Genomic DNA, 56104 nt, shown 5'->3' with positions numbered 1-56104 from the left:
TCTCCTCGCTGCGCTTCGCGATCGCCGGGGCCGCGAGCGTGCCGGAGAGCCTCTTCGCCGACATGCGCGACGTCCTCGGGATCGACGAGGTCAAGGGCGCCTACGGCCTCACCGAGTGCCTGGTCGCCACCACCACCCGTCCCGGCGAGGACCCCGAGCACGTGGCCAAGGTGGTCGGACCCGCGGTCGAGGGCGTGGAGATCCGCACCGTCACCGCCACCGGCGAGGACGCGGAGCCGGGCGAGGACGGCGAGGTCTGGCTCCGCGGCGACAACGTCATGCTCGGCTACTTCGAGAATCCCGATGCCACCGCCGAGGCGATCGACGAGGACGGCTGGCTCCACACCGGCGACGTCGGCTTCCTGGACGAGCACGGCTGCCTGAAGATCACCGACCGCATCAAGGACATGTTCACCGTCGGCGGCTTCAACGTCTATCCCGCCGAGGTCGAGAACGCTCTTGCCGATCACCCCGGCGTCGTCGAGGCCGCGGTCATCGGCGTCCCGGACGCACGCCTCGGTCAGGTGGGCAAGGCCTTCGTCGTCGTACGCGACGGCCTGACCGCCGATGCGATCGACGCCTGGCTCAAGGACCGACTCGCCAACTACAAGCAGCCGCGGGCGTACGTCCTGGTCGACAGCCTTCCGCGCAACGCCAGCGGCAAGGTCCTCAAGACCGATCTGCGCGAAACCTCGCGGTAACCCAAACAGTAAGACACCGCAGCCCGCGCCCTGTCCGCAGCAGGCTAGGCGTCGTTGCGGTTCGCACTGGGTGCATGTCGCGCCAGCGACCTGATGCGTCAAGCGGCCCGAATCACGAGACAGTCGGCTGGCAGCGAGGGTTCTGGGTGCGTGCCCTCGTCGCGGGATCAACTCAGCCCGGATGCAACGTTCTCGTTCTTCGACGAGCGCAGGGCCTGCGTTGTCGCCGTTCGCGCCACGCTGGCGCTGATCAGCTCCTTGAAGAGCACCGCCGGTCGGCCTACGAGCGCCACCGGCAGCGGCCGGTCGTCGAAGCGACTGAACTGGGTGATGGCATCGTTCCTGCCGAGACTGATGTTGCGCCAGACGAAGCGAGCCCGGTACCGGCGACGGGACGCACCGCCAATCTCCCGTGCGACATCGGCGGCCACCGTCACCCCCATCGGCACCGTGGTCTGGCAGCTCATCCGGGCCGGTGCTTGGTCGACGGTCAGCACAGCCGCAGCGTCCCCGATCGCCGCGATGCGCGGGTCGGTGACCGATCGCAGGTGATCGTCGACCAGCACTCGACCGGTGTCGTCGGTGGACAGTCCGGCCTCGGCAGCCAGCGGCGAGGCGAGGAATCCCGTCGTCCAGACGATCACGTCGGCGTTCAGGCCCCGCACGTCCGATGGAGTTCGAAGCTGCCAGCCGGCGTCTTCTGCCCTCACCTCGGTTTCCTCGGTCAGCTCGATCCGAAGTCGGCGCAACGTCCCGCGCAGATGACGTTGCGCCATCTGTGACAAGTCATGAGCCAACCGGTCTGCAGTGATCAGCTGCACCCGAAGATCGGGTCGCTGCTCTGCCAGCTCGGTTGCCATCTCGATCCCGGTGAGACCGCCGCCGACCACGGCGACCCGGCCCCCGTCGAGCTCCTCGAGCCTCCGGCGGAGAACTTCGGCCTCGGTCATCGCTGCCACCCCGTGAGTGCCGGCGGGTCGAGTCCCGAAGCTCCCGGTGGCGATGATCAGCCTGTCGTAGGCGATCGATTCTCCGGTGTGCACGATGATCCGCTGTGCCGCCCGGTCGATTGCGGTCACCTCGCCGATGACCAGGCGGGTGCCGGTCCCGGCAAGTGTGCTGGCCAGCGATACCTCACGAAGGTGTTGACCTGTGGCGTACTGGTGCAACCGGATCCGCTCGACGAAATCTTCTGATCGGTTGATCACGGTGATGCGTGCCCGCCCCCGCAGGCGGCGCCGCAGCGACCGTGCGGCGTACATGCCGCCGTAGCCTGCTCCAATGATCACGATGTCAGTCAGCTCACGCATCCGTTTCCTCTTCCTGCTCGGGTACGTGACCTGAACCGGACAGCGCCACGGAACGTGACCGAATCTCGCTGCCAGAACGAATTCGGTCACGCCGTGGCCGGCAGGCGGCGCAGCTTCTCCGGGTCCACGATCAGCCAGATGCTGTCGATGCGATCAGTGACAGCGAACAGCACTGCCGCGATCGGAGCGCCGTCCATGGAGACGATCAGCGCTGGCGTGCCGTTCAGTTCTACGGGCATGAAGACGACGACAACGCTTTCTGGGCGCCGACCGAGTCCGGCCCAGTAGCGCGCGACCTTGTCCACACCGACAATCGGGAAGCGCGCCGTGCCGACCGCCCCACCCCCGTCGGCGATGGAGGTCACGTCCGCCGAGAGCACCAGGTGCAGCTGCTCCATGTCGCCCGCCTGCGCGGCGCGCAGAAAGGACTCCGACAGACGTCGTACGTGTTCCGGATCGGCTGGCTCGGACCGACGACCGTCCCCGTCCCGCAGCCTTCCTCGAGCCCGGCGCAGCCGTTGACGGCTTGCCTCCTCGGTGCTACCCAGCAGCTCCGCGATCTCGCGATGGCTATAACCGAAGGCCTGATGCAGGACGAAGACGGCACGTTCTGCCGATGGCAGACGCTCCATCAGCACCAGCACACCGAAGGAGATGGACTCGCGTGCGGCGACCGACTCCAGTGGTCCCAGCGGCCCACCCTCTGTCACGACGGGTTCGGGCAACGCCGCAGCCGGCTCCCGATGGCGGCGTTCGGCGGAGTCGAGCAGGTTGAGAGCCAGGTTGGTGGTCACCCGGGTGAGCCATGCCGCAGGACTGTCGATCACTGTCCGATCGACTCGCTGCCACCGCACGAACGCGTCCTGGACGATGTCCTCGGCGTCAGCCATCGATCCGAGCAGCCGGTAGGCGATCGCCAGAAGCCGCGGACGCTGGGATTGGAACTCCGCGATCACGGTGCCCGGTGCTTCCATCCGTCGGTGCCGACCTTCGCGGCCGCCGTGGTCTGTGCCCGCTCGCGTTCGTCGTAGCCGCCGGCATCGTTGGAGTGAGCCACGGCACGAGGCTATCGCTGTGGCCGCCCATGCGGTGGAGGACGACGACAACAGGCAATCTCGCGGCGGTCGGTCGCGTCATCAAGACCGATCTGCGCGACAGCTCGAGACAACCCCGAAATTGGTGCGACACCGTCCGGGGCAGGGTGTAGGTTTCCGGAGCCCATCTTTACTTCCCCCACGGAGGCTTCGATGCCCCGACGCGCCAAGATCGCGTCCATCTCAGGCACCATCCTCGTCGTCGGCGCTGCCACCGCGATCGCGCTGCCGACCATGTTCGACGTCGACCTCACCACGCCCGGTGCGAGCACGACCGGCTCCTTGGCCGCCTTCGAGGCGGCCTCGTCGAAGCCGGCGACGCTCCCGGACGGCCCGGTGGAGGCCCACGTCGACGAGATCGACCTGACCAACAAGACCGGCGAGAAGACCGGCGGCACCACGCTGGTGACCGAGCCGCGCCGGACCGTCCTCACCAGCGTCCCCCAGGACGTCACCGGTTTCGGCGTGGTCGGCATGACCTGGTCCCCGGACAGCGACGTCGACCATGACACCTTGAAGGCCAAGGTCCGCACCAAGACCGACGGCGAGTGGTCGAAGTGGCGGCCGATGGAGGTCCACCCCGACGAGCACGGCCCCGACGCGGGCAGCGCCGAGGCGAAGGGGAGCCGCGAGGGCACTCGCGAGTTCCTCGTCGGTCACGTCGACAAGGTCCAGACCCGGATCGTCGTCCCGGAAGAGGCCGACATCCCCGAAGACCTCGACCTCGCCGTCATCGAGCCCGGCAAGCCTGCCGACACCGTCGAGGAGCTCCCGCAGATCGACACCGGCGAGGGCACGGCCAAGGCCCCGTCGACCCACAAGAAGAAGACAGACGCCGACCTCGAGCTCGCGGCCACCACCTACACCCCCAGCCCGAGGATCTACAGCCGCGCCCAGTGGGGTGCCGACGAGTCGCTCCGCGAGCAGGTCGCGCCGACCTACCGCACGATCCGCGGCGGCTTCGTCCACCACACCGCCGGCACCAACGACTACACCGCGGCCGACGTCCCGGGGATCATCCGGGGGATCTACGCCTACCACGTACAGACCAACCGCTGGCGCGACGTCGGCTACAACTTCTTCATCGACAAGTTCGGCCGCATCTGGGAGGGCCGCAACGGCGGCGTCGCGAGGCCGGTCGAGGGAGCCCACACCTCCGGCTACAACACCGACAGCTTCGCCGCGTCCGCGCTCGGAAACTTCGAGACCGCCCAGCCGACCCCCGAGCTGATCCAGGCCTACGGCGCTCTTTACGCCTGGAAGCTCTCCCTCCACGGCGTCAGCGCCGGAGCCACCAACGTCAAGATCGGCAGCACGACGTTCTCGCACGCGATCAAGGGCCACCGCGACGCGGGCCAGACCCTGTGCCCCGGCGCCAACCTCTACGCCAAGATCCCCGCGATCCGTACGCTGGCCGCCAGCCTCCAGAAGAGCTGGTCCGGACGCGACCTGGAGTCCAACATCGCCGGCACGAGCCACTCCGACCTCGTCGCGCGACGGAAGTCCGACGGCAAGGTGTTCACGATGCGTACGGGCGGGTTCGCCGGCTTCAACAGCACGAAGAAGTCGACGACCTTCGGCAGCACGGTCCGCGCCCAGGTCGTCACCCCGGACATCACCGGCGACGGCAAGGCCGACCTGATCCTGGTCCGCAGGAACGGCTCGGCGGGCATCCGCAAGGGGCGCGGCAACGGCACCTTCGCGCCGGTCTACAAGAACCTCCCCTACACCAAGTTCCGGGGCGTATCGCTGATCACCGCGGTCGGCAACATCGGTGGCACGCGGCACAACGACCTCGTCGGCAAGTCGTCGTCAGGCAAGCTCGTCCGCTTCCTGGGCAACGGCCGCGGCGGCTTCGAGCGGAAGACGACCACCCGTTCGCTCAGCGGGTTCGGGCTCCTGGCCGCGACCGGAGACGTCAACCGCGACGGCAGGCGCGACCTGATCGGCCGCAAGTCCGGGGCGCTCTACTACATCAAGGGCACCGGCCGTGGCACCTTCACCACCGCCGTACGCCTCCCCGCCCGCAGCCCGTCGTGGTCGTCGCTGGTCCAGATCAGCGGCTACGGCGACTTCACCGGCGACGGCCGCGGCGACCTGATCGGTCGCGACAGGTCCGGGCGCGGCTGGGTCTACCCCGCCCGCGGCTCGGGCTTCGGCAAGCCGCTGGGCCCGTACGCCGGGGTGAACCGCACCCTCCTCGGGGCTGCCAACCTCACCGGCAACCGCCTGCCCGACCTGATGATGAAGACCGGCTCGACGCTCTATGTCAAGCCCAACAACGGTCGTCTCAACCTCGCCAGGCCGATCTACTCCGGACTGCGGCTCACCTCGGCCAGGATCCTGATGAACGCCGGCGACTGGAACCGCGACGGCAAGGGCGACCTCCTCGCCAAGCTCTCCGACGGCACTCTGCGGCTCTACCGCGGCAACGGCAGCGGCGGCTTCTCCAGCGGCGTCGTGATCGGCAGCGGGCTGGGCTCGGTCGGCGTGCTCGATGCCGTCGGCGACGTCACCGGAGACGGCTACCCCGACGTGATGGGCCGCACCTCCGACGGGCGGATCAAGCTCTGGCCGGGCAAGGGCACCAGCAGGGTCGGCGCCGCGATCGTGATGCGTTCCTCCGCCTCCGGCACCCGTCTGGTCGGGGTCGGCCGCTGGAACTCCGGCAACACCCCGGACGTGCTCTTCGTCAACGGCAAGTCCCTGGTCGTCCACGAGAGCAACGGGCCCGGCGGCCTGGTCTCCTACCGGACCCTGTCGGTCAACCTCTCCGGCTACAACGCGGTTCTCGGCGTCCGGGACCTGCGCGGTGGCGCCGGTGGCGACCTGCTCGCCCGTTCGGGTGGCTACCTCTACGCCTTCCAGCGCGGAACCGGCGGCACGAGCGTGACCCGCACCTACCTCGGCGAGGTGTCGACGGGCTACGACCTGCTCGGCTGACCAGCAGACCGGCAGACCGGCAGACCGGCAGACCGGCAGACGGTGAGGGCCCGGGGCGGTGACGCCCCGGGCCCTCGTACGTTCTCGGACGCTACGGCGTTGCCCGACGCTCCTGGTTGACCCGGAGCGCCTTGTCCGCGAGGTCGGAGCCGGCGGAGGCGTACAGGTTCAGCACGGCGTGGGCGCCGCGCTTCTTGAGCTCGTCGCGCTCCTCGGGGCGCATGGCGATGGCAGCCACGGTGCCTTCGAAGCCGAGCTTGTCGAGCAGATCCATGGCGAGCAGGTTGTCGCCGTGGAAGGGCATCGTGAGGACGACCAGCTCCATGCCGGCACCCTTCTTGACGCGCTCCCAGAAGTCCTGGTCGGTCGCGTCGGCCTCGACGACAGCGAAGCCCTCCGCCTTGAGCGAGTCGGCCCGCAGCGAGTCGTGCTCGATCCCCAGCACCTGGTAGTCCTGGGTCTCGCACAGCTTCTCGTAGGTCGTACGTCCCACCCGGCCCATGCCGACCACCAGCGCCTTGGCGCCGTCGAGGTTGATCGGCCGGTCTGCCTCTTGGAGCCGCGCAGTCGTTCGCTCCGGCAGCACCCGGTTGAGCAGGTTGATGAACCTCGCGGCATACGCGTTGAAGAGCGCGCCCACCAGGAACGAGAGCGAGGTGGCCACTGCGAGGACGGTCTGCCACTCGACCGACGCCATCCCGGTCGCGGAGGCGATGACGATCACGATCAACCCGAACTCGGAGTAGTTGGTCAGCGTGAACGAGGCCAGGGTCGCGGTGCGGTAGCGCAGCCCCATGAACGCGAAGATCACGATGTAGGCGGCGGCCTGGAGCGGCAGGAGGATCTGCAGCACAGCGGCGAGCGCGAGGTCCTCGAGCGATGGCACCCCGGTCAGCCCGATGCTCAGGAAGAACGCGATGAGCAGGAGCTCCTTGATGCTGAACAGCACCTTGGTCAGCGCCGGCGCATTGACGTGCGACCCGAGGAGTACGCCGATCACCAGGGCCCCGAGGTCGCCCTTGAGCCCGACGGCCTCGAAGAGCCAGTAGCCCGGCACGAGCGCCATCGCCAGGCCGAAGAGCGCGGTCAGCTCGGTGGAGGTGATCCGGTCCCACATCCGGTGAGCCAGCCAGGCGCCGGGGAGGAGCAGCACCAGCGCGAAGACCCACGGCGAGGGCCAGTGGCCCTTGGAGATGGTCAGGAACGCCACCGCGACGATGTCCTGCATGATCAGCACACCGATGGCGATCCGGCCGTAGAGGGTGTTGTTGTCGTGACGCTCGTCGAGGACCTTGATCGCGAAGACGGTCGAGGAGAACGAGAGGACGAAGGCGATCAGCGCCATCTCGCCGAGGTCGGCGTCGGTGAGGAGCGCGAAGCCGAGCGGCGCGATGCCGGCCAACAGCCCCACCCCGATGATCATGCTGAAGCCCAGGTGGGCGAAGGTGCTCAGCCAGACGTCGGGCCGGAGCAGCGATCGGACGTCGAGCTTGAGGCCGATGCCGAACAGGAGCAGCGTGACGCCGAGGTCGGCCAGCGTCTCCAGCCCCTCCAGATCGCCGACGCCGGCGGCATGCAGCCCGAACCCGGCGGCCAGGAAGCCGACCAGCGGCGGGAGCCTGAGGAACATCGCGACCAGCCCCGCTCCGAGTGCGACGAGCAGATAGAGCGCGGTCAGCGACATGTTGGACTTTCCCCCAGGTGAACCTCAACGTTTCCGACGAGCGAACGATACCGCGTGATACCACCTCCGGTTACCCTGGGTCCATGGCAATGACTCTGCGACTCAGCGAGGCCGACGACCGGCTGCTGTCCGACCGCGCGCGGACGGAGAACCGTTCCAAGCAGGAGATCGCCCGCGAGGCCATCCGTGCGTACCTCAACGACCACGACCGGCGCATCGAGGACCTCGAGGACGATCTCGCCATCGCGCGCTACTCCCTGCGCCGCGAGCTCGGCGAGGTCAGCTACACCCCGCACACCGAGGCTCGCCGTGCCCTCGGCCTCGACCGCCCCGTCGGCCAGTGACCTGCCGGTGACCTACCAAGTCGTCTGGGCCGACGAGGCGTTGCGGTCGGCCGAGGCGTACGTCGACGACGACCCCATCGGCCTGATCCAGGTCTTCGACACCATCGACACCCTGGCCGAGACCCCTCGTGACGTGGGCGCCTATGCGTGGGGCAAGGATCGCTACCGCCTCCGTGTCGGCCGCTACCGCATCGTCTACGTGATCGAGGAGCGCCACATCACGGTTGCCGTCATCCACCTGGGGCGCCGGAGCGCCTGACCCCGTTGGTCGAGCCGCCGGAGCCCCTGGGCGGAGGCGTGTCGAGACCAGCGGGGCTCAGAGCCGCTCGATGACCATGGCCATGCCCTGGCCGCCGGCAGCGCACATGGTCTCCAGGCCGTAGCGGCCGCCCGTCTCCTGGAGCCCGTGGAGGAGCGTGGTCGTGAGACGCGCTCCGGTGGAGCCGAAGGGGTGACCGAGGGCGATCGCGCCCCCGTTGACGTTGACCCGCTCGGGGTCGAGACCGATCTGGGCGATGCTGGGCAGCACCTGGGCGGCAAAGGCCTCGTTCATCTCAACCAGGTCGATGTCGTCGGCAGCTAGCCCGGCGCGAGCGAGCGCCTGGCGGGACGCCTCGACCGGCCCGAGCCCCATGATCTCGGGCGAGAGCCCGGAGACCCCGGTCGACACGATCCGGGCCAGCGGCGTGATCCCGAGCTCGGCGGCGCGTACGTCGCTCATGATGACCAGCGCGGCCGCGCCGTCATTCAGGGGGCAGCAGTTACCGGCGGTGATGGTGCCGTTCTCGCGGAAGACCGGCTTGAGGCCGGCGACCTTCTCCAGCGTCACCCCGGCCCGCGGCCCGTCGTCGGTGGAGACGACCTCACCTGACGGCAGCGTCACCGGCGTGATGTCCTGCTTCCAGAAGCCCCGGGCGGCGGCGGCCTCGGCGCGGTTCTGGGAACGTACGCCCCACTCGTCCTGGGCCTCCCGCGTGACGCCGCACATCTCGGCGACGTTCTCGGCGGTCTCGCCCATCGCCAGGTGGTAGTCGGGCAGATCGCCGGCCTCGCGCGGATCGGTCCAGGCCTCGCCCGCGGCCACCCGGGCGGCACCGCGCTCGCCTGCCTCGAGGAACTCCTCGGCCTTGGTGTCCGGCATCCCGTCAGCCTTGCCGCGCTCGTAGCGGGACACGCACTCCACGCCTGCGGAGACGAAGGCATCCCCTTCGCCGGCGCGGATCGCGTGGAAGGCCATCCGAGTGGTCTGCAATGACGATGCGCAGTAGCGGTGGACGGTGGTGCCGGGAACGGCGTCCAGGCCCAGGCGTACGCCGACGACCCGGCCGATGTTGTAGCCCTGCTCCCCCGCAGGCTGAGCGCAGCCCATCATCAGGTCGTCGATCCGCGTCGGGTCCAACTCCGGAACCGCGTCGAGCGCGCTGCGTACGATCTGCTCGGCAAGCTCGTCGGGACGCAGGTCCTTCAGCGACCCTTTGAAGGCACGGCCGATCGGTGAGCGGGCGGCCGAGACGATGACTGCTTCGGGCACGGTTTCTCCTCAGGAGTTGGGGGTGTGCTGGAGGAAGGCGGGCCACTCCCCGCCGCCGTCGACGGCGAGGACCGCGCCGGTGATGTGCGCAGCGAGCGGTGACGCGAGCATCAGGCAGGCGTCCCCGACCTCCTCGGGGGTCGCAAAGACCCCGCGCGGGATGGTCGCGGCCACCGCCGCCCGCTGCTCAGGGCTGCCGTAGTGGTCCTCGGACCCCGGCGTGGCGACGATCCCGCAGGAGATGGCGTTGACGCGTACGTCGGGCGCCCATTCCACCGCGATCGACCCGGTCAGGCTCTCGACCGCCGCCTTGGCGGCCCCGTAGACCGCGGTGCCGGGGCTGGGGCGCCGCGCCGAGATCGAGCTGATGTTGACGATGGACCCGCGCGAGGCCTTCAGGGCGTCGTACGCCGCCTGGCAGACGTAGGCGGTGGCCAGAAAGTTGATCGCGGAGATCTTCTCGTGGAAGCGCGGGGACGCGGTCGCGAAGTCGGCGTAGGGCGCGCCACCGGCGTTGTTGACGACCACGTCGAGCTGCCCGAGCCGCCCTGTGATCGCGGCGATCCACGCCGCGACCTGCTCAGGGTCCCGCACGTCGACCTGGGAGAACACCGGCTTGCGCCCGTCCGCGACGGGGAGCTCCTCGGGCTCGGAGCGCCCACAGATCTCCACCTCTGCGCCGGCCTCGAGGAACCGCTCGACGACCCCGGCGCCCACTCCACGCGCGCCGCCGGTCACCGCGACCACCTTGCCGCTGAAGTCGATCTCGACTGCCATGTGCGGCAGTCTAGAGCGCCTACCAAGCAAATGCTAGGTTGATGGTCGCGATGACCGGTCCAGAGAGTCGGACGCTGCGCCTCAGACGCAGTGCACGTCCACCCAGTAGGTGTGGTCGCCGTTCATGTGCTTCTTGACCTGCACCGGGACGGTGACCGAGCCGTTCGCGTCGGGGAGGAAGGTCTTCCCGGCGTAGTGGACGTCGTCGATCTCGCAGCCGGCCTGGTCGGTCACGGTGATCTTGTGCAGACCCGCTTCGGCAGCCTCGACGTGCGCCTCGTGGAACGCGAGGACCGCGGGGTTGTACTCGGAGTACTTCATGTTGTGCGCACCCAGGGTGTCGGTCCACTCCGCAGCCAGACCGTCGATGAACGGCCCGCCGTGGCGTGAGAACCGGGTGTCGATCTCGACGATCGCCCGCGCCTTGACCTTGAAGTTGTCGGTCTTGCTGTCAGCCGGGACGAAACCGTGCCGGTTGCCCGGAGCGGTCGAGTCGAGCGCGGCGTACGGCGTCAGCCAGACCTTGTACTCGCCACCGTTGTTCGGGGTGTCGAGGAAGGGGAACAGCTGCACGGTGATGCCGGCATCCTCCGCGTCGCTGCCGGCCGCGTGAGCGCAGCCACCGCTCGGCGCGACACTGACGAAGCGGCCACTGGCGTCGACCTCGACCAGGCGGCAGGCGACTGGATCGGTGGAGAGCAGCGTCTTGCCGGACGGATCGGTCACCTGGAACGCGTAGATCCCGGCAGGCAGGCCGGCCGCGTCATCGGGCGCGTTGATGCCGGGGCCACCGTTGAGATAGACGTCCTGTTTGGCGGCGTAGTGGTTGAGGTTGACGGGCGCGCCGGAGACGTCGGTGGTGAAGATCGCGCCGGATAGCCGCAACAGAGGTGCAGACGTGGCCGGCATCGACCAGAGCGCCGCCGCGGCGACCCCCGCCGCGACCGCGCAGACGAGCTTTCGGATCATGGGTTCCCCCCTCGGATAGATCGGACCTCGAGTCTTCGTCGCGCCGCGGTAAAGGCCTCCGTCCGATCCCTGGGTATCACCCGAACCGGGTAGGACCCAGGACTGTGGGGTCGGCCACCTTCGCACTCTTCGAGGAATACCGGAGAGTCCCTCCGCATTGCGCAAGGAGTGGACCGAGGCCGCCCGGCCCGGCAGACCTGAGAGGAACCATTCTTGTGAGCACGACCGCCGTCGACACCTTCACGGACGTGATCCGATCCCGCCGCTCCGCGCGGGCCTTCCTGCCCGACCCGGTGCCCGCCGACGACATCCGTGGGGTGCTCGAGGACGCCCAGCGCGCCCCGTCGCACAGCAACACCCAGCCCTGGGAGGTCCATGTCTTCTCCGGTGACGCCCGCGACCGCCTCAGCGAGGCGATGCTGAAGGCGTTCGAGGCCGGCCAGATGACCCCCGACTTCACCACGACGTACGGGGACGACGACAGCGTCCACGTCCAGCGCTCACAGCACGCCGGGGCCACCCTCTACGGCGCCCTCGGCATCGCCCGGGATGACCAGGACGGACGTGCCAAGGCCGTCGCCGAGAACCTTCGCTTCTACGGCGCGCCCCACGTGGCACTGCTCTTCGTGCCTCAGCTCGGCGATGTCGTACGCGCCGCCAACGATGTCGGCATGTACGCCCAGAACTTCCTGCTCTCCCTCACCGCCCGCGGCTACCACGGCGTCCCCCAGGGCATGCACGGCCTCTTCGCCGACACCGTCCGCGCCCACCTCGGCCTGCCGGCCGACCTCAAGCTGCTCTACGGCATCTCCTTCGGCACCGCCGACCTCGACGCCTCGGTGAACCGCGTCGACATCGGCCGCGCCCCGCTCGACGAGCACATCGTGCTGCACGACACCTCGCTCTGAGCCGCCGCTCCGAGCTGTAACACGTCGTTCGTAGGTCTACTCGCCTTTTATAGCGACCGGATAGTCCTACGAACGACGTGTTACCAAGCGCTCCACACCGGCACCGCTCAACCAGCGACAGCCGCCCCGCGGACCTCCGCCACCGACGTACGCTGCGCGCGCCCGGCCGCAAAGACGCTGACCGCGAGCGCCAGCAGGAGCCACAGCACCAGGCCGGCGAGCGAAGCACCCACCGCCGATCCGCTCTGCGCGACGGCGACCCCGCGCAGCGCCTCGGCAGCGAGCGGGACCGGCAGGATGCTCACGAGCGCGTCCAGCGGCCCCGGTGCCGTGGCCACCGGGAGCAGTCCGCCGAGCGAGACCAGCTGCAGAGCGAGGAAGGCCAGCGAGATCAGCCAGCCCCGACGCTGACCGGCGAGCGCGACCGCAGCCTGGTGCACCGCGACGAACACGGTCGCAGCGAGCGCCGCGGTCCCAGCCGTGGCGACAGGCCGGGCGAGGTCGGCGCCGAGCGCACCGATCACGACGACGATGAGCACCGCCTGCACCAGCCCGACAGCCACGGCGGGCCACAGGCCGAGCAACGCGAGGCGACGAGCCGGGAGCGCCTCCCGAAGCCGCCTGACCGGGAAGGCCGAACGCAGCAGATAGATCGCGAACGCACCCAGCCACAGCGCCAGCGCGATCACCGCCGGCGCCAGTCGCGTCGCTCCCGAGATGGACGGCCCGGAGGCGACCGAGACCTGCACCGGGTCGGCGACGACCTCGGCCTGCTTCTCATCCGGGACCGCGATCTGCGAGGCACCTTCGTCGAGCCCGGAAGCCAACGAGGACGCACCCTCGCTCAGCGAGGAGGTCCCGGCAGACAGATCGTCAGCACCCGAGGCCAGCGACGCCGACCCGTTCTCGAGCTGCTTCGTCCCGGAGGCGAGCCGGTCGGCACCGGAGGCCAGCGAGGAGGCGCCGTCGCCCGCCTTGCCGAGACCGCCCTCGAGCTCACGCGCCCCGGCAGCGAGCCGGGCGTTGGCGTCGGCGACCTGCGACGCCCCGGACGCGACCTTCTCTGCCCCGTCCGCCGCCGTCGAGATCCCTCCGGTCAGCTCGGGAGCCGCCTGCGACAACGCCGATGCTCCTGAGGCGACCGAAGCCGCTCCGCCGGCGAGCTGGTCGGCCTGGCCACCGCCGGGACCGACCGCCGCGCCGGTGGCACCGCACAGCTGCGGCTTGGATGCCGCCAGCAGCGGGTCGCTCGCGCACGCCTGCGCCCAGCCCTTGGCGAGCTGGGTGTAGCCGTCCACTCCCTCCGAGACCTGCGCGGCGCCGGTCGCGAGTGCCGAGGCCTGCGACGGGAGCTCCGCGGTCGACCTCTCGAGCCGATCGAGACCACCAGCGAGCGAGTCGGCTCCGGCGGCCAGCGAGGAGGCACCCTTCGACGCCTTCCCTGCGCCCCTCGTCAACGAGTCCGCCCCGCTCTCGAGGCGCCCGAGACCACCCGCGAGCGAGTCGACCCCGCCCGCGACCTGCGCGGCGCCGTCGGCCGCCCCGGAGGCACCGGAGCTGAGCGACCTGGCGCCGTCGGCGACCTTTCCCGCACCCGAGTCGGCGGCAGAGGTGCCGTCGGCGAGCTGGTCGGCACCGTCGGCGGCCGAAGTCAGGCTGGACTTGAGCTTCCCGGTCTGGTCGCGAACCCCGTCGAGATAGGTCGTGGTGACCGTACGCCCCAGGGTCGATGCCGACTGCCGCGCGACCTGCCGTGCGATCTCGGCGGTCACCTCGCTCGAGACCTCGGACGCCTCCACGCCCACCCGGCCGGCGCTGGGGTCGCTCCCCTGCACCCCGGACAGAGTCTTGGACAGATCCTCCGGGATCGTGATCACCGCGGCGTACGTCCCATCGGCATAGCCAGAGCGCGCATCCTCCTCGTCGGTGAGCTCCCAGCCGAGCGTGGGGCTCGTCGACTCCGAGGAGGAGACCAGATCGGCGGCCAGCGCTCTCCCGGCGTAGATCGTCTGCTTGTTCTTCCCGCTGCCCGTCGTCACCGGCTCGTCGAGGTTGACCACGGCGGCGGGGATCTGGTCGAGGTTCTCGGCCCGGTCGCTGAGCGCGACGAGCGCGAGCGCCGTCACCACGACCGGCAACAGGATCGCGGCGGCGACCAGACGCCGGCCGCCCCACCATGATTTCGTACGTTTCATCGGACTGTCTCCAGGTCGGCGACCGGAGCAACGGCGTCAGCGAGCTCGGTCTGAGGTTGGGTGTCGGCAGGCGGCACGGCGCGAGCGATCGCATCCGCTACCTGTGGCACGGCGGGCAATGACGGCATCCCGAGAAGCACCGTGGCGCCTCGCGAGGTCAGCGCGGACAGGGCAGCTATCTGGCCGCTGTCGAGCGGGACGGGGCTGTCGATCGCGACCAGCACCGGCACCCGCCGGTCCTCGGCGAGCCGAAGCGCCTCGGCGACGCTGCCGACGAGGGCCGCCCGGGCACGTACCGCTCCGGACTCCTCCGGCAGCAGCCGGTCGAGCACCACCAGCTGCCCGGAGAACCCGAGCCGGCCGGTGAGTGCCGCGAGCGCAGCAGAGCGCGCCACGGGATCGGACCCGTGGACGACGCCGATCCCGGCGGGGCGAAGCGTCAGGTCGAGCGGAGCGAGCGCACCGGCGACCGCGACGTGCCACGCCCGAACCGTGACCTCGCCGTGCGAGTCCACGAAGTCGGCGTGCTCGAGATGGTGGACGAGCGCCTCGCCCTCGATGTCGAGTACCGGCATCCGGCGATCCAGCCAGCGTGGCAGCCACCAGGCCCGGGGCCCGAGCAGGGCGAGCACCGCCGGCACCAGCGTCATCCGCACCAGGAACGCATCGATGAGCACACCCACGGTGAGACCGAGCGCCATCGGTTTCACGATCGGGTCCCCGTTGGGGACGAAGGCCGCGAAGACGGCGATCATGATGATCGCCGCGGCGGTGACGACGCGCGCGCTGGCGGTGAACCCGGTGTCGACGGAGCGCCGCGCGTCACCGGTGTGGACGAAGTCCTCGCGCATCCGGGAGACCAGGAACACCTCGTAGTCCATCGCGAGACCGAAGAGCACGCCCATCAGGATGATCGGGAAGAACGCGATCACCGGGCCGACCTTGGCGACGTTGAACAGGTCGGCGCCCCAGCCCCACTCGAAGACCGCGGCGACGACGCCGAACGATGCCGCCACCGACAGGACATAGCCCAGCGTCGCCTTCAACGGGACCGCGATCGATCGGAACACGATCGTCAGCAGGATCAGCGACAGCCCGACGACGACAGCGCCGAACGGCAGGATCGCGCCGGAGAGGCGGTCGCTGACGTCGATGGCGACCGCCGTCTGCCCGGTGACCATCACGTCCTCGATCCCGAACCGCTTCTCCAGGTCAGCCGAGTCCGCACGGATCGCCTCGACCAGCGCGGCGGTCGCCGGATCGCTCTTCTCGGTGGTCGGGTAGATCACCACGAGCCCGAGGTCGGCGGTCCGGTTCGGAGTTGCCAGTGCGACCTTCTGGACACCGTCATAGGCCCCCAGCGACTTGCCCAGAGAGTCCATCACCCCGATCGGGTCGGTGGTGTCGATGATGTCCGCGGTCACGAACAGCGGCGCGTTGTAGCCCGGTCCGAAGTCACGGCTGATCAGGTCGTACGTCTCCCGCTGGCTGCTCCCCGGATCGGCGCTTCCGTTGTCGCTCAGTCCCAGTGCGAGGTCGCGCGCGGGGATCGCCAGGACGGCGATCACCAGCAGCGAGACCACGACGGCGAGGACCGGCACCTTGGTCACCAGCCGCACCCAGCGCGCCCCGAGAGTGGTGGCGTGAGGCCGCCCCTCCGCGACAGCCTCACGCCGATGGGCCCGAGACCCAGGCTTCGGCCGCAACCGCTCCCCCGCGAGCGAGAGCAGAGCCGGCACGGCGGTGAGTGCGACGAGCACCGCGACCAGGACGGCCGAGGCTGCTGCGTACCCCATCACCGCCAGGAACGGGATGCCCGCGACCACGAGGCCGCACAGCGCAATGATGACCGTGACACCTGCGAAGATGACCGCGCTCCCCGCAGTCGCGACCGCCCGGGCGATCGACTCCTCCACCCCGAGACCGGTGGCGAGCTGGCTGCGGTGGCGGGCGATCACGAACAGCGCGTAGTCGATGCCGACCGCGAGCCCGATCATCAGCGCCAGGGTCGGGGTCGTGGCCGAGATCGTGGTGACCGCGGCGACCGAGAAGATCCCCGCCATCGCGATCGCCACCCCGAGCAGCGCGGTCAGGATCGGCAGGCCGGCGGCCAGCAGCGACCCGAACGTGATCGCCAGGACCAGCAGGGCGATCAGGATCCCGATCCCCTCGGTCGCGCTGACGTGCACCCCGGTGACGGAGTACGCATCCCCGCCGACGTGGAGCTCCAGCGAAGACCCCTCGGGCAGTTCCGCAGCTTCTTCGAGATCCGAGGTCACGCCCTCGGGGAGCTCGTCGAGACCGCGGTCGAGCTGCACCGTCGCCAGCGCGTCGCGGCCGTCTTCGCTCACCGTCCGGCTCTCCGACGCCAGCGGGTCGGTGACCGTCGCGACATGGCCCACCTTCTCGACCTCCGCAAGCACCGCCCGGACCTCCGCGCGGTGGTCCTCGATCCTCTCCCCCTCGGGAGCCACGAAGACCAACTGCGCCGAGGTCCCGGAGACCTCGGGGAAGCGCTGGGTGAGCGCGTCCAGGCCCTGTTGGGACTCCGTCCCCGGGATCGTGAAGTCGTTCTGCAGCTTGCCGCCGAGCGAGACCGTCAGCACGCCCAGCAGCACAGCGAGCAGGAGCCAGAGGGCCAGCACGGTCTTGGCTCGGCGCGCGACCTGCCGGCCGAGGCGGTAGAGGTAGGAGGACACATTCGATACATTAACGCATTCGATACGAAAATGTATCGTCGGCATATGTGAGGATTGCTACATGACCGAGGTGAAGGCCCCCAGGCGACGTACGAACACCCGCGCGCGACTGCTGGCCGCGGCCGTCGACGTCTTCGTCGAGCGCGGGGCGCGCCGAGTCACCGTCGACGACCTGGTCAGCGCCGCCGGCTACACACGCGGAGCCTTCTATTCCAACTTCGGCAGCGTCGAGGAGGTGCTCCTCGAGGCGTTCAAGGAGGAGTCCGAGAGGCTGATCGATGCCGTACGCACCGCCGTCGCCGACCACAGCGACGCCGACTCGAGCGGATCGCTGATCAGAGCGGCCTTCGACGCGGTCGGGCCCGTGCAGGACCGGTGGTACGTCCTGCAGAGCGAGGTGGTGCTGCAGAGCCTGCGCGACCCTGATGCGCGAGAGATCAGCTCGGCGACCTTCACGGCGCTCAGCGAGCAGCTCGTCGAGGTGGTCGAGCTCGCCCTGGACCGCCTCGACTGCACCTCCACGATGCCGACCGACCTCCTCGCCCAGACGATGATGGGCGTCTTCCTGCACAGCCTCACGATGCGTACGATCCGGCCCGACGACCCTCGTGCCGACCGGCTTCTAGACGACGCGCTCCCCCAGATCCTCGATGGGGTGTCGATCCCGCGCACCTCCGCCTAGGCTGGTCCGCGAGTCTCACTCGGACCGACTCCAGGGGGTTGTCAGCATGGGCGCACCGACATGGGTGTGGGTGGCCACCGTGGCCGCGATCGTCGGCCTGCTCGCGTTCGACTACTTCTTCCACGTACGCAAGGCCCACACGCCCACGCTGAAGGAGGCGGCCACCTGGTCGGCTCTCTACGTCGCGATCGCGCTGCTCTTCGGCGTCGGTGTGCTGATCATCGGTGGCGGCACGATGGGTGGGGAGTACTTCGCCGGTTACATCACCGAGAAGGCGCTCTCGGTCGACAACCTGTTCGTCTTCCTGATCATCATCACCAGCTTCCGGGTGCCCCGCGAGGACCAGCAGAAGGTGCTGCTCTTCGGGATCACCTTCTCGCTGATCGCGCGCACCGGCTTCATCTTCGTGGGCGCGGCTCTGATCAACACCTTCGCCTGGGTGTTCTACCTGTTCGGGCTGATCCTGCTGCTGACGGCCGGCAACATGCTGAAGCCCGACGACGACTCCGACAAGGAGAACTTCGTCGTCCGGCTGGCCAGGAAGATGTTCCACGTCAGCGAGCACTACGACGGCGACAAGCTCTTCACGATGGAGAACGGCAAGCGCATCCTGACGCCGATGCTGCTGGTGATGGTGGCCATCGGCGGCACCGACATCCTGTTCGCGCTCGACTCGATCCCCGCGATCTTCGGTCTGACGCAGAACGTCTACCTCGTCTTCACCGCAACCGCGTTCTCCCTGCTCGGCCTGCGCCAGCTCTACTTCCTGCTCGACGGCCTCCTCGACCGGCTCATCTTCCTGTCCTACGGGCTGGCCGCGATCCTCGCCTTCATCGGCGTGAAGCTGGTCCTGCACGCGCTCCACGAGAACAACGTCCCGTTCATCAACGACGGCGATCCCGTGCAGGTGGTCGAGATCAGCACCGGCCTGTCCCTGAGCGTCATCCTCGGCGTACTCGTGGTCACCGTCGTCGCGTCCCTCTTCAGCAAGCGCGGCCGGGCCAAGAACGCCATCGCCAACGCCCGCCGGCACGCCGCCGCGTACCTGGACTCGGAGTACACCAGCGACCCCGCCGAGCGTGAGCGCATCCACAACGCCCTCCTCGCCGAGCGCGACCTCATCATCTCCCTCGGCCCGGAATACCTGCAGATGGCGCGCGAGGAGACCCCTCTCATGGAGCTCCTCGAACGCGCGCTCGCCAGCCACACCGCCGCCGTCGAGCGCGGCGAGGCGTCATCGGCGGGGCCGCCGAAGATCCTTCGCGAGGAGTAGGCCAGGGCCTCAGGCGACATGGCGGCTCCGGTAGGAGGTCGGCGAGGTGCCGTGGAGGCGCTTGAAGGCAGCGCTGAGTGCGAACGGGTTGGCGTAGCCGACGCGGGCGGCGATCGCCGACAGCGTCAGGTCCGTGCCGACCAGCAGGTCTGCGGCCAGAGCGAGCCGCCACCGGGTCAGGTACGCCAGCGGTGGCTCGCCGACCTGCTCGGTGAAGCGGCGCGCCAGAGCGGCTCGCGAGAGACCGACCTGCTCACCGAGACCGGCGACCGTCCAGGGCAGCTCGGGGTGCTGTTCCATCGCCCGCAGCACCGCGGCCACGGCCTCGTCGGCAGGAAGTGCCGGTGAGTCCGCAAGCACCTCACGCACGGCTTTGACCACGAGTACGTCCAGCAGCCGGTCGAGCAGAGCCGCCTGTCCGGCCTCCTCACGCACCAGCTCTGTCGACAGCAGGTCGAGAACGGCGGTGTCGAAGCCACGCAGCACCACGCTGGTCGGCAGCCGGGACAACAGCAGCGAGCCCACCGATGTCTCGCGCTCATAGGTCCCGATGAGCATCACGGTCGCCTCCGGCGAGCGACTGTTTCCCCAGGTGCGTACGCCGAGCGCCAGCTCCTCGGCGAGCAGAGCCCCGTGAGGGTCGACGCAGACCTGGCCGGGCAGGATCCGGATGTCGGCGAGGCGATCGGCCGAGTCGGCGATGACGTAGGTCGCCGGCCCGCGGCACACGATCACGTCACCGGCTGACACCTTCTGCGGTCCCTCGCAGCCGGTGAAGACCGCCTCGCCGCGGGCGATCGCGATGACCGTGAGCGGCACCTCGTCCTCGGCGGTGATCGACCACTCCCCGGCGAACACTGCCTTCAGCAGGAAGGCGGCCTGGGCCCGTGGACCGTCCATGAGCAGATCCAGTGACGACATGGTGAGACGATAACGCATGCTGCCTGGAGTTGGGCGTATTCCATCGTCGCTCGCGGCAAGCCAGATTAAAGGCATGACAACTCTCATCACCGGCGCCACCGGCAAGACCGGGCAGCGCGTCGCCCGCCGCCTCCAGACCCTTGACCACGACGTACGTGGGGTCACCCGCCACTCGACGCCCCGGTTCGACTGGCACGACCAGACCACCTGGTCCGAAGCCGTCGACGGCTGCACGTCGGCCTATCTGACCTTCCAGCCCGACCTCGGCCTTCCGGGTGCCGACGAGATCATCGGCGCGTTCGCCGCTCAGGCGGTCGCCGCGGGCTGCAGCCGTCTCGTACTGCTCTCCGGTCGCGGCGAGGACGGTGCCCAGCGAGCCGAGCAGGCCATGATGGCCTCGGGCGCCGAGTGGACGATCCTGCGTTCGGCCTTCTTCGTGCAGAACTTCACCGAAGGCGCGTTCGCGGACGAGCTCGCGGCCGGGTCGCTCACCATGGTCGAGCACACCGCCACCGAGCCGTTCGTCGACGCCGACGACATCGCCGACGTCGCCGTCGCAACCCTCCTCGACAAGGGCTACGTCGGCCGGGTCCTGGAGCTCACCGGGCCTCGGCTGCTCAGCTTCGAGGAGGCCGCGCACGCCATCGGCGGGCCCACCGTCGCGTACCACTCCATGCCCACCGAGGACTACATCACGGTCCTGACCGAAGCCGGATTGCCGGCGGCCGACGCGGCCGGGCTGGCGTACCTCTTCGAAGAGGTTCTCGACGGACGCAACGCGCATATGACCAGCGACGTCGAGACGGTCCTGGGCCGCGCTGCTCGGAGCATCGACGATCTCGACCGGAGCGAGCGGGCATGAGCGAGGTCGTACTCACCGGCGCGAGGCTGCTCAACGGCGTCACCGCCGGCGTCTACATCGCCTTCCTGGTCGCCTTCATGCCGGCGCTGCACGGCCAGCCGGACGAGGTCTACGCACGGGTCATGAACCGGCTCAACGTGGTCATCGTCAACCCGGTGTTCCTGGCCTTCTTCCTCGGCGCCCCGCTCCTGGCCCTGATTCTCCTCGGATGGCATCGGAGCCCGCTCGCCATCACCGCCGCCTGCCTGGCCGTCGCCGCTGTCGTCATCACCTTCGCGGCGAACCTGCCGCTGAACGACGCCCTGGCGAACGGCGGCTCCGTGTCCGCGTTCGAGAAGCCGTGGCTGATCTTCCACACCCTGCGAACTCTCGCCGCAACCGGTGCCTTCGTTCTTCTCAGCCTGCCCGGGACCGTCACCCGGGTCTCGGGCTAGCAGCAGACGACCGCCTGCACCTCGAACAGGGTGTCCTCCTGGCGCTGCATGTTGACGTAGCCCTGGTCCACCCAGACCACCCGGAAGAGCCCGTCCCCGAGGTCCTCGACCCGCCGCTCGCCGGCGGCGTCGAGGTCTTCGAGGATGTGGTAGTAGAAGCCGTCGCCGCCGTTGGCGTCGTCGGTGCAGTCCCAAGCGGCCGGATCGTCGAGGTCAGGCATGTAGAGGCCGGCGGCCTCGCAGTCACCTGCCTGGAGCGCGTCGACGAACCGGACGGCCGCGGTCTCCGCGCCGCTGACCGGCTTCCCAGCCGCGGTCTCCGTGCCGCTGGCCGGATCCTCGGCCGGACCGCCGCGCGCCACGAACCAGGTCGTCGCACCGACAAGAACCAGCGCGACGCCGACGGCGGCCGCGACGAGGACGGAGTTGCGCCGGCGGCGCACGGGCGACGGCTGCGGCTGCGTCGGGGACGGGGACGGCGAACGGAGCACGGTCGGCGCATCCGAAGGAGGCGGTACGACGACTGCCCTCCCGTCGGCCGCAGCGGTGAGCGCTGCGGCGAAGCTCCCTGCGTCCGGCCAGCGGTCCTCGGCCCGCGGCTCCAGGGCGCGCATGATCACCGCGGACACCGTTGCCGGCACGGGCGCGACCGTGCCGAGGTCGGGAACCCGGGACACGACCGTCAACGCGGGCGCGGGTGAGCGGCCCGCGAACATCGCCCACGCAACCGCGCCCAGGCTGCGTACGTCGGCACGATGGTCGATCGGCAGCGACTCGTCGAACTGCTCGGGCGCCATGTAGGCGGGCGTCCCGATCTGCCTGGTCACCTCCGAGTGCTGGTCGAGCGCGCGGGCCACGCCGAGGTCGGCGACCATCGCGCGCAGCCGACCGTCGGACCCGCCGGTGAGCAGGATGTTGGCCGGCTTCACGTCGCGATGGATGACCGAGAGCGCGTGCAGTGCGTCGAGACCGGACGCGGCCTGTGCCACCACGCCGGCCACCATCTGCGGCGGCATGCCTTGCGGGTGCTGGGTGATCAGCTCCGCGACGCTTCCCGCGTCGGCGTACGACATCACGAAGTAGGGCGCACCCGACGGGGTCTCGCCGATGTCGTGGACCGAGACGACGTGGGGCGAGTCGACCGACCGAAGGAAGCGCGCCTCCTGCAGGAACCGCTCCCGGATGTCGGACGCCTGAGTCCATTGCGCACTGAGCACCTTCACGGCCACCAGCGAGTCGAGGACCGGGTCTTGGTAGAGCCACACCTCGGCGAATCCACCGGAACCGAGAGGCTTGACCTGGCGCAGGCGCCCGAGGAGCTGAGGAAGGGTCACCGGGACATTATGGGGCCGCGCCTCGACCGGAGCGCGCAATCGGGACGTTCCAACTACCATCGCCGGATGCAGGCGAAAGAGCTGGTCGGGGTCTACGACGCCGACAGCGGGCTGCGCGGAGAGGCCGCCTACGTGTGGGGGCGCCTTCGTGGCAGCCGCCACTGCTCCCTGTGCGACATCACCCACTCGCCACTGCGCCGAAAGCCCAGCTGGGACGAGCTCCTCGCTCGACTCCCCGTCCCGTTCACAACGCTGCACCTCAACGAGATGCCCGCCGACGTAGCCGACGTCGTCCGTACGGCGGGAGCGCCGGTCGTCCTGATCCGGACCGAGACCGATCTGACCGTCATGCTCGATGCGGCGGACCTCGAGCGCGCAGGCGGTGACGTGCAGCGCTTCGAGCAGGTGCTCCACAGCCGCCTCGAGGCGCACTGAGACCGTGTCGTCCTGTTTGCGCTGCGACGGCGTCCATACGGTGGCGGCATGACAGAAGATCACGACACCGAGCTCCTGGTCCGCGACCTTCGGATCCTCGGCCTGGATCCCGCGTACGACGGTCGGGTGAGCAGCCTCCGAGTGGTGGTCGGGCGGATCGTCGCCCCGACGGACTCAGGGCCCGCCGCAGATCGCGGGCCACACCAGCCTGCACGTCCTCTTCCCGATGAACAGCAAGACCACGGCCCTCACCGCCCTCCTCGACCTCTAGCCCCGCCGTCCGCACCGCGTTGAGGTGGCGATGCGAGGACTATCACTCCGGCAGCCGTTGAGCCGAGAAAGGCCCACGTCCCGGTCAGGGAAGTGGGCCTTTCGTGTTCTGCGCGCCTGTAGGGATTCGAACCCCAAACCTTCTGATCCGTAGTCAGATGCTCTATCCGTTGAGCTACAGGCGCAGTGTTACCGAAGCAACGTGTAGAAGATTAGCGGATGATGGTCCGTGACCAGAAATCGCCACGTGTGAGAGGATCTGGCGCCAGCCACAGCATCGGGGAGGTGGAGCGTGAGCAAGCGTCAACCCACGCCGTCCGGCGAGGAGAAGAACGTGACCAACGGGGGCCGCACGCCAGGAACGCACGAAATGCTCGAGGCCAAGAGCATCGAGCTGTTCGAACTCATCGCGGACAGAGGCGAGATTCCTGCATCAGACGCGCGGATCAGTCAAGGCGGAGAGTTCGCCGACGCGCTGGCCTCGCTGATCGAGCTCGGGCTGGTTCGCCAGGCCGGCGAAGATGACGCCAGCTGGGTGCCTGTCGACCCGGCGACCGTCCAGGCACAGATCGTCGCGCCGATGACGCAAGAGGGCATCCGACTGCTCCAGGAGTCGGCCGATTGGGCCAACCACTTCACTACGCTGCGCAGCGCGTGGCGACGATCGGCTCCCAATGACGAGCGTGGCCCCTTCACCTACGTGCATCGCCCCGCGATCCAACCGTTCGTCGACTCGCTCGCCGCGGAGTGCGAGTTCGAGGCGCTCACCGCGCAGCCTCAGAACAGGAGAGCTGGCGGGGACGCGCTGGCAGAAGCGATCGCCAAGGAGCAGGCGATGATCGAACGGGGCGTCACGATGCGCACGCTCTACCAGCACGCCGCGAGGCGCAGCAGCGAAACCAGGGAATACGTTTCAGCAGTCGTTGCGGCGGGCGGCGAGGTCCGCACACTTGATGAGTTCTTCAACCGGATTCTGATCTTCGACCGCCGGATCGCAGTCATTCCCAGCCCGGAAGGCGTTGACGTCGCTGTCGCTGTTCGCGAGCCGTCTGTCGTCGCGTATCTAGTCGATGTCTTCGAGCGGGCCTGGGAACGAGGGCGGCCGTTCGGGCACGGCGACCCGTCCACCCTGAAAGACATCGCCAGCGAGCAGCGGTCGATGACCCTCCGGATGCTGATCGAAGGACACTCGGACCCGGCCGCATCAAAGCGATTGGGCGTCAGCCCGAGAACCTACGCTGGCTACGTCGCCGACCTCAAGGACGAGTTCGGCGTCGATACCCGCTTCCAACTCGGCTACGAGATCGGGCGAAGCGGGTCGAACGCCATCGATGACAACTGATGCTGGGGCGGTCAGCCCCAGGTGATGTCCTTCGCCTGAGTCTTCGAGGCTGAGGCGCCGGTGAGACCCCAGGTGATGTCCTTCGCCTGGACCGTCTCTCCCTGCTCAGCACCGACTCCCCAGGTGATGTCTGCCTGGGCCTGGCCTGCTGGGAACAGCGTGACCACAACCGTTGCCGCCGAGGCCAGCGCGATAGCCGCCGCAGTGCGTACGAGCTTCATGTTCTTACCTTCCTGGTCTCGAGGCCGAACAGGTGCCGAGAGGCCTACGGGATGATTATTGTGCAGGTTGGGTACTTTCGGGTAACCCATGTTCCGGCGTGCGGACTTTCGCAGTGCTCAAAGATGCAGGTCAGAACGCAGTTTGGCCCCCAACCAAAGGGGGCCAAACTCGTTGAAACTGGCGGAGGCGGAGGGATTTGAACCCTCGATGGGGTTTAAGCCCCAAACTCGATTAGCAGTCGAGCGCCATAGACCGGACTAGGCGACGCCTCCATACCGCGCGATCAGGCTAGCAACACCTGAGCGCCTGGGACCAATCAGGAGGCGTCGGTCTGGCCTGAGGTGGTGTCGAGGGGCTTGATCGTGGCCTTCAGATAGCCCTGGATCTCGCGCACGAACTGCTCCCGATCGATGCCGATGATGGTCACGGGAATGGTGGTCGCGCCGCCCTTCTTGAGCCGCAGCTCCAGGCACGGCGAGCCGGCGGGTATCGTGGTCACCGCCTCCTGGATGTCGGCCCAGCGAGCCTCGCGCACCCCGGCACCACGCACGAACGCGACTCGGTAGCCCTGGGCGCTGGCGCGCAGGACGTACGCCTTGTTGCGGAGCCACCAGCCGAACCCGATCACTGCGGCGATGCCGAGGACCAGCGGGACGAAGAGCCACGCGAAGTCGATCCGAGCCGCGATCACGACAGCCGTGCCGGCGAAGACCAGCAGCGCCAGACCGACCACGGCGGCACCGAGGAGGCGGGCCTGCACGGTGGGGGCAAGGCGGTAGTAGGTGAGCTCAGCAGATGACACGCTCCCATTGTGGCCGACACGGAGCCCGAGAGCCGCATCGGCTTGCTCCCTGACGTGACCTAGGTCACAATCTGCTCATGACAGGTGTGCTTCCTAAAATGTCGGACGCTCTTCGGGCCCTGGATACCGCGATCGCCGCTCCCCGCCCTGGCGCCAACGTCGGCCTATGGCGCTGGTCGGTGCGTCAGCGCCTCGCAGGCGTACGCGAGGCGCTGATGGTCCTCGACACCGGCCAGGAGTGGCGCGCCCTCAGCGACGTCAACGCGCTCCGCGACCGGGGCACGCTGCTGAGCCGGCTCGCCGTCCTCGCCGACGACGTGCTCGACCGCACGGACATCGAGGATCTTCTCCTCGAGCTGCGGCGGTTGATGATCGACGTCGATCGGCACCTGCAGGAGGTCTAGCCTCGGCCAGCTTTCGCTGGCACTTGGCAGAGGGGGCGGGATTCGAACCCGCGGTAGGTCTCCCTACGACCGCTTTCAAGGCGGTTCCGATCGGCCACTCCGGCACCCCTCCATGCGCCCGTGGGCGCGGGAACTGAGTCTAGTAGTCCTGAGCCTCAGGCGCTCAACTCGACGAGGATGTCGCCCTCCTGGACGACATCTCCGCTGGCGACCTTGACCGCCGCCACGGTGCCCGCCGCCTCGGCGAGGACCGGGATCTCCATCTTCATCGACTCCAGGAGCATGACGGTGTCCCCAGCGGCAACCTTGTCTCCAGGCTGCACTCCGACGCTCATGACGTTCGCGACCATCTCAGCAGCGATCGTGGTGGGGGTTCTGCGGTTCATGAGCCGAACCTATGGGTTACCCGAAGGTAGACCCAGCCAGGAGGCGCCTCAGAGCAACGCGTGGGTGCGCCCCGGCTCCGGCCGCACGGCGCTGGCCTCGTCGGCCTCACGCGCCGCCCTGCGGCCACTTCCGGCCTGCGTGGAACCGGTGAGGGCGAGGTCGATGCGGATGATGATGAAGGCGATCGCCAGACCGATGACGATGCTGTAGACGATCGAGAGCGCAGCCTCGGCGAGCCCGATGTCGGGGTTGAGGAAGGTGCTGGCGACCGGCGCGGTGAGCGCGACACCGAAGAGGCAGACCCACCAGCCCTGGCGGCGACGAGCACGCATGTGGGTGCCCCAGACCAGCGCGGGGACTCCGAAGAGCGCCTGGATCGGGTGCGGGTAGCCGCCGAGGTGGATGCGGCACCAGCGCTGCATGTCGTCGACCGAGTCGATCAGGTCGGTGCTGCCGTAGCGGCGCAGCATCTCGGCGTAGATCAGGGTGAGCGCGAGCATCAAGCCGCCGATACCGACCACGATCGCGCCGCGCCGGCCGAGGCCGTGCAGGCCGGCACCGAGGCGGTAGACCGCGAAGAAGGCGATGGCGAGCGAGCAGGCGAGCGTTGCGTACTCGAATCGGGAGACCATCACGACCGGCTGGAAGCCGAGCGCGGCGAAGCTTCCGAGCGCGGCGATGCCGACGGCGATGAATGCCTCTCGGATCGTCTTCGGGAAGCGACGCGACGGGACCGTGCTCATCACGGCGAGGACCGCTGCGACCGATGCGACCAGAACCGCCGCCCCCGTACGCAGGGCCTCGTTGTCCACGAGCACCACGACGAGCCCGGCGACCCCGGCCAGCGAGCCGAAGATCAGCGGCCGGCCGCCGGTGCGGTGGGCCAGCGCGAAGGTGAAGGCGGTGCCGACGACGGCGGCGCCGAGGCCGCCGAGGATCTGCGGGCCCAGGTCGAAGGCGCTGACCGCCAGGCCCAGCAGGCCGACGGCGAGCGCGGCCAGCCAGATCGCCCGGACGGTGCCGGCGGTCAGGCTCTCGATGATGCCGAGACCGGCGCGGGCGGCACCGGCTCCGGGAACTCGCGGCTGGGCGAGGAACGAGGTCACCTTGGCCGCCGCGGCAGGGCGACCAGCCGACTCCGGCTCGTAGGGAGCAGCCGGACCGCGGACCGGCTCGAGATGGCCGGACTGGTAGGGATCGGACTGGTAAGGGTCAGCCTGATAAGGGTCGGCCTGGTAGGGGTCAGCCGGGTAGGCGGGCTGCTGCACGTGGGACGGCGTCTGCGGCGCCTGCGCCAGACCGGTCATCCCGACGTAGGTCCCCGTGGTGGAGTACGCCGGCATCTGCCGTGCGCTCGGCGGGGGCGCGGTCGGCCCGCTCAGCGCGGGCTCCGGCTCGGTGCGGAACCCGGGCGCCGGGTAGCCGCCATAGGGGTCCTCCTCCGGCGCCGTCCGCGCTGCACGCTTTCCGGTGTAGCCGTTCGGCTCGTCCGGCTGCTCCGCCTCGGCGCGCCCGGCGATCCGTCGGCCACCACCCGTGGGAGATGCGTCCGGAGACGGCTGACGCTCGTCGTACCACGTCTCGTCGGTCCAACCGTTCGTGCTCCAGCTCTGCCCGTTGCTCTGTGTGTCGAAGGGCTGACCGGTGTCCTGGCTGGGCTCCTGGTAGCCGGACCAGTCGTCCTCCGCCCACTGGCCATACGCCAGCGCCTCGCTCGAGGTGGGCTCGACATAAGCGGGTGTGGGCTCGCTGCGACCGGCTGCACGACGGCCACGCTTGCTCTTGTCAGCGCGACGGCGGGGGGCTCGGTCCATAACAGGCGAGGATACCGGGGAAGGGGTGAACCTAACGAGTCATCGATATCCGTTTACCGCTGTGACGGGGAGTTGTTGACGAGGGTCACATTCTGCGGTTGACCAGGGACGGGTTGGTCCGCCGAGCCTCGTCCAGGACGGCCCGGTCGATCGTCGCGGAGATGATCTCGTCGCCGTCCCCGGCCTCGGCCAGCACGTCTCCGAGCGGGTCGACGACCATCGAGTGTCCGCAGTAGCGCGGCGCCGACTGGGCGGCGGCCGCGATGAAGACGGTGTTCTCGACCGCGCGTGCGCGCACGAGGGTGCGCCAGTGGTCGACCTTGCGTGGCCCGGCCACCCACGCCGCCGGCAGCACGATCAGCTCGGCGCCCTGCTCGACCAGCCGCCGGGCGAGCTCGGGAAAGCGCAGGTCGTAGCAGGTCATCAGGCCGGTTGGCACCCCGCCGACATCGACCACCACCGGTTCGGTCGCACCCGCGACCAGCGCGTCGGACTCCTTGTAGCCGAAGGAGTCGTAGAGATGGATCTTCCGGTACGCCGCCACCGCCCCGCCCCGCACGAGCAACGTGTTGAACGGCCTGCCGTCGGGATCGCCGCTGGTCTCGAGCATCCCGGCCACCACTGTGCTCCCGCGCTTCTCCGCCACCCGCGACAGCTCGGTCCCGAAGGGCCCGTCAGGTTCCTCGGCGTAGGGGCTCAGGTCGGACCCCGGCTTGCCGAAGTCGCGCGCGAAGACCTCAGGGAAGACGACCAGGTCACTGCCCTGCGGGGTGAGCTCGTCCAGGAGCGCCCGGTTGGCATCGGGCTCGAGTCCCGAGGCGTGCTGCACGAGGCTGATCCGGAGGCTGTTCCAGGTGGTCATATGTCCAGACTAGAGTCGGCCGCGTGAACGAGCGCCAGCGAGTGAGCCGTCGAATCATCACGCCGCCGCGTCCGTATTCTGGCGCTTGCGCGACGGAGGTGGCGGCGTGACTGCTTGGGACGAATGGGAGCCGTACGCAGCGGTGTTGCTCGCCGGAGGACGCAGCTCTCGCCTCGACGGGATCGACAAGTCCGGGATCGAGCTCGGCGGACGGACGATGCTGGCCTGGGCGCTGGACGCCGTTGTCGACGCGACCGAGGTCGTCATCGTGGGCGACCCGGTGAGGACCGAGCGTCCGGTGACCTTCGTCCGCGAGGATCCCCGTTTCGGCGGCCCGGTCGCCGCCCTGCTGACCGGCGTCGACGCGCTCCTCACGCCGCGGGCGTACGTCGGGGTGGTTGCCGTCGACATGCCCTTCCTGCGACCGCGGACCCTTTCGCGGCTGCGGGAGGCGGCGTTCGGCCACGACGGCGCGGTGCTCGCCGGGCCCGACGGCCGCCGACAGCTGGCGCTGGTGCTCTCCGCCGCACGGCTCGCCGACGTCCGCCCGGACCACGAGGGGCAGCACGGGATGTCGTTGCGCACGCTGCTGACCGATCTGACGCTGATCGAGGTCCCGTCCGAGGGCGACGAGCACCGCGACATCGACACCTGGACCGATCTGAAGGCGCTCTGAGGGGTCGCCGCGGCGCCTCACGCGAGCTGTAACACGCTGTTACACGGTCTATCCGGTCGTCATAACGACCGGATAGACCTACGAACGACGTGTTACACGTCGCCGGGGCACAGCTCGCCACTCCCGCAGCCCCCTAGGCTGGGTGGCATGCGAGCCGTCGTAGCCGAGCAGCCCGGAGGGCCCGAGGTCCTCACCGTCACCGACCGCCCCGACCCGGAGCCCGCGCCTGGCGAGGTCGTGATCGACGTCGCCGCTGCGGGACTCAACCGGGCGGACCTGCTCCAGCGGCAGGGCTTCTACCCGCCCCCGAAGGGCGCGAGCGACATCATCGGGATGGAGTGCAGCGGCGTCGTCTCCGCGGTCGGTGAAGGTGTCGAGGAGTGGCAGGAGGGCGACGAGGTGTGCGCTCTCCTGGCCGGGGGCGGCTATGCGACGAAGGTGGCTGTCCCTGCCGGTCAGGTGATGCCGGTGCCCGAGGGCGTCGACCTGGTCACCGCCGCAGCCCTCCCCGAGGTCGCCACAACCGTGTGGTCCAACGTGTTCATGGTCGGTGGCCTGACCCCTGACGAGACGTTCCTGGTCCACGGCGGCGCCGGTGGGATCGGCACGATGGCGATCCAGCTCGCCAGCCGGCTCGGCGCCCGGGTGATCACCACGGTCGGCTCGGAGGAGAAGGCCGAGCTCGTGAAGGCTCTCGGCGCCGAGGCGGCCATCAACTACAAGGACCAGGACTTCGTCGAGGTCGCCAAGGTCTATGGCGGCGCCGATGTCATCCTCGACAACATGGGCGCGAAGTACCTCGCCCGGAACATCGACGCCCTCAACCCCGAAGGCCGGCTGGTCATCATCGGCATGCAGGGCGGCAGCAAGGCGGAGCTCGACATCAACGCCCTGCTCCGCAAGCGGGGCGCGGTGATCGCCACCAACCTTCGCGGGCGACCGGTCGAGCAGAAGGAGACGATCTGCGAAGAGGTCGTCGCGCACGTCTGGCCGATGATCGAGGCCGGTGACGTGAAGGCGGTCGTGCAGGACGTACTTCCGCTGGAGGATGCGGCCGAGGCCCACCGGCTCATGGAATCCGGCACGCACACAGGCAAGATCCTGCTGACCACCGCGGGCTAGGTAGGGTTGAGCGCATGACGCAGGAGCAGACCGGGGAAGTCGTGGTCATCGGCCCGGACGGGCAGCCGATCTCGGTGCCCGCCCACGTACTCAAGGACGCCACCACGCAGGAGGCCCCCGAGGACGAAGAGCGCGACGTGACCGACCTCGTGGAGCAGCCCGCGAAGGTGATGCGGATCGGATCGATGATCCGCCAGCTGCTCGAAGAGGTGAAGGCCGCCCCGCTCGACGAGGCTTCCCGCAACCGGCTCCGCGAGATCCACCAGGCGTCGATAAAGGAGCTCGAGTCCGGGCTCGCCCCGGAGCTGGTCGAAGAGCTGGAGCGACTCTCGCTGCCGTTCACCGAGGAGCAGATTCCGTCCGACGGTGAGCTCCGGATCGCGCAGGCGCAGCTGGTCGGCTGGCTCGAGGGCCTCTTCCACGGCATCCAGACCGCGATCTACGCTCAGCAGGTCGCCGCCCGCGCCCAGTTCGAGCAGATCCGCAAGGGTCTGCCGCCGGGCGTGACTCTCTCCGCCGAGGGCCACCCTGCCCCCGGCCAGGACGGGCCCCAGCAGTCGGGCGCCCAGAACGACCACGGCGACTCCTCCGGCGGGCTCTACCTCTAGACGAGGGCGCGGATGTTCACCGAGGTACCTCGGTGAGCATTCACGGCAGCGGCCCACCAGCCAGCGCGACAACCACCCCGACCGCGGCAGCGAGCAGCAGCGTGAGCACCACGCCGCGCTTCAGCAGCAGCAGGAGTACGCCGGCCGCGGCGAGCACCACCCACTGCCACCATTCGCTCGTCGCCAGTGCCAGCGGGACCGCCGATCCGAGGATCGCGCCGATCGCCGCCGGCCCGGCGCCGTCGAGGAACGCACGAGCGAGCGGCGAGGAACGTAGCGCCTCGAAGTGCCGCCCGCCGGCGATGATCATCGCGAACGACGGCCCGAAGGCGATGACCGCGGCGCCGAGCGCCCCGAGGAGACCGGCCGCCGCGAACCCGACGACCGCGACCGTGTGGACGACCGGGCCCGGGGTGATCTGCCCGAGCGCGACCGCGTTGAGGAACTCGGCGTCGCTCATCCAGCCGTAGCGTTCGACCGCATCGGACTGCATCAGCGGGATGATCACGAAGCCGCCGCCGTACGACAACGCGCCGACCTTGAAGGCCGTCCACGCAAGCGGCGCCGCCACCGCGGCGGTGAGTCCGCCCTGGACCAGGAACGGCACGGTGAGGACGGACTGGAAGGAGTTCGTACGCCACGGCCTCCGCATCGCCACCTCGACGAGCCCGGCACCGACGAGCACGAGGACGACCCATGCCCCGGTTGTCGCGGCGGCGACGGTCCCGATGACGGCGTAGAGAAGCCATCGCGGACGCGACGGGGTCCGCTCGTAGGAGGACGGCACGAGCGCCCAGCCCGCCTGCACCGCCACGGCAGCGACCGCCGCACCGGCCCCCGCGCCCGCGCCCAGCACCCATGCGGGCGGGTCACCGAGGAAGAGGGCCGCCAACGCGAGGATCAGCACCAGCCCCGGCAGGATGAACGCCAAGCCACCGACCAGCGCACCGCGCGCGCCTCCGACCCGCCAGGCAGTGAAGATCGCCAGCTGCGTCGAGGAAGGTCCGGGGAGCAGGTTGCAGGTCGCGATCGCGTCTTCGAACTCCTCCGGTTCCACCCATCCGCGGCGCTCGACGACGGTCTCACGCAGCAACCGGATGTGGGCGGGCGGACCGCCGAACCCGATGACGCCGATCCGCCCCCATTCCCGAGTGATCTCCGTCAACGACGTGGTCATGACGCGCAGCGTACGGGCTCCAGGTGATGTTTCTCAGATGTGGATATTTCGTAACTCCAAAGTGGCAAATAGTCGCGTCATGGGCACACCTCGCCCCCGTCTCTCTCACGTGAAGGCCGCCGGACCCGGACGGCCAGCGCCGTTCGCCGAGAAGAGGAAGAACCAATGGCTACCACCACGATCACCGCACGTCACCGCAGTGACCTGACCGCCGTCGAGTCGATCCGCAACAACGTCCTCGACGCCGTACGCAGCATCCGCAAGAACGACCCGTCCGAGCACAAGCACCGCGGCGGGATGCCGCCGGCCGTCGGCACCACGATGTTCGGCGTCGCCGCCGCGGCTGCCGTCGGCATCGTCGCGCTCGGGGCCGTTCGCTGACCATGCGCAACCATCGTCGGTCCGTCGCCCACAGCCTGAGGCTGTGGCTGGACGCCCTGCGCCGACCGAGGGGGCGGCACAGGGCGCGGCCGGGGGGCCGCTCCACGGACTGAGTGTCGTCGCACGTGCCGATCGGGGGGGTCCGCACCCGATGCGACGACACACACCAGAGATCTCGTCATACCGGGGGCCTTACGACCAGATCTCGCAAGAACCGCAGCCGACCATCCTGAGGGATGGTCGGCTGCGGTGCGGTTGCGGGCTGGCCGTCAGGCCGGAACGGTCGACTCCTCCACGCATCCGCCATCTGCCGCCTCGACAGGGTCAGCCGATCCGGAGGTGGCCGCGGCGCGGCGTACCTCGGCGTCCTTCCACAGGTCGAGGAGCACCGCCGGCCAGATCGCCTCGTCGGTCGTGGCGAGCTCCGTGCGTGTCCACCAGCGGTGGCCGGACATCGTGAGCTGCTCCTCCTCGGTGTGACCGGCGATGGAGACCTCGAACTCGGGCACCCAGCACGCGTAGAAGACGTCCTGCTGGTCGATGACCACGTCGCTGTAGCCGTGCACGACGGTGCGTCGCATCGTCGGCCCGAGCAGGTCGGCCTCGGTGATCCGCAGGCCGGTCTCCTCCTCGACCTCGCGCACGGCAGCGACCACTTCGCTCTCACCGTCGTCGATGCCGCCGCCGGGAGTGATCCACCAGCGCGCCCCCGGGACCCCCGGGTCCGAGTCGGTGAAGAGCAGGATCCGGTCGCGATCGTCGATCAGGAGCACGCGAGCCGTACTCCGGCTGCGGCGGGGCCGCTCTCCGCGCGCGACCGGGACGAAGGTACGCGGCGACACTTCCTCGGAACCCATCACCCCATCCTCACCCACGTGGCGCATACATGATCACGCCCATCCCGGCCAGGCACAGTGCCGCACCGGCGATGTCCCAGCGGTCCGGCCGGAAGCCGTCCATCGCCATCCCCCAGGCGATCGAGCCGACGACGAAGACCCCACCGTACGCAGCCAGGATCCGCCCGAAGTGAGCATCGGGCTGCAGCGTGGCGACGACCCCGTAGAGGCCGAGCGCGATGAACCCAGCGCCCACCCAGAGCCAACCACGGTGCTCCCGCAGCCCCTGCCAGACCAGCCAGGCGCCACCGATCTCGGCGACCGCGGCCAGGGCGAAGAGCAGGAGCGAGCGGAGGATCAGAATCCCTCACCGATCAGGTGGGCGCCACCCAGCGGGTCGTTGTTCCAGGAGATCGTCGTCCAGCCCTCGTCCGGACTGCCCTCGACGACCGCGAGGCCGGTGTTGCGGATCCGGTTGTCATCGCCGAATGCCGGCGACTGCGTGGTGCGCAGCCCCGTCCACATCCGGATCGCGGCGCCGTGCGAGACGATCGCGACCGTGTCATCGGGCTCGTGCTGCTTGGCCACGGCCTGCACCGCGGCGTCGTAGCGCGCCAGGAACTCGTGGCCCGCCTCGCCGCCCGGGACCGGGGTCTCGAGAGTGCCGCCGATCCAGTCGGCGAGCGCCTCGAGATAGGCCGTCACCGACTCCTTGTCAGTGGCCATCTCCAGGTGTCCGGCGTTGATCTCCTCGAAGCCCTCCTGCACCACCAACGGCAACCCGGTCCGGGCGGCGAGCGGCTCGGCGGTCAGTTGAGTACGGATCAGGCGGGAGGCGTACAGCCCCGCGATCCTCTCCCCCGCCAGCGCGTCAGGCACCGCTGCGGCCTGCGAGAGGCCGAGCTCGGTCAACCCCGCGCCCGGGAAGGCAGTGTCGAGCGCCCCCGAGACGTTGCTCGGGGTCTGGCCGTGTCTGATCAGCAGAAGTCTCATATGCCGGTAAGGGTACGGGACCTGCCACGCCGAGAGCGACGGACTAATCTGAATCCGGACGAACCAATTCCGGGAGCCGCACGATGGGACACGACGAGAGCCCGACAGCTCGGGCACTGCTCACCCTCGAGCTGTTGCAGTCCTCCCCCGGCATCACCGCCGAACGGCTGGGCGAGCGGCTTCGGGTGACCGAGCGCGCCGCCCGCCGCTACGTCGCCATCCTGCGGGAGGCCGGGATTCCGGTCGAGTCCGAGCGCGGCCCGTACGGCGGCTACCGACTCGGCCGCGGGATGCGTACGCCGCTCATCTTCACCACCGCGGAGGCCCTCGGCCTGGTGATGGCCCTGCTCGACGGCCACCACGACATCGCCGACGCCACCGGCCCCGTCGGCAGCGCCGTCGGCAAGATCGGCCGGGTGCTGCCGGAGTCGCTGTCGCAGACGGTGGCCGCGGTGCGGCGTACGATCTCGGCCGTCCCTGACCAGAGCGCCGCCACCCCTGACCCGGACATCACCACCAGCCTGGTCCAGGCATGCGACTCCCAGCGGCGGACGACCATCACCTACACGACCGAGAACGGCAACGAGCGAAAGATGGTCGTCGACCCGTGGGCGGTCGTCGTCCGCCACGCCCGCTGGTACCTGCTCTGCTGGTCCCACACCGCGGACGCACGCCGGGTGCTCCGGGTCGACCGGATGGCCGCGGTCGATATCGAGGAGACCGCCTTCGTACGCCCTGAGATCGATCCCGTCACCGAGGTCGAGGAACATCTCGGCGAGGGCTGGGCCTACTCGGTCGAGGTCGTCTTCGAGGCCCCGTTCGCGCAGGTCGACCGCTATCTCCCCCGCGTCCTGGGCCGCCTCGAGCCCATCGACGACGGGCATTGCCGTCTCGTCGGGAGCACCAACAGCCCGGACTGGTACGCCCAGGAGCTCGCCCGTCGCGCCGTCCCGTTCCGCGTGGTCCAGGGTGACGAGGTACGCCGCTGCGTAGCCGCCCTGGGTCAGCGACTCCTCGACGCCGCCGAACACTGACCGCCGAGACGTCACTCCCGTCGGCCGAAGTGGCACGGAGGTGCCGACTCGACCGACGGGAGTGACGTCTCGACTGACCTACCTGACGCCTCGGCGGGTCAGAGCAACCGGGCCGGCAGGTGCGAGTAGCCGCGGAGGATGCGGGTGGGGTGGCGCTCGCGGTCGCCGACGAGCTCGAGGTCGGGGAACCGCTCGAAGAGGAGCCGGAGCCCGATCTCGCCCTCCATCCGGGCCAGCGCTGCGCCGAGGCAGAAGTGACGGCCGCTGGAGAAGGAGAGGTGGTCGCGGGCGTTCTCCCGGGTGACGTCGAAGGTGTGCGGGTCGGTGAAGACGGCCGGATCGCGGTTGGCTGCGGCCAGCACCGTGTTGATGATCGTGCCGCGCGGAATCTCCTGGCCGGCGATGGTCGAGTTCCGCCGAGCGACCCTGCCGGTGAGCAGCACGGGCGGGTCGAGCCGCAGGATCTCGTCGGACGCGTTCGACCACAGGTCGGGCCGTGCCTCGAGCACCTCGAGCTGCGAGGGGTTGTCGTGGAGCAGCGCGATGCCGTTACCGATCAGGTTCACGGTGGTCTCGAAGCCTGCCGCGAAAACCAGGCCGGCGACGGCGCGCAGCTCCTTGTCGCTGAGCCGGTCGCCGTCGTCGCGGAGCGCGACGAGCTGGCTGAGCAGGTCGTCGCCGGGGTGATCGGCGAGATAGGCCAGATGGCCGCGCAGCCAAGTGTCGAACTCCTCCAGCGACGTCTCCATCTCTCGGAACGTCCGCCAGCCCAGTCCGATGTCGAGGCTGAGCGCCGCGCCCTTGCCGAGCTCCAGCATCCGCTCGCGCAGCTCGACGGGGACACCCAGCACCTCGGAGATCACCGTGATGGGGAGCAGCCCGCAGTAGCGGGTGACGAGGTCGACGGGGGCACCCGAGGCGGCTTCCTTCTCCAGGTCGTCGAGGAGCTCCTGGGCGATCTCCGCGGTGCGAGTCCGCAGCCGCTCGACCGCTCGCACGGTGAAGACCCGGGTGACCAACTTACGGTAGCGGGTGTGCTCCGGCGGCTCCGTCGCGAGCAGCGACGGCGGCTGGAGCGGAGCGAACACGTCGCTGGCCGACCAGGTCGCCGCTCGCGCCAGCAGACCGGTCCCCGACTCGTCGGGCGCGAAGAACCCGGTGACGAAGTCGTTGCTGGTCAGCACCTCTTTGATGACCTCGTGATCGACGGCGAGATGGCTGAAGCCGCCTTGATAGAGGGGCCCACGCGCACGGAACTCCTCGAACAGGTCGACCAGGTCGAAGGTGTGCGACCCGGGCCCGCTCAGGATCAGGTCACCCTGCAGGTCACCCTTTCTGGCGGACCGAACGATGGCGGTACGCGGCAACCCGTGCCCCAGCGCCCAGCGCACCCCCTGCTTGGCGGTGCGTTCCACCGGCCCCAGCGTCCAGCCCAGCGTCCGTCCGGCAATCGAGCGAGCGCCGACGGGCGGCGTGATCTTGAGCGGCATGCGAGACCTCCGAGGCACAGGAACACGTTTCATGCAGCGTACGCCGGGGCCGAAGGCCGCCACATCCGACCGTGGTAGCAAATCCGTCCGTCCCGGAGCGGCGATCAGCGCCTGATGAACTCGCGATCGCCCTTGGGCCAGGAGTGCGTGTAGCCGGTGACCTTCGCGGCACCGTCGACCCGGACGCTCCATTCGGCGTGGCCGGAGGCGACCGGCTTGACCACGACGAGCTGGTTGGGCTCGGTGATCATGACCGTACGCGTGAACCGCTCCGGCTCGCCCCACGGATCCATCGCGATCCTGGCCGTCACCGGGAGTCTGCTGGTGTCGATCCGAAGTCCGATGGCCTCGGTCATCGCGATCGCCTCCACCGAGAGCTTCCTGGTGGGCGCGGGCTCAGCCTTCGGCTTCTTGGTCGGCGTGGGGGTCGGCTTCGGTGTCGGTTTCGGGGTCGGTTCGACCCGGTCCGAGGACGGCGGCGCGCTCGGCGAGGTCGCCTCTGACGGCGGCTCGATGACCTCGTCGCTGGCCGCGGCGCTGGGCGCCGACTGCTCGCTCTGCGGTTCCTTCTTGTCGGACGAGTCCGCGTCGGAGCCGGTCACGACGCCGCGTACGACCTCGTAGACCAGGATCAGCAGGAGCACGGCGGCGATGACCAGCACCACCCGACCACGACGGGTCATCCGAGACCGTCGGTACGGGCCCGGTTCCATGTGGTGCAACGGCACCAACGGCCCGGACGACTTCCTGGAGACCGGTTCAGCGACGGACTCCGCCTCAGGCCCGGGCTCCGCCTCAGGGATCGGCTCAGGGATCAGCACCGGGGCCGGCGGCGGCCCTGTCGGTGGCGCCGGCGGGGGCGTCGACGGCGGCTCGGGTTCCGACTCCGGGTCGGGCTCAGGTTCGGGCTCCAACGGCTCGGGCTCCAACGGCTCGGGCTCCGGCTCGGCAACAGGCGCCGGAACCGCCAGGACCGGCGGCACGTACGGCTCCTCCGGCTCGGGCTCGGGCTCCTCCACCGGCTCGACGACCCCTTGGACAACCGTCGGCGCAGCGGCAGCAGGAAGCCATGCCGCCCCGGGGGCCTGCCCCGGCGACGCGTACGTCCCGAAGACCTCGAGCGGCTCGATGTCGGTGACCCGACCGTCGGGATGGACGAGCATCCGGACCCGGGCGTCGTCGTCGGTCGCGACGACCTCGACGGACTTGCGGCTCGGGCCGGCGAGCTGCTCGCGCACGGCACGTATGCCTGCCTGATGCGGATCCTCCCCCCACGGATGATCCACCACCAAGCCGTTGAGCGTCGTCACACCGCGGTTGACGGAGAGGATGGCTGTCTGCTTCCGGGCCATCAGAGGCCTCCGGAAGGGTCATTGCACACGTGTGGGGGTCCTTGTGGTGGGGGAAGCGGGCAAGGGCTCGGAAAGTGTGTCGGTCAAGCCTCATCGGGGCAACTCACACGCGCCGCCCGTGCCCACCAATACTGTGCTGTCAGCCTGGTTGGAACCGTGTCAGGCGACCTCGCGGACCTTGTCCTCTCGGAAGTCGTCGAGCATGTCCACGGCGACGTCGTTCGCAGCAATGATCTTGGCTTCGCTGACACCGCAGATCCGCAGACACGTGGCAGCGATCGCCCATGCCTCCGGGCACGAGATCCGCCGGACCGGGTCCTCGGTGCGCATGTTGATGACACCCTCGACCTGCTGGATGAGCATGTTGCCCAGCTGCTTGAGACCGATCGTCGACAGCACCGTCTCCGTGGCCACCCTGCTGGCGAGATCGGCGTAAGCCTCAACCAGCTTGTCGTGCTCCTCGCGGAAGTCGACGTAGACCTCTTCTTTGGTCACGTCCGGCAGCAGGTAGAGCATGCCGACGTTGTGCGGCACGTCCGCAAGCGTGCGTACATCGACGAGAACAAGCAGATAAAGGGCTGTCTCGACGTTCAGGGGTGGCACCTGATTGAGGATCTTCTCGACTTTGTCCGTGGTCGGACGAACCGTGGTGCGGAGCAGCTCGACAAGGATCTCGTCCTTGCCGGCGAAGTGGTAGTAGAGAGAAGCCTGGCGGATGCCGACCTGGTCGGCGATCTCGCGGGTGGAGGTCGCCGCGAAACCCTGCGACACGAAGAGTTTCGCAGCGGCTTCGAGGATCTGATCGCGCGGGGAGGCGGTGCCCGAGTCGGGCACATGCCTGGGGCGGCCGGGCCGAGAACGCCTAGTTGTCATGTACGTCATCTAAGCGGCCTCCCGAGTTTCGGGGAAGATTCGAAAGAGTCTTCTTCCCCTAGAGAATAGTGCCGAAAGTCCCGCCGAAGGGTTGCCGTCCTCGTAGACAAACGGTATGGCATGACGAACCGATAAAGCTGGCACGGCATCCTCCCGAGGCGACGAATTTGGCGGATCCGTGCCCAGTGTGACCCGTATTCGGACCTCTGAACAGGATCGCGTTCCGCCAGAGGGAATGCCGTCGGTTTGGTGTCCGTCATTCCCGCCAGAAGTCAAAGACGCTGCTCAGACTGATGATGGCGCCACCCTCCGTGCGACGAGATGTCGGCAGCCCCTTCGACAGCGAACGGCTCGACGAGGAAGCCGCAGACGACGGAGCCGTCCGCCAACGTGACCTTCCCGATGGCCATCGGAGCAGGTACGCCGCCCACGAACGCTCCGAAGCCCGCGGCCGGGACACGCCAGAGCTCGCCCTCGATCCGCGTCCCGGTCTCAGCACCACCAGTCCGGACCAGCCCAGGCTTGGGCGGCACGGTCTCGAGGGCGAACAGCCGGTAGTCGGCTGAGGTCGAGGCCGGCCGCAGCAACGTGGCTCCGGCCTCGACCAGCTGATGGTTGAGCGGCATCCCCGACAGGTGGGCACCCACCACGAAGAGATCGACGCTCGGGCTGAGCAGCGTGTGGCCGAGCGCCGCCAGGGTGCGGTCGCTGCCGAACGCCCCGGTCAGCATCACCCCGAACGGCAGCCCGTCGACCTGGCCTGCAGGGACGGCGAGCGAAGCCATGTCGAGCAGGTTCGCGAAGTTCGTGTAGCGACCGAGGCGAGCGTTGGCGCCGACGGGATCCGCCGCCACCTCGGCGAGGGTCGGGTGCCAGGTCGTCGTCGGTGTCAGCAGCGCCGAGCATCCGGCGAGCGCCGCTCGCCCCTCGGCACCGAGGCGCGCCAGGAGAGCCACGTCGCGCGCCCAGTCAGCTGCGCTGGGCGATGCTCCGGCGAGCACGATCTCGGCGACCGTCGGGTCCAGGTCCGTCCCGATGCGGTCACGGTTGGCTTCGAGATGTGAGCCGACCGCGGCGTACCTCTCGGCGACGAAGGCGCCGTCGTAGAGGAGCCGTGAGGCATCGAGCAACGGCGAGATGTCGGCCTCGACGATCTCGACCCCGGCAGCCGTCAGACGTGCGACCGCGGCTTGGAAGGCGTCAGCCCATCCCGGGGCGAGCCCGTCGAGGTGCTCGCCGGTCGGCACGGCCACCCTCGGCACCGGCGGCAGCCCGGCATCCGGAGGCAGCGTACGAGACAACGGGTCCGAAGGGTCGGGACCAGCCATCAGCTCCGCCGCCGCCCGCGCGGCCGCGAGATCCCTGGCGAAGACGGTGACGCAGTCGAGCGTGTAGCAGGCGGGCACGACACCGGTGACCGGCACGAACCCACGCGACGGCTTCACCCCGACGATGCCGTTGAGCGCGGCCGGAACCCGCCCGGAGCCCGCGGTGTCGGTCCCCAGCGCGAGGTCGACGAGGCCGAGAGCGACCGCCACCGCCGAGCCCGACGAGGAGCCACCCGAGATCCGGGTGAGGTCCCAGGCGTTGCGGACCGGGCCGTAGGGGCTCCGGGTGCCGACCAGCCCGGTCGCGAACTGATCCAGGTTGGTCTTTCCCACGACCAGAGCACCGGCCGCCCGCAGCCGGGCGACGGCGGTGGCGTCGCGGGCCGGCTGATAGGCGAAGGAAGGTGCTCCGGCGGTCGTCGGCAGGTCGCGCACGTCGATGTTGTCCTTGACCGCCAGCAGGCGCCCGGCCAGCGGCAGGACCTCACCGCCGGCAACCCTCGCATCGATCGCGGCGGCCTCCTCGAGCAAGTCCGCACTCGTACGCAGCGAGATCCAGATCTCCGGACGGTCCGACGCCTCGATCCGGTCGAGTGCCTCCGCTGCGCGGACGACCGCGCCACCTGCGAGCGAGTGGATCAAGCCCCGGCTCCGACGGCCGGTCGCACCGCGGCGATGATCTGTCCCGGGACGATCTGCTCGCCCGGCTTCACGTAGAGCTCGACCACCTCGCCGGCGACCGGTATCGGGACGCTCGCCTCCATCTTCATCGCCTCGACGACCATCAGCGGCGCATCCTGCGCCAGCCGCGCCCCCCGGCTGGCGACCACCTTCCAGACCGTCGAGGTGAAAGGCGCGGTCACCTGCACGCAGCCGTCCGGCACCTCGACCTCCGACGGTTCGCCTCGCGCGTCGATACGGTCGCAGATGTCGAACTCTCCCGCCACCTTCCAGCGCTCGCGCTCCTCCTCGAAGGCGGCGGACTGCCGGTCGCGGAAGTCGGCGATCGAGCCCGCGTTGTCGGTCAGGAAGCGGTCGTACTCCTTGATCGAGAAGGTGCCCTCCTCGGTCTCGAACTCACCGCGACCGGCGTCGACCTCCGCCCTCAGCTCGAGGAGCTCCTCGGCAGAGACCGGGTACCACTCGATCCGGTCGAAGAACCGCAGCGCCCACGGATCGTCGTGGAAGAGCCCGCCGGCCGACGTGGAACGCCGGAACCGGTTGAACACCTGCGTGGTCCGGCCGACGAGCTGGTAGCCACCCGGCCCCTCCATCCCGTAGATGCACATGTACGCGCCACCGATCCCGACGGAGTTCTCCGCCGTCCAGGTCCGCGCCGGGTTGTACTTCGTCGTCACCAGCCGGTGCCGGGGGTCCAGCGGCGTCGCGACCGGCGCCCCCAGATAGACGTCCCCCAGTCCGAGGACGAGGTACGACGCGTCGAAGACGGTCCGGTGGACCTCCTCGACCGAGGCGAGCCCGTTGATCCGGCGGATGAACTCGATGTTCCACGGCGCCCACGGCGCGTCGTCGCGTACGCCTGCGGTGTAGCGATCGATCGCCTCCCGAGTCGCCGGGTCGTCCCAGGAGAGCGGCAGCCGCACCCGCCGCGAAGGCACGGCGAGCTCCGAGGTGGCGGGCAGGTCCTCCTCCAGCTCACGCAGCAGCGCCGCGACCTGGCCGGCCCGCAGGATCGAGGAGTCGGTGTGGACCTGCAGCGACCGGATCCCCGGCGTGACGTCGATGATGCCCGCAGGCGCGTGCTCGGCCAGCGCCGACTGCAGCGCGTGCACCCGCATCCGGAGACCCAGGTCGAGAGTCATCGGCCCGTACTCGACCAGCACGGAGTTGTCCCCGCTGCGCCGGTAGGTGACCTCCGGCCGCTCCGGAGTTCCGGGCAGCCCGCCCAGGACGCCGTCGTCGCCGTCGCCACCCGCGCCGCCGACCACTGCCAAGGAAGCACGGTGATCGACCAGGCCGGCGGCCCTGTCTTCGCGCACCGGCACGAACCGCACCGTGTCGCCGGGACGCAGCTGCCCGATCTTCCACAGCTCGCCGCTGGCGACCACGGCCGGGCAGACGAAGCCACCCAGCGACGGGCCGTCGGGGCCGAGGATGATCGGGGTGTCGCCGGTGAAGTCGAGCGAACCCACCGTGTAGGGGGTGTCGTGGATGTTCGAGGGGTGCAGCCCGGCCTCGCCACCGTCGGCACGGGCCCAGGTCGGCTTCGGCCCGATCAGACGTACGCCGGTGCGGGCCGAGTTGTGGTGCACCCGGTAGCCGGCCGAGTAGAGCTGGTCCAGGTCTGATCGCGTGAAGAACTCCGGGGCGCCGTGCGGGCCCTCGGTGACGCCGATCTGCCAGCTGTTGGTCAGCGCCGGCCGCCGCGACGCCGGGGTCGCTGCGGGCTGCGCCTGGGGGTCGATTGCCGTGCCAGGGCGGAGCACGTCGCCGCGCTGGAGCGTACGTCCGGCGTGCCCGCCGAATCCGCCGAGCGTGAACGTCGAGGCGCTGCCGAGATACTCGGGCACGTCCAGCCCGCCCCGGACCGCGATGTAGGTCCGCAGTCCCGGACCGTCGGTGCGGCCCAGCTTCAACGTGGCCCCCGCGGGGAGCTCGATCGGCTCCCACTGCGGGGCAGGGACGCCGTCGACGCTGACCGGCATGGGGGAACCGGTCACGCAGACGACGGCGGGATCGGAGAAGACCAACGTCGGCCCGCCGGACGTCGTCCGGCCGGTCGCGAGCGGCACCGTGACCTCGAGCCCGGGGGCGCCCCGGTGGTTGCCGACTGCCAGGTTCGCCTCGGCGAAGGAGACCGGGTCGAACGGCCCCGACGGGGGGACGCCGACCTGCCAGTAGCCCACCCGACCGGGGAGATCCTGGACGGTGGTGAGCACGCCCGGGTCGAGGACGTCGATGCGCGGGTCCGGGTCGCCACCTCTGCCCTGCTTGGCCCGTTCGGCCAACGTCGAGGTCGAGTGCGTCGCCGAGCGGAGCTCGTCGTAGGTCGTCATCGCGCGCAGCGCGGAGACGTTGGTGACGATGCCGTCGATCCGGGTCCGGGCGAGGGCGTCGCCCAGCGTGTCCAGCGCCTCGTCACGGGTCGCGCCGGTGGCGATCACCTTGGCGATGAGCGGATCGTAGTGAGGCGAGACCTCGAGCCCGGTCTCGATCCAGGAGTCAACCCGGACGGAGTCGGTCGGCTCCGGCAGGACCGCACGCGTCACCAGGCCGGACGACGGCATCGAGTCCTTGGCCGGGTCCTCGGCGTAGACACGCGCTTCTACGGCGTACGCCTTGGGTGCGGGGCACTTGCGGAAGAGCTCGTCCGGCAGGGCCGCGACTCCGTCGCCGGCCAGTCGCAGCATGAGCTCGACGATGTCGATGCCCATCACCTGCTCGGTGACCGCGTGCTCGACCTGAAGTCGAGTGTTCATCTCCAGGAAGGAGACCAGCTCGCGGACCGGGTCGTAGACGAACTCCACGGTCCCGGCCGAGCGGTAGGAGACCGACTTGGCGAGCTGTCGCGCGGAGTCGTGCAGGACGGTCCGGACGTGCTCGGGGAGCGCCGGCGCGGGCGCCTCCTCGATCACCTTCTGGTTGCGGCGCTGCAGCGAGCAGTCGCGGTCGCCGAGCACGGCGACCTGTCCCTGCCCGTCGCCGAAGACCTGCACCTCGACGTGGCGCGCCGGCCGCACGAGGCGCTCCAGGAACACCCCGGCGGTGCCGAAGCTGGTCTGAGCGAGCCGCGCGACCCGCTCGAAAGCGACCCGGACGTCCTCCTCCGAGCTGCACGCGGTCATCCCGATGCCACCACCGCCGCCGGTCGCCTTGACCATCACCGGCAGCCCGATCCGGGCGGCCTCCTCGGCTGCCTCGTCGGGACCGGAGAGCAGGCCCGAGCCGGCCAACATCGGCACCCCGGCGTTCTCGGCGAGCCGGCGAGCCGAGTGCTTCTCGCCGAAGGCCCCGATCTGCTCCGGCGTCGGGCCGACGAACCGGATTCCCGCCGCTTCGACCTCGCGGGCGAAGGCGGCGCTCTCGGACAGGAAGCCGTAGCCGGGATGGAGCAGCCCCGCGCCGGTGCGCAGGGCTGCTGCGATGATCAGATCGCCACGGAGATAGGAGTCCCGTGCGGGCGCGGAGCCCAGACAGACGGCCTCGTCCGCCTCCCGCACGTGTGGCGCCGCCCGGTCGGCCTCGGAGAAGACCGCGACCGTACGCATGCCGAGCTCGCGCGCCGTGCGCATCACTCGGCGGGCGATCTCTCCCCGGTTCGCGACGAGGACGGTGTCGAAGGGTGGGCCAGATGTCATGAATCGGCCTCGTACTCGAGGTCGGTATCCGGCTCCGAGACGATCATCCGCAGGGGCGTCGGGTTGAAGTCGTTGCAGGGGTTGTTCATCTGCGGGCAGTTGGAGATCAGCACGAGCGTGTCGATCTCGGCGCGCAGCGCGACCCGCCTCCCGGGCGCGGACATGCCGTCGACGATGCCGAGCGCACCGTCCTCCTCGATGGGCACGTTCATGAACCAGTTGATGTTGGAGACGATGTCGCGCATGCCGAGCCCGTGCTTGGCACCCTCGGTCAGGAAGTTCTCCCGGCAGCCGTGGTGATACATCACATGGTGGCCGTAGCGCAGGGTGTTCGACTCGCGCGAGCAGGCTCCGCCGATGGTGTCCTGGCGGTCGATCTCGTTGTCGACCACGGTCATCAGGGCGCGACCGAGGTTGCTGCGCAGCACGGTCCCGGTACGGATGTAGGCGTTGTCCTGCCACGCGAGCGTGTCCGGGGCGCTGTAGCGCTCGTCGGTGTGCTGCGCGTTGTAGAGCAGACAGTCGCCCGACTGGTTCCCCCCGACGTCGACGATCGTCAGCACCTGCCCGGCCCGCACGACGCCCGACCACGAGGCCCGCGGAGCCACCTGCTCGTCCAGCACGACGGCACCCGGCACCAGCGGGTCACCCCACTCCAGGTGAGTGTGGTCGTCGGCGTACGACGCGCCGACCGGGACGCTGGAGACCAGCTGCCCGTCGGGCGTCAGATAGGTGGCCGTCGGAACCGGAACAGTCGTCACAGGCCTCATCACCGGGTTGTCGATCGTGGTAGTCACAGGCCCCGAGCCTCCGCATAGTCGAGTGTGTTCAGATACGCCCGCCGCACCTCGGGAGAGGCGTCGAAACGCTCCTCCGCCTGGGTGGTCGGGTGGGTCTCCGGCGTACGCCAGGCGTGCACGCGCAGCGGCCCGACGATGTACTCCGGACGTGGGTCCCGCGGATGCGGGACGTTGGCGATCAGCACGATCAGGGGCAGCTCCGCCACGAGCTCGACCGCGGTCCCGGCACCTGACGAGCCGAACCAGTCGAAGCTCCCGTCCGCCGCGACCCGCACCCCTTGGAAGAACGACACCGAAGGGGGTACGTCGGCCGGGCCGAGTCCGTGCTTGGCGGCCGCCTTCACGAAGAGATCGCGGCCCGCGGGCGCGGGCCCCTCGGGCAGCGCAGTGCCGTAGCGCAGGGCGTTCCAGGCGGCCGTGCTCGTCCCGCAGAGCGCGTCGTGCCTCCCCGAGGTGTCGGTGAGGATCGTGGCGAGCACCCGACCGTCACCGGAGAGCAGCGGGTGCCCGGCGCCGAGGTAGGCCTGCCACGGGATCTTCTGGGTGTCGGCGACGTTGAGCCGCTCGGTCGGCTCGAGTGCGTTGTAGAGGAGCGTGTGGGCACAGGCCTCGCCGGTCGGATCCTCGAGCCGGAGCCGCGTGCCGCGGGCCAGGACCTTGTGGGTGTAGCCCCCGGGAGCGACCGTCTCGGCCCACGTCAGGCTGTCCGCGGCCACATCCTCGGGACAGAACGGGCTCGACGAGGCTGGGAGGTACGGCATCCAGTCGCTGACCTGTCCCGCTTGCGCGCGAGCGTCTGCCCGTGCGTTCAGCACCGTGTCCGTGCTGTGGTCTGCAGCTAGTGCCACCCGTGGCCTCCTCGAAACATGATGAACCTGTCGACTGACAGGTAAGCATGTACGTCAAGGGCGTCGGGGGCAAACCATGACTGTTGGGAACCTGACTCCGAAATGTGGGGTCGGCGTCGGAGAAATTCTTCCCTGTCGGTCGATCGATTCTTATCGTTTTCTGCCGGGGCTGGCTAGGGGGCATCGACCATTTCCTGCCGAATTCACGCCTGTGGTGCCGCCTGATGGAGCGAACTCCCCGAGGCGGGGTCCTCGGCCTCCGGTTAGAAACTGTCACTGGACAGGTAACAGAGCTCATGGCGCGCCGGACACCGATCCGAGAGTGATCCGCAACCGTGCCGAGGAGCGGACCGGATCATCGGTCGAATCCCGGATTCCACTCATTTCGGCCTCCCGTGAGTGGGACCCTGACCCGGGCGTGATGGCCCGTCGGCGCGCCCATGCGTCGGTCGAGCGCGCTCAGCCGGCCATCAGCGCCGCGACCGCTTCGATCCCCACGGCACGACATTTCCAGACACAAAAGTCCGCGATTCGGACCCGTTGCGCGGCTCCGGCACCCTGACCATCGCGACGAGCTCGTTCAGGTCACCGATCGTCGGGCCGTTCCACTCGAGATCGAGATCGGGCACGACCTCCGGTCGCTGCGCCGGATCCTCGGGCAGGAACCGCACGGCTCTCATCCCCAAGGCCTCTGCACCGTACAGCTCTCCATCGCCGCCGTCCCCGACGTAGACGCACTCGGTGGTCGGCACCTCGAGCGCGGCCGCGGCCACCATGTAGGCACCGGAGTCCGGCTTCCGCACGCCGGTCCGGCACGAGAACGAGGCCGCGCCGAAGTATTCGCTGAGCGGGCTGTCCGGCCAGACCTCGGTCGTGGCGCAGCAGGAGTCGGAGACCAGGCCGAGGCCGAAGCCACGTGCACGCAGTGCGCTCAGGGCAGGAAGCGCCCAGGTCGAGGCGTGCAGGGAGAGCGTGAAATCGAGACGACGCCGGATGGCTGCTTCGACCTGGCTCTCGGTGGGAACCGCCCCCAGCCGCCGAGACAGATAGCGCACCGTGTGATGCACGCTGGCCATCAGGCCGCGGGTCCGCTCATCGAGCGTCTCGGCCGTCGCCGAGGCGAATGCGGCAGGGTCGATCCCGAGGTCCGCTCCCATCCCGCGAGCCATCGCCGCTCGCTCGGCTCTGGAGCCGCCCGGGATCAGCGTGTCGTGAAGACCGAAGAGGACTGCGCGCACGCGACCCTCGTCCATGGACTCACTCTAACCAAGTTCGGAGCGATGCTGAACGATCTCTTCCCCTGCCCGGCATATCTGTGTGACTGGTCAACTACGCTCGGCCGAGCGTTTCGATCCGTCGGTTCAGGTAGCGCTGCTCGGGAACACTCCGGGTCAGCCTCGCCGCCAGCACGTAGTGCTCCCTGGCCACTGCGAGGTCGCCGGACTGCTCGAGCAGGTGCGCGAGCACGGCATGGGCCCGGTGGTGTCGCTGCATCGCCGGGTGCTCGAGCAGGTCGCGAACGATCTCGATCCCGTGCTCGGGCCCGAGGCTCATCGCCACGGCGACAGCCCGGTTGAGCGTGACCGCCGGCGAAGGGGCCACCTGGGCGAGCATCCCGTAGAGCAGGTTGATCTGGAGCCAGTCGGTGGCCTCGTACGACTCCGCCTCGGCATGGACCGCCGCGATCGCCGCCTGCAGCTGGAAGCGTCCCACCGCCCCCTGCGGGAGTACGTCCTCGAGCAGCGCCACACCTTCGCAGATGAGTTCGCGGTCCCACTGCGAGCGGTCCTGGTCCTTGAGCGGGACCAGGTCGCCGAGATGGTCGACGCGCCCGCACGAGCGCGCCTGGGTCAGCAGCATGAGCGCGAGCAGGCCGGTGGCCTCGTCGTGCTCGGGAAGCACGCCGCGCACGATCCGGGTCAACCGGATCGCCTCATCGGTGAGCTCGATCCCCTGCAGGTCCGGTCCGCTGGTGCGGGTGTGGCCCTCGTTGAAGATCAGGTGACAGACGTCGAGCACGCAGGCGATGCGCTCGGGCAGCTCGTCGGGCGCCGGCGAGCAGAAGTCCTCGTTCTTCAGCGTCGCCCGCGCCCGGCTGAGGCGTTGCCCCATGGTCGCCTCCGGAACCAGGTACGCAGCCGCGATCTCCGCCGTCGTCAGACCGCCCACGCACCGCAGCGTGATCGCCACCTGGGAAGGCCGGCGCAGCGCAGGGTGGGCACACATCATCATCAGCCGCAGCGAGTCGTCGTAGACCGAACCGATCTCCACGGCCGGGGGATCCGTCTCGTCGAGGCGCCGGGCCATCCCGTCGGCGATCTCACGTCGCCTCCGGGCGGTGTCGGCGCGCATCTGGTCGATGAGCCGCCGGTGGGCCACCCGGATCAGCCAGGCACGCGGATCGGCCGGCAGGCCATCACCGGGCCACTGCCGGCTGGCCGCGATCAGCGCCTCCTGCGCGGCGTCCTCGCAGTCGGGAAGGTCGGGGTGGACCCGGAGCAGGGCGCCGAGGACATGGGCAGACTCCTGCCGCCACACGTCCTCGACACCGGTCACCGTCATGTCAGTAGGTTGCCACCGGCCGCAGCTCGACCGTCTCACCGGGCCCGCTGAAGCTGCGTACGACCTCTTCAGCCCTCTCCTGAGACTCCACATCGATCAGGAAGAAGCCGGCCAAGTGCTCCTTCGCCTCCGAATAGGGACCGTCGGTGGCGATCGGCTCGCCGGCATCCCAGCGGTAGAGCCTGGCCGAGGCCGGGTCCGCGAGCGCCTGCCCGCCGAGGAGCTCTCCGTTGGCTGAGAGCTCCTCCAGGACCGCCTCGAAGGCACCGTTGAGCTTCTCCCTCGTCTCCTGCGGCAGCGACTGGAACTCCGGGATGAAGTCGCCCGTCGGGTGACCCCACGGCTGCGGGTTGGAGTGGATGAGAATGACGTACTTCATGGTTCTTCCCTTTCCTGGACGCCTTTCCTGGCGTGCTTGCGGGGGTACGTCGTAACCGGTCGGCGTGGTTCTACATCGTCCCAGAAGCATGCCGCGCCGATCGCTTCCGTTCCGCTGAGCGGCCTTCCTGGCGGAACACCGTGCAGCGGCCGTCGCCGATGTGGAATCGTGACCGGTTGTGAATCCGGGAGCGTTCGAAGCCATCGACGAACGTCTGGTCTCCACCCTCGACGACCTGCTCGACCAGCAGTCCCTGGCACCCGGCATCGTCGTCGACGCGCTCTTCAACCGGTTGGTGACCGCAGTGCTGAGCGTGCCCGAGCCGGCCGCCGATACGGTGCTGGCCGCCTTGCCGCCCTCACACTCACCGGCCGTCTTCCGTTCGGTTGCGTCCGCGGGGGAGCATGCCCTCGAGCGGGCCTGGGCCGACCGGATCGCCCGCTCCCCCGACCCCGCGGGGGCGTTCGCCCGCTTCCCCTACCGCGAGAACTACCGACTCCTCGTGGAGATGGAACTGACTGCCGTACGCCGCGAAGGCACCCTCCCACGGCAGGTTCTGCTGCTCGGCTCGGGGCCGCTGCCCCTGACCGCGTTCTGCCTGGCCGACCTGGGGATAGCGGTGCACTGCGTCGACCACGACGCCGAGGCGATCCGGCTGTCCTCCGTCATGGCCGGTCGCCTGGGCACGGCCGGCGTGACGTTCGAGCACGCCGATGCCGCGGCGGCCACGCCACCACGACCCGTCGACGTCGTGCTCCTCGCCGGCCTGGTCGGAGCCGACGATGCCGCCAAGGCCGAGGTGCTCGATCAGGCGGTCACCCACCTCGACCCGCGCGGCCTCGTCCTGGCGCGGAGCGCTCGGGGGCTGCGTAAGTTGCTCTATCCGCCAGTCGGTCCGCAGGCTCTGGCCGGCCTGACCGTGGTCGCGGAGGCCAACCCCGAGGTCGACGCCGCGGGAACCGACGTGATCAACAGCGCGATCCTCGCCCGCTCTGCCTAGAGAGCGGGGTCGAGGACCTCGGCCTTGAGCTGGGCCGCCCGCTCGATCCGCTCGGCACCCGTCTCACCCAGGTTCCACGTCGGCAGGATGAACTCGTCGAACCCGGCCGCGACATAGCGACCGATCAGGTCCTGCAGCTCACCGGCCGAGCCCGTCTGCGTCCTGGCAGCGCCCGGGTTCGCACCGTCGAGATCGAGCATGAGGTTGGTGGTCGTCTTGATCGTCTCGGGATCGCGACCCACCTGCTCGCACGCCTCCAGGAGCTTGGCCCGCACCGCGCCGGCGCTCTCGGGAGTGCCCCAGGTGTTCCACTCGTCGGCGTGCCTGGCGACGACCTTCAGCATCCGCGGGCCCTTGGCGCCGACCAGGATCGGCAGCGGCGAGGCCACCGGCTTCGGCTCGCACGGAGCGTCGGCTAGCTGGAAGTGAGTCCCCTCGAAGGTCGTACGGGGCTTGTCGAGCAGCGAGCGGGTGACCTCGATCGCCTCCTCGAACCGGTCGACGAGCACCTTCGCACTCGGCAGGTCGATGCCGTACGCCTTGTGCTCGTTGATCTGCCAGCCGGCACCCATACCGAGCACGAACCGCCCACCGGCGATGTGGTCGATCGTCGCGGACCGGTTCGCGAGCAGCGCCGGATGGTGGATCGTCGTCGGGGAGACGAGGGGGCCGATGCGTACGTTCTGGGTGGTTGCGGCCAGCGCCGGCAGGATCCCCCAGACCTCGTGCGTCGGCCCGTCCTCCACGTCCTCGGTGCCGGTGTTGGGCATGTAGTGGTCGGCGACCCAGACGCCGTACCAACCGGCCTGGTCAGCCGCCTGCGCCTCGGCAAGAATGTCGGCGGTGGAGGAGGTGTGATTGGGCCACAGCGAGATCTTCACGCTCTCCAACCTACCCATAGCACCAGCACCGGTGGTCGAGCCCTTCGACAAGGTCAGGAACCACCTGTCGAGACCCCTGAAAATATTCTTGGCAGAGTTGTCGATCCCGCGTAGACCTCGTTCGACCAAGGGGTGAACGGGCCGGCAAGACGGCCCGACAGACACAGGAGAAACCGAGATGCCGAAGTACATGCTGATCTGGCGCACCATCGACGAGGACAAGCAGAACGCCGCGATGGCCGAGATCCCCTTCGAGCAGATGCTCGAGAAGATGGGGCGACTCAACGACGAGCTCATCAAGTCGGGCGTGCTGCTCGCCATGGAGGGCCTGGACCCGGAGGAGCACACCGTCGTCACCTACACCGAGGCGGAGGAGGCGCCGGTGGTCACCGACGGCCCCTACGGCGAGACGAAGGAGCTCTTCGGGGGCTTCTACCTGATCTCGGTCGCCTCGAAGGAGGAAGCCATCGAGTGGGCCAAGCGGCTCAGCTACTTCCCGGGCTCCGCCGTCGAGCTCCGTCGGGTTCCGACGATCGACGAGTTTCCCCAGGACAACCCGTGGATCCAGAAGGAGCTCGACTGGCGGACCAAGAACGGGCAGCTCTGACGGACCCGGTGGTCGAGCTTGTCGAGACCACCCGACGAGGAGACATTGATGAGTGACGCGACGCGCGCCGTCGAGGCGATCTGGCGAATCGAGTCCGCCCGCATCGTCGGCGCCCTCGCGCGCTACACCGGCGACTTCGCCCTCGCCGAGGACGCGGCCCAGGAGGCCCTCGCTGAGGCGCTGGTCTCCTGGCCGCGCGACGGCCAGCCCGCCAACCCGGTCGGCTGGCTGATGACCACGGCCAAACGGCGGGCGATCGACACGATCCGCCGTGCCGGGGTCCAGCGCGAGAAGTACGAGGCGATCGCCCACGACCAGGACGAGGCGTACGCCGACGACCTGGACATCGAGCGCATCGACGACGACGTTCTCGCGCTGATGTTCATCTCCTGCCACCCGGTGCTGTCGAAGGAGGCTCGGGTGGCGCTCACGCTCAGGGTGGTCGGTGGCCTGAGCAGCGAGGAGATCGCTCGGGCGTTCCTGGTTCCGGTGCCGACCATCCAGGCTCGTATCACCCGCGCGAAGAAGACGATCGCGGCCGCGAAGGTGCCGTTCGAGGCGCCTTCACCCGAGGAGCGCGGACAGCGGCTCCCCGGCGTCCTCAACGTCCTCTACCTGATCTTCACCGAGGGCTCCACCGCGACCTCCGGCGAGGATCTGATCCGCACCGATCTCGCCCGGGAAGCACGGAGGCTGATCCGAGTGCTGATCGGCGTGCTGCCCGATGCGCCTGAGGCGTACGGCCTGCTCGCGCTCATGGAGCTGACCGCCTCCCGCTTCCCGGCGCGCACCGACAGCAACGGTGATGCTGTCCTCCTCGAGGACCAGGACCGGACCCGATGGGACCGGGGTGCGATCCGGCGCGGGCTGGCCGCGCTGGAGCAGGCGACGCCTCGCGGCCTGGGACCCTACGGCCTGCAGGCCGCCATCGCCGGGACGCATGCGGTCGCCGACTCCGTCGCGACGACCGACTGGGAACGGATCATCGTTCTCTACGAGGCCCTGGGGCGGATCGCGCCGAACCCGATCGTCGATCTCAACCGGGCCGTCGCGGTGGCAATGGCCCACGGGCCCATGCCCGCGTTGGAGCTGGTCGATCGGATCGCCGAGGACAGACGGCTCGACAGCACCCACCTCCTGCCCACCGTACGCGGTGAGCTGCTGCGCCGGCTGGGCCGAACCGTCGAGGCACGCACGGAGCTGGAGCGGGCCGCGGAGATGTGCGCCAACGACCGCGAGCGCGCCGTACTTCGGCAAAAAGTCGCTGAACTGCCCTAAAACCGGGTATACCTGTCGCCCATGTCACAAGCAGCGAGGACCGAGTCGTCCGAAACCCCGCGCTGGCGGATCCTTGGCCCCGGCCTCGTCGTCGCCGCGACCGGTGTCGGTGCCGCTGACCTGGTCGCCACCCTGATCGCAGGCAGCAAGTACGGCTACGCCCTGCTGTGGGCCGTGGTCATCGGATGTGTCCTGAAGGTCGTGCTCGTCGAGGGCGCGGGGCGCTACAGCCTGGCGACCGGCGAGACGATCTTCCAGGGTTGGCGGCGTCTGGGCATCTGGACGACGATCTACTTCGGTCCCTACATCGTGATCTGGGGCTTCATCTACGGCGCCGCGGCGATGGCCGGCACCGGCCTGGCCCTGACCGCGCTGTTCTCGTTCGCCTCGGTGAAGGTCTGGGGCATCGCCTCCGGCCTGATCGGCCTCGCCATCGTGTGGGCCGGCCGCTACAGCCTGTTCGAGAAGTTCCTCGCGGGCCTGGTCGGGATCATGTTCGTCACCATGGTCGCGGCCGCGATCATCACCGTGCCCAACCTCCCCGAGCTCTTCAAGGGCCTGGCGCCGACGATCCCGGACGGCGCCCTGGTCAACGTGCTCTCGGTCGCCGGCGGCGTCGGCGGAACGATCACGCTGGCCGCCTACGGCTACTGGCTGCGGGAGAAGGGGTGGAACACCCCGAAGTTCATGCGGGTGATGCGGATCGACAACACCACTGCGTACGTCGTCACCGGCATCTTCGTGGTCGCGACCCTCATCGTGGGTGCCGAGCTGCTCTACTCGGCGCGCATCGCCATCGGCACCGGCGACCAGGGGATGCTCGACCTGTCCAACGTGCTCGCCGACCGCTACGGCAACTGGTTCGGCAAGCTCTTCCTGATCGGCTTCTGGGCCGCGGCGATGTCGTCCCTGGTCGGCGTCTGGAACGGCGTCAGCCTGATGTTCGCCGACTTCATGGGGACCATCCGCGGAAAGGCCGACGAGCCCGAGGCGAAGAGCGGTGGCCTCTGGTACCGCGCCTACATCCTCTGGCTCACCTTCCCCCCGATGATCTGGCTCCTGCTCGCTGACGAGCCCACCTGGCTGATCCTCATCTACGGCGTGCTCGGCGCCTTCTTCATGCCCTTCTTGGCGGTCACCCTGCTCTGGCTCCTCAACACCCGCCACACTCCCGTGGAGTGGCGCAGCAAGTGGGTCTCCAACATCGGCCTGACCCTCTGCGCCCTGATCTTCGCCTGGCTCGCCTACGACCAGATCCGCACCTCCATCGAGAGCCTGCTCGGCTAGAGCCCGCACTCACCCACCCCGCAAACGACGAAGGCGGCGAGCAGATGCTCGCCGCCTTCTTCATCGACGCGATCACGGCGGTCATCGGAGTAGGCCTCCTCGCGCTGGTCCCGGTGGCCCGCGTCATCCGTGCCGACACGGGGAAGGTCTCCTACTTCGGTGACCTACGGGCCGGCCTGAAGTATGCCTCCACACATCCGCAGGTGCGTTGGATCCTCGTCCTCTTCACGCTGGTGATGGTGATGGTCTGTCGCGATGCCGCTGTCGATGGTCGTCTTCGGCCCGCTCGCGGAACAGTTCTCGGTCGAGTCCCTGCTCATCCTCGCCGGAGTGCTGCTCTTCATCGTGGTGGGCGGCATCCTTGCCATCCCAGCGCGCGCCGGTCCCTGGCTGCGGTCGACCGCACAAAGGAAGAGCCCGTCACTCCCGCCGCGGTTGCACCGGAGGAGGAAGCACGACAGAGCACCAAATGCGATGTATCGAGCCTGTCGGAGATGACAGTTGCCCGGCACCTCGAAGGCACCGGGCAACAGACGAAGCTCTGGGGATCAGCGGCTGGCAACCAGCTTGATGGCCACACCGAGACCCGCGGCGACGATGGCGGCGATGATCAGCTTCTTGACCATGGGAACTCCTAGTTCGAGATAGTGATACGGACTCCAACTATGACATTGGAACCCCGCGTCGCTACTCACGTCAACCGGGCGCGGCGCAAAGTGACCACGCCAATCCGTCTCGACGGGCTCGGTACATCGCCCCACAAATGGCTACAAATGGCAGCAGGGCCACCTCCGAAGAGGTGGCCCTGCGCAAAGTTATGTCCGGCGGCGTCCTACTCTCCCACAACCTCTCGGTTGCAGTACCATCGGCGCTGAAGGGCTTGACTTCCGGGTTCGGGATGGGACCGGGTATTTCCCCTTCGCTATGGCCGCCGTAACTCTTGAGATCACCCGTCGGGTGACCAAACCTGTGTTACAACAGTTGGTTCGTGGACGCGAACAGTCTCATCAAAGGTGTCTTCGATGGTTGTTGTTTTTGTTGAGGGTTTATGAAAGATAAGCCCTCGGCCTATTA

At 69.2% G+C, this 56104-nt stretch carries 52 protein-coding genes, 3 tRNA genes and 1 rRNA gene (1 of these 56 cut by a window edge); 22 read left to right on the top strand and 34 right to left on the bottom strand.

Features of this window, described 5'->3' with window-relative positions:
• On the top strand, positions 1-701 hold the end of the coding sequence (locus ABZZ22_RS13120) for an AMP-binding protein (protein ID WP_354931777.1). Its footprint begins 865 nt before the window's first position; 701 of the gene's 1566 nt are visible here — the last part of the coding sequence; its start codon lies beyond the left edge, outside the window; the stop codon is at positions 699-701.
• Between the two features lie 167 nt (positions 702-868).
• Here the strand turns inward: ABZZ22_RS13120 and ABZZ22_RS13115 are convergent, their stop codons facing one another.
• Together ABZZ22_RS13115 and ABZZ22_RS13110 are read right to left on the bottom strand one after the other, a co-directional pair.
• Positions 869-2011 (bottom strand): FAD-dependent oxidoreductase, encoded by a 1143-nt coding sequence (locus tag ABZZ22_RS13115; RefSeq protein ID WP_354931774.1) that lies wholly within the window; start codon positions 2009-2011, stop codon positions 869-871.
• Positions 2012-2097: 86 nt separating this feature from the next.
• Entirely contained in the window at positions 2098-2967 is an 870-nt protein-coding gene (locus ABZZ22_RS13110) for a sigma-70 family RNA polymerase sigma factor (RefSeq protein ID WP_354931771.1), read from the bottom strand.
• Positions 2968-3258: 291 nt separating this feature from the next.
• On the opposite strand from ABZZ22_RS13110, the gene ABZZ22_RS13105 reads away from it, so the two are divergent.
• Positions 3259-6048, top strand: a complete 2790-nt coding sequence (locus ABZZ22_RS13105; RefSeq protein WP_354931768.1) for an FG-GAP-like repeat-containing protein — start codon at positions 3259-3261, stop codon at positions 6046-6048.
• A 91-nt stretch (positions 6049-6139) separates the two neighbouring features.
• Here ABZZ22_RS13105 and ABZZ22_RS13100 read toward each other — a convergent pair whose 3' ends face one another.
• Positions 6140-7732, bottom strand: a complete 1593-nt coding sequence (locus ABZZ22_RS13100) for a cation:proton antiporter family protein (RefSeq protein WP_354931765.1) — start codon at positions 7730-7732, stop codon at positions 6140-6142.
• An 83-nt stretch (positions 7733-7815) separates the two neighbouring features.
• Here ABZZ22_RS13100 and ABZZ22_RS13095 point away from each other — a divergent pair, with 83 nt between their 5' ends.
• Both ABZZ22_RS13095 and ABZZ22_RS13090 read left to right on the top strand, forming a co-directional pair.
• Positions 7816-8076 (top strand): ribbon-helix-helix protein, CopG family, encoded by a 261-nt coding sequence (locus ABZZ22_RS13095; protein ID WP_354931762.1) that lies wholly within the window; start codon positions 7816-7818, stop codon positions 8074-8076.
• Positions 8077-8083: 7 nt separating this feature from the next.
• A complete protein-coding gene (locus ABZZ22_RS13090; RefSeq protein ID WP_354931759.1) occupies positions 8084-8335 on the top strand; it encodes a type II toxin-antitoxin system RelE/ParE family toxin in 252 nt (83 codons plus the stop codon).
• A gap of 57 nt (positions 8336-8392) precedes the next feature.
• On the opposite strand, the gene ABZZ22_RS13085 is transcribed toward ABZZ22_RS13090, so the two are convergent.
• The 3 genes from ABZZ22_RS13085 to ABZZ22_RS13075 form a co-directional block, all read right to left on the bottom strand.
• Positions 8393-9607 carry an acetyl-CoA C-acetyltransferase gene (locus ABZZ22_RS13085; RefSeq protein ID WP_354931756.1) on the bottom strand — a complete coding sequence of 405 codons (1215 nt, stop codon included), beginning with the start codon at positions 9605-9607 and terminating at the stop codon, positions 8393-8395.
• Between the two features lie 9 nt (positions 9608-9616).
• Positions 9617-10384 (bottom strand): SDR family oxidoreductase, encoded by a 768-nt coding sequence (locus ABZZ22_RS13080; RefSeq protein WP_354931753.1) that lies wholly within the window; start codon positions 10382-10384, stop codon positions 9617-9619.
• A gap of 81 nt (positions 10385-10465) precedes the next feature.
• On the bottom strand, positions 10466-11353 hold the full coding sequence (locus tag ABZZ22_RS13075) for a hypothetical protein (protein WP_354931750.1): 888 nt from the start codon (positions 11351-11353) through the stop codon (positions 10466-10468).
• 215 nt (positions 11354-11568) lie between these two features.
• On the opposite strand from ABZZ22_RS13075, the gene ABZZ22_RS13070 reads away from it, so the two are divergent.
• Complete coding sequence (locus ABZZ22_RS13070) at positions 11569-12261, top strand: nitroreductase (protein WP_354931747.1); 693 nt, start codon at positions 11569-11571, stop codon at positions 12259-12261.
• A 107-nt stretch (positions 12262-12368) separates the two neighbouring features.
• Here ABZZ22_RS13070 and ABZZ22_RS13065 read toward each other — a convergent pair whose 3' ends face one another.
• Both ABZZ22_RS13065 and ABZZ22_RS13060 read right to left on the bottom strand, forming a co-directional pair.
• Entirely contained in the window at positions 12369-14456 is a 2088-nt protein-coding gene (locus ABZZ22_RS13065) for a YhgE/Pip domain-containing protein (protein WP_354931744.1), read from the bottom strand.
• Entirely contained in the window at positions 14453-17155 is a 2703-nt protein-coding gene (locus ABZZ22_RS13060) for an MMPL family transporter (RefSeq protein WP_354931741.1), read from the bottom strand. The genes ABZZ22_RS13065 and ABZZ22_RS13060 overlap by 4 nt, the downstream gene beginning before the upstream one ends.
• 61 nt (positions 17156-17216) lie before the next feature.
• Here ABZZ22_RS13060 and ABZZ22_RS13055 point away from each other — a divergent pair, with 61 nt between their 5' ends.
• Positions 17217-17837 carry a TetR/AcrR family transcriptional regulator gene (locus ABZZ22_RS13055; protein ID WP_354931738.1) on the top strand — a complete coding sequence of 207 codons (621 nt, stop codon included), beginning with the start codon at positions 17217-17219 and terminating at the stop codon, positions 17835-17837.
• Between the two features lie 46 nt (positions 17838-17883).
• The gene (locus tag ABZZ22_RS13050) at positions 17884-19110 is read left to right on the top strand and encodes a TerC family protein (protein ID WP_354931735.1); all 1227 of its coding nucleotides are present in this window, start codon (positions 17884-17886) and stop codon (positions 19108-19110) included.
• A gap of 9 nt (positions 19111-19119) precedes the next feature.
• Here ABZZ22_RS13050 and ABZZ22_RS13045 read toward each other — a convergent pair whose 3' ends face one another.
• Entirely contained in the window at positions 19120-20031 is a 912-nt protein-coding gene (locus tag ABZZ22_RS13045) for an AraC family transcriptional regulator (protein WP_354931732.1), read from the bottom strand.
• A gap of 73 nt (positions 20032-20104) precedes the next feature.
• Here ABZZ22_RS13045 and ABZZ22_RS13040 point away from each other — a divergent pair, with 73 nt between their 5' ends.
• Positions 20105-20893 (top strand): NmrA family transcriptional regulator, encoded by a 789-nt coding sequence (locus ABZZ22_RS13040; RefSeq protein WP_354931729.1) that lies wholly within the window; start codon positions 20105-20107, stop codon positions 20891-20893.
• Positions 20890-21327 (top strand): anthrone oxygenase family protein, encoded by a 438-nt coding sequence (locus ABZZ22_RS13035; RefSeq protein WP_354931726.1) that lies wholly within the window; start codon positions 20890-20892, stop codon positions 21325-21327. The genes ABZZ22_RS13040 and ABZZ22_RS13035 overlap by 4 nt, the downstream gene beginning before the upstream one ends.
• Here ABZZ22_RS13035 and ABZZ22_RS13030 read toward each other — a convergent pair.
• Positions 21324-22661 (bottom strand): serine/threonine-protein kinase, encoded by a 1338-nt coding sequence (locus ABZZ22_RS13030; protein ID WP_354931723.1) that lies wholly within the window; start codon positions 22659-22661, stop codon positions 21324-21326. The genes ABZZ22_RS13035 and ABZZ22_RS13030 overlap by 4 nt on opposite strands.
• 66 nt (positions 22662-22727) lie before the next feature.
• Between ABZZ22_RS13030 and ABZZ22_RS13025 the strand changes: the two genes are divergently transcribed.
• Entirely contained in the window at positions 22728-23096 is a 369-nt protein-coding gene (locus tag ABZZ22_RS13025) for a hypothetical protein (protein WP_354931720.1), read from the top strand.
• A 382-nt stretch (positions 23097-23478) separates the two neighbouring features.
• Here the strand turns inward: ABZZ22_RS13025 and ABZZ22_RS13020 are convergent.
• A tRNA-Arg gene (locus ABZZ22_RS13020) sits at positions 23479-23551 on the bottom strand.
• Positions 23552-23658: 107 nt separating this feature from the next.
• Here ABZZ22_RS13020 and ABZZ22_RS13015 point away from each other — a divergent pair.
• Positions 23659-24708 carry a LuxR family transcriptional regulator gene (locus ABZZ22_RS13015; RefSeq protein WP_354931717.1) on the top strand — a complete coding sequence of 350 codons (1050 nt, stop codon included), beginning with the start codon at positions 23659-23661 and terminating at the stop codon, positions 24706-24708.
• Between the two features lie 11 nt (positions 24709-24719).
• Here ABZZ22_RS13015 and ABZZ22_RS13010 read toward each other — a convergent pair whose 3' ends face one another.
• The 3 genes from ABZZ22_RS13010 to ABZZ22_RS13000 all read right to left on the bottom strand — a co-directional run bounded on the left by ABZZ22_RS13010 (position 24720) and on the right by ABZZ22_RS13000 (position 25732).
• Positions 24720-24929 (bottom strand): hypothetical protein, encoded by a 210-nt coding sequence (locus ABZZ22_RS13010; RefSeq protein ID WP_354931714.1) that lies wholly within the window; start codon positions 24927-24929, stop codon positions 24720-24722.
• 179 nt (positions 24930-25108) lie between these two features.
• Positions 25109-25202 (bottom strand) — tRNA-Ser (locus ABZZ22_RS13005).
• 44 nt (positions 25203-25246) lie between these two features.
• Positions 25247-25732, bottom strand: a complete 486-nt coding sequence (locus ABZZ22_RS13000) for a hypothetical protein (protein WP_354931711.1) — start codon at positions 25730-25732, stop codon at positions 25247-25249.
• A 98-nt stretch (positions 25733-25830) separates the two neighbouring features.
• On the opposite strand from ABZZ22_RS13000, the gene ABZZ22_RS12995 reads away from it, so the two are divergent.
• Positions 25831-26136, top strand: coding sequence for a hypothetical protein (locus tag ABZZ22_RS12995; protein ID WP_354931708.1), 306 nt, complete (start codon positions 25831-25833; stop codon positions 26134-26136).
• Positions 26137-26160: 24 nt separating this feature from the next.
• On the opposite strand, the gene ABZZ22_RS12990 is transcribed toward ABZZ22_RS12995, so the two are convergent.
• The 4 genes from ABZZ22_RS12990 to ABZZ22_RS12975 form a co-directional block, all read right to left on the bottom strand.
• Positions 26161-26248: transfer RNA gene (locus ABZZ22_RS12990), tRNA-Ser, on the bottom strand.
• Between the two features lie 43 nt (positions 26249-26291).
• Complete coding sequence (locus ABZZ22_RS12985; protein ID WP_354931705.1) at positions 26292-26522, bottom strand: biotin/lipoyl-binding carrier protein; 231 nt, start codon at positions 26520-26522, stop codon at positions 26292-26294.
• A gap of 48 nt (positions 26523-26570) precedes the next feature.
• Positions 26571-28337 (bottom strand): hypothetical protein, encoded by a 1767-nt coding sequence (locus tag ABZZ22_RS12980; protein WP_354931702.1) that lies wholly within the window; start codon positions 28335-28337, stop codon positions 26571-26573.
• 85 nt (positions 28338-28422) lie between these two features.
• On the bottom strand, positions 28423-29199 hold the full coding sequence (locus ABZZ22_RS12975; protein WP_354931699.1) for a carbon-nitrogen hydrolase family protein: 777 nt from the start codon (positions 29197-29199) through the stop codon (positions 28423-28425).
• 106 nt (positions 29200-29305) lie between these two features.
• Between ABZZ22_RS12975 and ABZZ22_RS12970 the strand changes: the two genes are divergently transcribed.
• The 3 genes from ABZZ22_RS12970 (at position 29306) to ABZZ22_RS12960 (ending at position 31605) form a co-directional block, all read left to right on the top strand.
• Complete coding sequence (locus ABZZ22_RS12970; protein WP_354931696.1) at positions 29306-29875, top strand: molybdenum cofactor guanylyltransferase; 570 nt, start codon at positions 29306-29308, stop codon at positions 29873-29875.
• Between the two features lie 147 nt (positions 29876-30022).
• Positions 30023-30997, top strand: a complete 975-nt coding sequence (locus ABZZ22_RS12965) for an NAD(P)H-quinone oxidoreductase (RefSeq protein ID WP_354931693.1) — start codon at positions 30023-30025, stop codon at positions 30995-30997.
• Positions 30998-31011: 14 nt separating this feature from the next.
• The gene (locus tag ABZZ22_RS12960) at positions 31012-31605 is read left to right on the top strand and encodes a bacterial proteasome activator family protein (RefSeq protein ID WP_354931690.1); all 594 of its coding nucleotides are present in this window, start codon (positions 31012-31014) and stop codon (positions 31603-31605) included.
• Between the two features lie 40 nt (positions 31606-31645).
• On the opposite strand, the gene chrA is transcribed toward ABZZ22_RS12960, so the two are convergent.
• On the bottom strand, positions 31646-32782 hold the full coding sequence (gene chrA / locus ABZZ22_RS12955) for a chromate efflux transporter (protein WP_354931688.1): 1137 nt from the start codon (positions 32780-32782) through the stop codon (positions 31646-31648).
• A 165-nt stretch (positions 32783-32947) separates the two neighbouring features.
• Between chrA and ABZZ22_RS12950 the strand changes: the two genes are divergently transcribed.
• Positions 32948-33163 carry a hypothetical protein gene (locus ABZZ22_RS12950; protein ID WP_354931685.1) on the top strand — a complete coding sequence of 72 codons (216 nt, stop codon included), beginning with the start codon at positions 32948-32950 and terminating at the stop codon, positions 33161-33163.
• 269 nt (positions 33164-33432) lie between these two features.
• On the opposite strand, the gene ABZZ22_RS12945 is transcribed toward ABZZ22_RS12950, so the two are convergent.
• The 3 genes from ABZZ22_RS12945 to ABZZ22_RS12935 are packed head-to-tail and all read right to left on the bottom strand — an operon-like array spanning position 33433 to position 34992.
• Entirely contained in the window at positions 33433-34020 is a 588-nt protein-coding gene (locus ABZZ22_RS12945) for an NUDIX domain-containing protein (RefSeq protein ID WP_354931682.1), read from the bottom strand.
• Positions 34021-34030: 10 nt separating this feature from the next.
• The gene (locus tag ABZZ22_RS12940; RefSeq protein WP_354931832.1) at positions 34031-34363 is read right to left on the bottom strand and encodes a YnfA family protein; all 333 of its coding nucleotides are present in this window, start codon (positions 34361-34363) and stop codon (positions 34031-34033) included.
• On the bottom strand, positions 34357-34992 hold the full coding sequence (locus ABZZ22_RS12935; RefSeq protein ID WP_354931679.1) for a histidine phosphatase family protein: 636 nt from the start codon (positions 34990-34992) through the stop codon (positions 34357-34359). Before ABZZ22_RS12935 ends, ABZZ22_RS12940 begins: the two co-directional genes overlap by 7 nt.
• 83 nt (positions 34993-35075) lie before the next feature.
• On the opposite strand from ABZZ22_RS12935, the gene ABZZ22_RS12930 reads away from it, so the two are divergent.
• On the top strand, positions 35076-36026 hold the full coding sequence (locus ABZZ22_RS12930) for a WYL domain-containing protein (RefSeq protein WP_354931676.1): 951 nt from the start codon (positions 35076-35078) through the stop codon (positions 36024-36026).
• 98 nt (positions 36027-36124) lie between these two features.
• Here ABZZ22_RS12930 and ABZZ22_RS12925 read toward each other — a convergent pair whose 3' ends face one another.
• The 10 genes from ABZZ22_RS12925 to ABZZ22_RS12880 form a co-directional block, all read right to left on the bottom strand.
• Positions 36125-37516, bottom strand: a complete 1392-nt coding sequence (locus tag ABZZ22_RS12925; protein WP_354931673.1) for a cytochrome P450 — start codon at positions 37514-37516, stop codon at positions 36125-36127.
• 104 nt (positions 37517-37620) lie between these two features.
• Positions 37621-38868 (bottom strand): hypothetical protein, encoded by a 1248-nt coding sequence (locus ABZZ22_RS12920; protein ID WP_354931670.1) that lies wholly within the window; start codon positions 38866-38868, stop codon positions 37621-37623.
• 159 nt (positions 38869-39027) lie between these two features.
• Complete coding sequence (locus tag ABZZ22_RS12915) at positions 39028-39741, bottom strand: helix-turn-helix domain-containing protein (RefSeq protein ID WP_354931667.1); 714 nt, start codon at positions 39739-39741, stop codon at positions 39028-39030.
• Positions 39742-40013: 272 nt separating this feature from the next.
• The gene (locus ABZZ22_RS12910; protein ID WP_354931664.1) at positions 40014-41711 is read right to left on the bottom strand and encodes an allophanate hydrolase; all 1698 of its coding nucleotides are present in this window, start codon (positions 41709-41711) and stop codon (positions 40014-40016) included.
• Positions 41708-45388 carry an urea carboxylase gene (uca, locus tag ABZZ22_RS12905; RefSeq protein WP_354931661.1) on the bottom strand — a complete coding sequence of 1227 codons (3681 nt, stop codon included), beginning with the start codon at positions 45386-45388 and terminating at the stop codon, positions 41708-41710. The genes ABZZ22_RS12910 and uca overlap by 4 nt, the downstream gene beginning before the upstream one ends.
• Positions 45385-46185, bottom strand: a complete 801-nt coding sequence (locus ABZZ22_RS12900) for an urea amidolyase associated protein UAAP2 (protein ID WP_354931658.1) — start codon at positions 46183-46185, stop codon at positions 45385-45387. The genes uca and ABZZ22_RS12900 overlap by 4 nt, the downstream gene beginning before the upstream one ends.
• Positions 46182-47036, bottom strand: coding sequence for an urea amidolyase associated protein UAAP1 (locus ABZZ22_RS12895; protein WP_354931655.1), 855 nt, complete (start codon positions 47034-47036; stop codon positions 46182-46184). Before ABZZ22_RS12895 ends, ABZZ22_RS12900 begins: the two co-directional genes overlap by 4 nt.
• Before the next feature lie 470 nt (positions 47037-47506).
• The gene (locus ABZZ22_RS12890) at positions 47507-48289 is read right to left on the bottom strand and encodes an HAD family hydrolase (RefSeq protein ID WP_354931652.1); all 783 of its coding nucleotides are present in this window, start codon (positions 48287-48289) and stop codon (positions 47507-47509) included.
• Positions 48290-48365: 76 nt separating this feature from the next.
• Positions 48366-49598 (bottom strand): sigma-70 family RNA polymerase sigma factor, encoded by a 1233-nt coding sequence (locus ABZZ22_RS12885; RefSeq protein WP_354931649.1) that lies wholly within the window; start codon positions 49596-49598, stop codon positions 48366-48368.
• Between the two features lies 1 nt (position 49599).
• The gene (locus tag ABZZ22_RS12880) at positions 49600-49977 is read right to left on the bottom strand and encodes a YciI family protein (protein WP_354931646.1); all 378 of its coding nucleotides are present in this window, start codon (positions 49975-49977) and stop codon (positions 49600-49602) included.
• Positions 49978-50155: 178 nt separating this feature from the next.
• On the opposite strand from ABZZ22_RS12880, the gene ABZZ22_RS12875 reads away from it, so the two are divergent.
• Positions 50156-50977: a nicotianamine synthase family protein gene (locus tag ABZZ22_RS12875; RefSeq protein ID WP_354931643.1), complete on the top strand. Its 822-nt coding sequence runs from the start codon at positions 50156-50158 to the stop codon at positions 50975-50977.
• On the opposite strand, the gene ABZZ22_RS12870 is transcribed toward ABZZ22_RS12875, so the two are convergent.
• Positions 50974-51858: an LLM class flavin-dependent oxidoreductase gene (locus ABZZ22_RS12870; RefSeq protein ID WP_354931640.1), complete on the bottom strand. Its 885-nt coding sequence runs from the start codon at positions 51856-51858 to the stop codon at positions 50974-50976. The two genes, ABZZ22_RS12875 and ABZZ22_RS12870, sit on opposite strands and share 4 nt — an antisense overlap.
• A gap of 178 nt (positions 51859-52036) precedes the next feature.
• On the opposite strand from ABZZ22_RS12870, the gene ABZZ22_RS12865 reads away from it, so the two are divergent.
• Genes ABZZ22_RS12865 through ABZZ22_RS12850 form a run of 4 tightly spaced genes read left to right on the top strand, consistent with a single transcriptional unit; the run spans position 52037 to position 55668 of the window.
• The gene (locus tag ABZZ22_RS12865; protein WP_354931637.1) at positions 52037-52465 is read left to right on the top strand and encodes a YciI family protein; all 429 of its coding nucleotides are present in this window, start codon (positions 52037-52039) and stop codon (positions 52463-52465) included.
• Positions 52466-52513: 48 nt separating this feature from the next.
• On the top strand, positions 52514-53743 hold the full coding sequence (locus ABZZ22_RS12860) for an RNA polymerase sigma factor (protein ID WP_354931634.1): 1230 nt from the start codon (positions 52514-52516) through the stop codon (positions 53741-53743).
• A gap of 21 nt (positions 53744-53764) precedes the next feature.
• Positions 53765-55030, top strand: coding sequence for an Nramp family divalent metal transporter (locus ABZZ22_RS12855; RefSeq protein WP_354931631.1), 1266 nt, complete (start codon positions 53765-53767; stop codon positions 55028-55030).
• 44 nt (positions 55031-55074) lie between these two features.
• Complete coding sequence (locus ABZZ22_RS12850; RefSeq protein WP_354931628.1) at positions 55075-55668, top strand: hypothetical protein; 594 nt, start codon at positions 55075-55077, stop codon at positions 55666-55668.
• Positions 55669-55849: 181 nt separating this feature from the next.
• On the opposite strand, the gene rrf is transcribed toward ABZZ22_RS12850, so the two are convergent.
• Positions 55850-55966, bottom strand: a 5S ribosomal RNA gene (rrf, locus tag ABZZ22_RS12845).
• Between the last annotated feature and the right edge of the window lie 138 nt (positions 55967-56104).

Origin of the sequence: Nocardioides sp. NPDC006273 (assembly GCF_040613495.1) — a bacterium.
Lineage (GTDB): Bacteria > Actinomycetota > Actinomycetes > Propionibacteriales > Nocardioidaceae > Nocardioides.
The sequence above is the reverse complement of the archived record's forward strand: the minus strand, read 5'-3'. Positions and strand labels throughout refer to the sequence as shown.

Excerpts from the sequence above, each read along its gene's own strand:
- ABZZ22_RS12960 (WP_354931690.1), top strand. The coding sequence starts at position 31,012 with ATGACGCAGGAGCAGACCGGGGAAGTCGTGGTCATCGGCCCGGACGGG.
- ABZZ22_RS13035 (WP_354931726.1), top strand. The coding sequence starts at position 20,890 with ATGAGCGAGGTCGTACTCACCGGCGCGAGGCTGCTCAACGGCGTCACC.
- ABZZ22_RS12855 (WP_354931631.1), top strand. The coding sequence starts at position 53,765 with ATGTCACAAGCAGCGAGGACCGAGTCGTCCGAAACCCCGCGCTGGCGG.
- ABZZ22_RS12920 (WP_354931670.1), bottom strand. The coding sequence starts at position 38,868 with ATGGCCCGGAAGCAGACAGCCATCCTCTCCGTCAACCGCGGTGTGACG.
- ABZZ22_RS12985 (WP_354931705.1), bottom strand. The coding sequence starts at position 26,522 with ATGAACCGCAGAACCCCCACCACGATCGCTGCTGAGATGGTCGCGAAC.
- ABZZ22_RS13045 (WP_354931732.1), bottom strand. The coding sequence starts at position 20,031 with ATGTCGTCACTGGATCTGCTCATGGACGGTCCACGGGCCCAGGCCGCC.
- ABZZ22_RS12930 (WP_354931676.1), top strand. The coding sequence starts at position 35,076 with ATGGGACACGACGAGAGCCCGACAGCTCGGGCACTGCTCACCCTCGAG.
- ABZZ22_RS12915 (WP_354931667.1), bottom strand. The coding sequence starts at position 39,741 with ATGACAACTAGGCGTTCTCGGCCCGGCCGCCCCAGGCATGTGCCCGAC.
- ABZZ22_RS13105 (WP_354931768.1), top strand. The coding sequence starts at position 3,259 with ATGCCCCGACGCGCCAAGATCGCGTCCATCTCAGGCACCATCCTCGTC.
- ABZZ22_RS12880 (WP_354931646.1), bottom strand. The coding sequence starts at position 49,977 with ATGAAGTACGTCATTCTCATCCACTCCAACCCGCAGCCGTGGGGTCAC.
- uca (WP_354931661.1), bottom strand. The coding sequence starts at position 45,388 with ATGACATCTGGCCCACCCTTCGACACCGTCCTCGTCGCGAACCGGGGA.
- ABZZ22_RS12945 (WP_354931682.1), bottom strand. The coding sequence starts at position 34,020 with ATGGGTTCCGAGGAAGTGTCGCCGCGTACCTTCGTCCCGGTCGCGCGC.
- ABZZ22_RS12925 (WP_354931673.1), bottom strand. The coding sequence starts at position 37,516 with ATGCCGCTCAAGATCACGCCGCCCGTCGGCGCTCGCTCGATTGCCGGA.
- ABZZ22_RS12850 (WP_354931628.1), top strand. The coding sequence starts at position 55,075 with ATGCTCGCCGCCTTCTTCATCGACGCGATCACGGCGGTCATCGGAGTA.
- ABZZ22_RS13115 (WP_354931774.1), bottom strand. The coding sequence starts at position 2,011 with ATGCGTGAGCTGACTGACATCGTGATCATTGGAGCAGGCTACGGCGGC.
- ABZZ22_RS13100 (WP_354931765.1), bottom strand. The coding sequence starts at position 7,732 with ATGTCGCTGACCGCGCTCTATCTGCTCGTCGCACTCGGAGCGGGGCTG.
- ABZZ22_RS13055 (WP_354931738.1), top strand. The coding sequence starts at position 17,217 with ATGACCGAGGTGAAGGCCCCCAGGCGACGTACGAACACCCGCGCGCGA.
- ABZZ22_RS12975 (WP_354931699.1), bottom strand. The coding sequence starts at position 29,199 with ATGACCACCTGGAACAGCCTCCGGATCAGCCTCGTGCAGCACGCCTCG.
- ABZZ22_RS12890 (WP_354931652.1), bottom strand. The coding sequence starts at position 48,289 with ATGGACGAGGGTCGCGTGCGCGCAGTCCTCTTCGGTCTTCACGACACG.
- ABZZ22_RS12885 (WP_354931649.1), bottom strand. The coding sequence starts at position 49,598 with ATGACGGTGACCGGTGTCGAGGACGTGTGGCGGCAGGAGTCTGCCCAT.
- chrA (WP_354931688.1), bottom strand. The coding sequence starts at position 32,782 with ATGACCACGTCGTTGACGGAGATCACTCGGGAATGGGGGCGGATCGGC.
- ABZZ22_RS12860 (WP_354931634.1), top strand. The coding sequence starts at position 52,514 with ATGAGTGACGCGACGCGCGCCGTCGAGGCGATCTGGCGAATCGAGTCC.
- ABZZ22_RS12950 (WP_354931685.1), top strand. The coding sequence starts at position 32,948 with ATGGCTACCACCACGATCACCGCACGTCACCGCAGTGACCTGACCGCC.
- ABZZ22_RS13025 (WP_354931720.1), top strand. The coding sequence starts at position 22,728 with ATGCAGGCGAAAGAGCTGGTCGGGGTCTACGACGCCGACAGCGGGCTG.
- ABZZ22_RS12980 (WP_354931702.1), bottom strand. The coding sequence starts at position 28,337 with ATGGACCGAGCCCCCCGCCGTCGCGCTGACAAGAGCAAGCGTGGCCGT.
- ABZZ22_RS12965 (WP_354931693.1), top strand. The coding sequence starts at position 30,023 with ATGCGAGCCGTCGTAGCCGAGCAGCCCGGAGGGCCCGAGGTCCTCACC.
- ABZZ22_RS13095 (WP_354931762.1), top strand. The coding sequence starts at position 7,816 with ATGGCAATGACTCTGCGACTCAGCGAGGCCGACGACCGGCTGCTGTCC.
- ABZZ22_RS12935 (WP_354931679.1), bottom strand. The coding sequence starts at position 34,992 with ATGAGACTTCTGCTGATCAGACACGGCCAGACCCCGAGCAACGTCTCG.
- ABZZ22_RS13040 (WP_354931729.1), top strand. The coding sequence starts at position 20,105 with ATGACAACTCTCATCACCGGCGCCACCGGCAAGACCGGGCAGCGCGTC.
- ABZZ22_RS13010 (WP_354931714.1), bottom strand. The coding sequence starts at position 24,929 with ATGAAGCTCGTACGCACTGCGGCGGCTATCGCGCTGGCCTCGGCGGCA.
- ABZZ22_RS13080 (WP_354931753.1), bottom strand. The coding sequence starts at position 10,384 with ATGGCAGTCGAGATCGACTTCAGCGGCAAGGTGGTCGCGGTGACCGGC.
- ABZZ22_RS13075 (WP_354931750.1), bottom strand. The coding sequence starts at position 11,353 with ATGATCCGAAAGCTCGTCTGCGCGGTCGCGGCGGGGGTCGCCGCGGCG.
- ABZZ22_RS12995 (WP_354931708.1), top strand. The coding sequence starts at position 25,831 with ATGTCGGACGCTCTTCGGGCCCTGGATACCGCGATCGCCGCTCCCCGC.
- ABZZ22_RS13050 (WP_354931735.1), top strand. The coding sequence starts at position 17,884 with ATGGGCGCACCGACATGGGTGTGGGTGGCCACCGTGGCCGCGATCGTC.
- ABZZ22_RS13065 (WP_354931744.1), bottom strand. The coding sequence starts at position 14,456 with ATGAAACGTACGAAATCATGGTGGGGCGGCCGGCGTCTGGTCGCCGCC.
- ABZZ22_RS12865 (WP_354931637.1), top strand. The coding sequence starts at position 52,037 with ATGCCGAAGTACATGCTGATCTGGCGCACCATCGACGAGGACAAGCAG.